We start from the raw sequence: 57,050 nt of genomic DNA, 5'->3' as shown, positions 1-57,050 counted from the left end.
GGCCTACACCGCCGGCGACCGGCCGCGGGGCTGCATGATCGTGCTCGCCTCGCTGCTCGGCGCGCCGGAGAACCAGGCGGTCAGGAGCTTTCTCACGCAGAACCGTCTGGCCGGCGAACGCGCCTTGCAGCAACGCCTGGAGCGCGGCGTGAGCGAGGGCGACCTGCCCACCTCGGCCGACATCGGCCGGCTCGCCGCCTTCTACACCACCGTGCTCGAAGGCCTCTCCATCCAGGCTCGCGACGGCGCCTCGCCCGAAAAGCTCGCCGCCATCGTCGACGCCGCGATGCTGGCCTGGCCGGCGGGGCGGTAGGTCGGCCTGGCGCAATCGTGACGGTGCGGGTGGCCGGACACGACCCGACACTCCGTCACCAGACTCCACTCGGAGCAGCCTATTGTGCCGCCGCCGTTGCGACGACCGGTGTCTCGGCCGCGCCCTTGTCCGTCCATTCCGGCGGCGTGCCCACCGCGCCGCTGATCAGGCCGGCAACGCCAGGCGCACGCCCGAACGCATCGCACGCGGCATACTTCGGCGCGCCGCCGGACAGTGACTTGATCCGATCCATGGACGGCGGGCCGGACATCGACCCGTACGGGCTTTTTCCTTTCACCAGCATCTGGCTGAAATCGTCGCCGAAGGCGCTGGCCAGCTCATAAGCGTCGCCGGCTTTGGATACGCGCGCCGTGCCCATCATCATGTTCGCGCCCCGCCCCCACATCATGGCAGCCTCCTGTCGGCCGTCGCTGCCGCGCGCCTCCGCCTCCATGGACAAGGTGCCCAGCCCGATTGGAAGGCGCGGCACGGGAGCGGGAACGCCCGGCAGAAACACCGCCTTCGCTACCTTGGCCCCCAGGCTCGCCGCCACGGCGTTCTCGTCGGTCGCGTCCATGCGGGTGACCACGGCGTGTACGGTCAGGTCTGCCGGCTGCGACGCCGGCACCACCTCCAGCCGCTCACTGAGGCCGATGCACATGGACCGGTCGATAGCGTTGGCCACCAGCTTGCGCTGATCGTCGGTAATGCTTTCCAGGCGCGCGCCATCGGCAAACACCGTGGGCACCACGCGTACGGTCCTGGCGGCAAGCACGCGTCCTTGTCGATGCGAATTCTGGATTTGGCCAGCATGCCGTCGGCCTGCTCCAAGCCTTCATAGGAGGAGAGCGAGCCCGCCTGCTCCAGCGGCGCCGACGCGCATCCCGCGATCAGCAGCGGCATGCCGACGATGCCCAGAAGGCGGCCCAGCGGCCATTTTGCCACCATGGCCCATTCCGAACTTTCTACCCCGCCGCAGGGGCCGCCCAAGGCCGCCGGCAGGGCGACACGGTGGCGATCAAGCTTCATCCTGGTCATCCGTCACTTGGGGAAGTTTGAGTTGGATACGGTGTTCATGAAGGTCGGCCGGCCTGCGGGGGGCGAAGAGCAGGCCGGCCGACTCACCGCGGGCCCGCTCGCGGACCGCGCAGTTCTCAGGTCACGGTTACGAATGACGTCATGGCGCGTCGGAGTCTTGGGTCTCTCTGGCGGAAGGCACCGAGCCGATGTCGCATTGCTTCACCGTCGAAGCTGAATCGTCGTCTGGCGGAACGGCGTGGTGCTGAGGCCCATTCGTCATCGCTCTGGCGACACGGGCAACCCGCCGTCTCGGGTCTCACCAGACGATGTTGACGACGCTGTAAAGCGCTTGCTTTCCCTTGTTCAGGGCCGCGTCAGATGCATCCACGGTCCGCTCCAGGATTTCGCGACCGCCGCTCAATACCGAGTTGCTGAAACTCAGCGCACTGGACTCGCTGCTTGCCGAGATCGCCGATGCCAGGACTGGAGCCGGCTGTATTGTCTCCGAAGATCCCACGACCAACGGGTCTCGTGTCTCGCATCGTGTCGTGCAGAGGTCGAACCGCTCGACGCCGGCGGGCATTGCCGCGACGGCTGGTCTCTTCGCGGGCTTCGCACTGATGCGGGGCGCCGCGGGCTTGGACGGGGCGGCAAGCTTTGCGGTGCTTGTGGTTTGAGGCGCCGGGGGCCCTTGCATGACCGCCAGGAGGTTTTCCTCACCGGCATTCTTTTGCAGCCCCGCGCCCTGGATCGAGGCGCGGTCCCTGGAGATCGAGACGTGGTCGCCGGCCTCGACAGGTGAGTTCGCGTTACTTTCGGACCCACTATAGTCGATCGTGTAGATCAGGCAGGCAACCGCTCCGCTGACTGCCATCCGAAATCCGATTTTTCTAACCGCCCCAAGCTTCAAGTTGCGCAAGAGCATCTGCTGCAACAGGAGTTTCTGTCGTAAATCCATCACGCTCTCCGTCCTCTCGTCCGTCGCAATTGCCAAATTGCCCGGACATTGCGACGCATGTTTCGCTCAAGCGTGTCCGACTGGGGGCGCTGTATGTGGAAATGTTAAACCGGCGCCGTCACCGCCACATCGGCAGTCGGCCTTTATTGCAGGGCCGGCATGCCGTCAGCTTCATCCGCATCGATCGGCGGAAGCTTTATCTCGACGATCAGGCCATTCGGCGTCCGATCTCGCAAACTGAGCGTGCCCTTATGGCCCTTCTGGACGATGCCCTGCGCGATCGACAGGCCGAGACCAAACCCGCTATGGGCTTCACTGGTTCGGGCTTCATCAGCCTTGAAGAAGGGCTCCACCACGCGCGCCTTGAGCTTTTCCGTCAAACCGGGGCCGTTGTCGCTCACCCTTATCAGAACCCCGCAATCGGTCGCGCTTTGCAGTTCGATCTCGATTTCGGGCGCGTAGCGGGAAGCGTTTTCAACCAGATTGGAAACCGCTCTGGTGATGGCCTGAGGTCTGCAGACATGGGTAAGCCGGCGGGGGCCTTTGAAGCTTACATTGACGCCGGTGTCCGAAAAGTCCGTCGCGATCGTCTGCAGCAAGCTCGAAAGGTCCACTTTCCGAGCCGTCTCCTCGATGGAAGCATTGGTTAGAAATGCCATGCTCTCGTCGATCATGGAGCCCAATGTGGAAATATCGGCAAGCATGAGATTTCGAAGGTCCGGCTCGGTGGAGCGCTCCGCGCGCAGTCGTAGCCGCGTCAGAGGCGTTCTGAGGTCGTGGCCGACCGCACTGAGCATTCTCGTCCGATCTTCCACCATCTGCTGTATTCGATTGCGCATGACGTTGAGCGATTCCGCCAGGCTCCGTATTTCGGAGGCGCCTACCGCTTCGAATGGCTCGGCAGTATTGTCGTTCATGCTCGCTTGCTTTACAGCGGAAGTAAAACGAATTAATGGCCGGATTATAAAGTAGCTGCTGAAATAAGCGAGAAGCAGGCACGGAATCGCAATATTCAGAATCCTGCCCGCGACGGATCGAGCAAGCCGCAGGGAATGCGGAAAGACCGGCATGTTAAAGGCGAGCGCACGGTCCGTGTCGATCTTCAGAACCAGTATACCAGGTACCGTCTGGCCATTGAACGTGCGCTCGATTGCTGTGAGGGCATTGCAGTCGAGTAACGCCCTTACCTTCCCAACGACGTCACTCGACGCCTGTCCGCCATCATGCTGCGCGAGAAGTTGCTGGGGCGAAATCCTCTCTGCCGGAGCACCTATTTTCACCGCGGTCTCCAAGACGACATCTTCTTCCGCAGATGAACGTGCTCGTCTGAATTGATCCAGCACCATCTCTATTCGGCCAGCGATCAAACCGATTTCGACTCCCCGATCATATCGGCCATGGATAAACGGCTCAGTGAACGCCGCAATGATGGAAACAGTGGCGCCGAGTACAGTCGCCAAAGCAAATAATTGTGTCCGTATCGATGCGGCATAAAACCAACGCATCACGGCGTTCGCTCTACAGTGGGAGTAAACAAATAGCCGCCAAGACGAACGGTTTTGATAAAGGTTGGACTTCGGGGATCCGGTTCTATTTTTTGCCTGAGACGGCTAATGTGAACGTCGATGCTCCGCGCGTCCGGCCCCGCTGATCCAGCGTGCGTCATGGACAAAAGCTGTTCGCGCGTCATGACTTTCCCAGGATTAGAGCAAAGCACGTAGAGGAGATCGAACTCTGTTGTCGTCATGGAGACCTCAGCACCGCCTGAATCGAATAGCTGACGACTTTTCGGGTCGAGGCTCCAGCCAGCAAAGGTCAGGGGAGTGAACCTCTCCTCAGGCCGTTGGGTGTACGATGCCCTTCGCAACAGACTTTTGACGCGCGCCATCAGCTCGCGTGAGTTGAACGGCTTTGTTACATAATCGTCGGCACCAAGCTCGAGGCCTATAATACGGTCAACATCTTCTCGCAGGGCGGTGAGCATTAGTATTGGTATCGAGCGCGAATCGCGAAGCCGCCGACAAATACTGAATCCATCCTCACCAGGAAGCATGGCGTCCAGGACGACCAGATCAAACCGACGCCGGGCCAGGAGCCGGTCCATCTCCAGACCACTTGTCGCCGAACTCGCCGCAAAGCCGCTGCTCGTCACAAGGTCGACCAGCATGCCTGCTATAGCGGAATCGTCCTCGACGATCAGAATGTGGGCTTGGTCAGAGGCCACCATATCGTACGCCATAGTCGCCCGGTTTGCCGCCGCCAGCCATTGTCGCGCGCAAGAACTTCTTCGCAGCGGCATCTGATTGATGCTGCATGCGAAGCGCGCGGTACTTTGCATCCCCTAAGATGCTAACAACCGCGCAATATTATGTTCGACAATGTGTAGTTTTGTTGCGGGCGGGCGCATGCGCGAAGGCTGGCGAAGCCGGTGCCCCTCATGGACCGATCCCGGGGTCTCGGGCGGGCGTGGCTACGGAAGCCGGCCGATGTGAGAACCGGCGGAGCGATTGTGGATGCGCGGGCCAATCCGGCGAGTGCCAGGTTGCGGTCGACGCCGACGGGCGTGAACGCATGATGGTGCGGGTGGTCGGACTCGAACCGACACTCTGTCACCAGAAACGGATTTTGAGTCCGTCGCGTCTACCGGTTCCGCCACACCCGCACGGTGCCAACCCGCCGCAGGACGTCCTGGGGGATAGCGGGCGGCACCTATACGACACCTGCCGCCACATTTCCAGACCATCGCCGGAAAACCCGAATTCAAGCGACCTCAAGCTCTTAGCCCATGGATGCGGGTGCCTTGTTCCGGATTTCACGCATCCCTGTGCCCCTCAGCGCCCACGATGAGCCGGTTGTTCGAATCCGGACCGATGGGCCTGCCGCTGCACCCGTCGCGAGACGATGCTTCCGTGCTCGACGTCGGCGCCATGCATGCCGTTGCGTGAGCGTTGATACCGGTCGACCGTCGACGGTATGAATGCGCGGAGGAGACACCGCACATGAGTGACCAAGCCCCGACGCCCGCCGCGAATGAGGCTGCACCCATGGTCCGTCCCCCTTCGCGCGCGCCCGCCCTCATCGTCGTGATCACCGTCGCGGCCATCGTCGGATTGTCGCTGTGGTACCTGGTGCAGCCGCAGCCGCTGGTGATCCAGGGTGAAGCCGACGCCACGCGGATCGACATTGCCGCGCGGGTCGACGGCCGGGTGGGCGAGCGACCGGTGTCCCGCGGCCAGAACGTCATCGCCGGCGAAATGCTGGTGACCATCGACAATCCGCAACTGCTGACGAAACTGCATGAGGCCGAAGCGGCGAAGGCGGTGGCGGTGGCGGACCTGGCGCGCATCCTGGTGGGAACGCGCGCCGAGGTCATCGCCGAGCGCAAGGCGGCGGTGTCTGCCGCGGAAGCGAGCGTCAAGCTGGCCCAGCAAACCTATGACCGTACCAAGCAACTGACGGAACGCGATTTTGCCTCCGTGCAGAAACTCGATGAAAATACCGCCTCGCTCGACGTAGCCCAGCGCAGCCTCGAACAGGCAAAGCTTGCCTCCGAAGAGGCTGTGGCCGGCTATACCGCCGAGGAACGCGGGGTGGCGCAAGCCAATGTCGCCAAGGCGGATGCCGCGATCGCGACGCTCCGCGCGCAAGTCGCCGAGCTGACGGTCACGGCGCCCGTCGCCGCGCAGATCTACCAGATCGGCTCGGAACTCGGCGAATATGTCTCGCCCGGCGTGCCGCTGCTGTCGCTGGTCGATCTCGGCGATATCTGGCTGCGGTTCGACCTGCGCGAGGACCTCGTGAAGGGACTGAAGCTGGGCGATCGCTTCGAGGTGCGCATTCCAGCGCTCGGGGACAGGCCGGTCAATGTCGAGGTCCGGCATATCGCGACGCGCGGCGAATATGCCGGCTGGCGGGCGACCCGGGCGACGGGCGACTTTGACCTGCGCACCTTCGAGATACGCGCCTATCCGGTCGACAAGCTTGCGGAACTGCGCCCCGGCATGAGCGCCTATGCGGAGTGGAAGCGCTGATGCCGACATTCGCGCATCCCGGCACGCTTTGCGTCGCGGTCCGCGAATTGCGCTGGATGTGGCGCGACAAGGTGGCGATCTTTCTCGTCGTCGGCATTCCGCTGATCGCCTTTGCACTTTTGGCGGCGACCTTCAGCAATGCGGTGATACGCGACCTTCGGATCGATGTCGTCGATCAGGACCGTACCCAGACCTCGATGACCTTCGTGCAGGCGATCAATTCGGCGCCGGGCGTCACTATTGCGCAGCGCTCGACGGATCTGAACGGCGCGATGCATGCGATCCGCTCCGGTGAAGCAATCGCCGCGGTCTATATCCCCGAGCATCTGGAACGCGACATCCTGGCGGCGCGGCGCCCGCAGATCGTCATCTTCTTCAACAAGCAATTTTTTACGCCGGGCAATATCGCGTCGAGCGCGCTGCAGGCGGCGATCTCCGCCGCGACCGCCGCCTTGCCGCCGGGAGCACAGGCCGCCGGCGGGTTCACGCCGGGGTCGCTGGTCGTCGAACAGTATGTGCTGACCAATCCGGCGCTGAACTACGCCCAGTTCCTGCTGCGGGCGATCCTGCCGACCGTGCTGCACATCATCGTCGCCATCGCCGGCGGATATGCCGTCGGCTCGGAATTCGGCTCGCGCAGCACCGCGGAATGGATGGAAGCGGCCGGCGGCAGCCCGCTTGGGGCCCTGATCGGCAAGCTGGCACCCTATTTCGGCATTTTCGCCGTCATGATGTCAGTCGGGCTCATCATCATCCGTGGCGCTTACGACATCCCGTTCCGTGGCGATCCGGTGCTGGTCGGCGCGAGCGCCTCTCTGCTCATCATCGCCTATCTCTCGCTCGGCGCGCTGCTCCAGCTTCTGGTCCGCAATCTCGCCACCGGGCTGACCTTGACCGGCATCATCTGCTCCCCCGCCTTCGGCTTTGCCGGCGTCGGCTTTCCGGTGCTGGCGATGGGAACATTCGGCCGCGCCTGGGGCTCCCTGCTGCCACTGCGCTGGTACATCCAGATCCTGTTCGACCAGGCGGCGCGCGGCGTGCCGGCGAGGGATTCCATCGAACCCTTCACTATGCTGGCCGCGCTTGCGATCGTGTTCTTCACGCTGGCCTGGCTGCGGCTGCGCGCGGTGGCGCGTGCGCCGCGCCAGCCGCCCGCCGCCGAGCCGGCAAGTGAGCCGCGCGGGCGCAACGGGATCGTCGCATCGTTCGCCGCGGAATATGGCCGCGTGCTGCGCGATCGCGGGGCGTTCGGCCTCATCGTTCTCGGGCCGATCATCTACGGCCTGTTCTATCCCCAGCCTTATCTTGGACAGCTCATACGCGGCGTGCCGATCGCTGTCGTCGACGACGATGGAACCGACCTCAGCCGGACCATCATCGAAACCCTCAATGCGGATGAGGCGATCCGCGTTGCCGTGCGTCCAACCACACTTGTCGAAGCGCAGATCGCCCTCGCCCGGCGCGACGTGTTCGGCATCGTGAGCATCCCCGCCGGGACCGAGCGCGAAGTGCTCAAGGGCAACAAGGCGCGGCTGCCGGCTTTCGTCGATTCCGCCTATTTCCTGCTCTATAACCGCACGCTCCAGGGCATCCTCGAATCCGCCGGCACGGTCACCGCCGATCTGATCTCACGCGGCGCGCGGCCGGACGGCAGCCTCTACCGGGCAGCGTTGGCAAAGAGCTCGCCGGTCGAGATCCTCAGCCAGCCGCTGTTCAACCCGACAGGCGGCTATGGCAGCTACATCGTGCCCGCCGCCTTCATCCTGATCCTGCAGCAGACCCTGCTGATGGGATCGGCAACGCTCGGCGGCGTCGCCTTCGAGCAGGGTGGGCAGGGTGCGCGCCGCCGCCGCGGCGCCGCCAGCGCCGTGATCGGGCAAGGCCTGGCGCACCTGATGCTCGCGCTTCCCGGCTTCGCGCTCTATCTCATCGTGCTGCCGCGCTTTTACGGATTTTCGGCGGTAGGACGGGTTCTCGACCTGCTGGTGCTGGCGATCCCCTTCATCCTGTCGGTCAGCTTTTTCGGGCAGTTCGTCGGGACATGGTTCAAGCGGCGGGAAACCGCCGTGCTTCTGCTGATCGCGATCAGCCTGCCGCTGTTCTTCCTCGTCGGCGTCGCCTGGCCACCCGAGGCCATTCCCCGCCCCTTGCGAATCGTGAGCGTGATCTTCCCGAGCACATCCGGCATTGACGGGATTGTGCGCGTCAACCAGATGGGCGCCTCGATCGCAGACGTCGCGACGGACTGGGCAAGGCTTTGGATCCTCGCTTTCGTCTATGCCACGCTCGCCATCCTTGCTGCGCGGCTCACGACCCGGAGGGCTTCCGATGCGCGCTAGGCCAGGACTGGTGCTCGCCGTCGTCGCGGCCGCCGTCGTGCTCGGTTTCGGCGCTTTCCGCTATTTGCGGCCGACGGCGGCCACGGCTGCACCGCTGCCCGGCATGGTGCGGCAGACCGAAATCCACATCGCGCCGGAGATCGCGGGCCGCGTCGCCGCCCTTGCCGTTGCCTTCGGGCAGCATGTCCGCAAGGGCGACGTGCTTGCTCGCCTCGACATCCCGGAACTGACCGCCTCGCTCGGCGAGGCAAAGGCCGCGGCGGCGAGCGCGAAAGCCGATCGCGACCGGGTCTATTCCGGCGTTCGTGCGGAAGAGGTCGCTATCGCCGCCCAGAACGTGCAGACAGCGGAAGCGAACCTGCTACTGGCCCAGCAGCAGAACGTCCGCGTCGTGACGCTGGCGGCAAAGAACTACGCCAGCAAGCAGCAGCTCGACGAGAGCAACGCGTCGCTCGCCAAGGCGCAGGCCGATCTCGACATCAAGCGCGCGCGGTCGGCGGCGGCGGTTGCCGGCCCTATTCCCCAGGAGCTGGCGCTGGCGGACGCCAAGGTCGCGGCCGCTGAAGCGACGGTAGCCGACCTCCAGGCCAGGCTCGCGAAGACGACATTGACGGCGCCGGCCGATGGCACGATCGGCCTGTTGGTCGCCGAGGCCGGCGAGATCGTCGCTCCCGGCGAGCCGGTCATGACGCTGGAAGTCGACGGCGAGCGCTGGTTCACCTTCACCATCCGCGAGGATGGCCTGAAGGGGGTGGCGATCGGCGCGCCGGTCGCCTTGACCGCGGATGATGGCCGGAAAATCCCTGCGCGCGTCACCGAGATGCGCCCGCTCGGGGAGTTCGCGACCTGGCGCGCGGCCCGCGCCGTGGGCGACCACGACCTCAACAGTTTCCGGCTACGGCTCGATCCGACCAGCGGATCCGACGGGCTGGAGCCGGGCATGAGCGTCTGGTTCGAGGAGCAGCGATGACATGCCCACTCCCGCCGGCGGAAGGCAACTGATGCCGGAGTATCCGGAGCTTTCGGCGATGTTCACCGATCCGATGATCCTGACCGGCGTGCTGGCCATTTGCGGCGCAATCGTCACCCGGCTGGCGTTTCGCAACCACCCCAGGAAGCGTCTGGTCGGCCAGGTCCTCTTCTTCCTCGCTCTGACGCTTCTCCTGCTCTACCAGGGCATCGTGCCTTACGAGGCCGGGCCGCCGGATGTCTCGATCCTGCAGCGCATCTTCATCGGCCTGGCGAAAGTGGTGTGGTGGATCAACGCGGCCTGGGCGCTGATCGCCTTCGTCCGTGTCTTCCTCATCTTCGAGCGACAGCCGCGCGAGGGGCGGCTGATCCAGGATCTCGTGGTCGGGATGATCTATCTCGGCATGGTGCTGTCGGTCGTCGCTTATGTCTTCAGCGTTCCGGTCGGAACCCTGATCGCCACCTCGGGTGTCTTCGCCATCATCCTGGGCCTGGCGCTGCAGAGCACATTGAACGACGTCTTCTCCGGCATCGCGCTCAATCTCGGCCGGCCCTATGCGATCGGCGACTGGATCGTGGTCAGTGACGGCATCGAAGGCCGGGTGGTAGAGACCAACTGGCGCGCCACGCATTTGCTCAACAGCGCGAACGATCTGGTCATCCTGCCGAACAGCGGCCTCGCCAAGGCGACGCTGACCAATATGAGCAGCCCGGAACGCAGCCATGGTGGCAAGCTGACCGTCCGCTTCGTGCCGACCATGACGCCAGCGGCGATTTGCGACGTCATGCGCGACGTGCTGCTGAGTTGCACCTCCATTCTGGCGGTGCCGCCGCCAAGCGTGCAGATCAAGGCGCTGGATGCTCATGCCGTGGAGATCGAGCTGTCGTTTCGCGTGAAGGATCTCTCAGTGGTTTCAGCCGCGCAGAACGAGATTTTCGACCTGGTCTACCGCCATGCCAAGGCCGCCGGGTTAAAACTCGCGGCGGCTGCCGACGCTCCGGCCGATGCCGCGACGCTGGCGCAGCCCGGCGACAAAGCCCAACACCGCAGCACGCCGCTCCGCCTGCTCGACGCCATCGCGCTGTTCGCATCGTTGACCGAGGACGAGCGGGAGGCCCTTGCCGGGACCATGACGCGCCGGACCTATCGCAAGGACGAGATCATCGTCCGGCAGGGCGAAATCCTGCACGCGCTCATGGTGGTGCGGACGGGTGTGCTGGACGTCACCCGCCAGCAGCACGAACGCGAAATCGAACTGAACCGCCTCGCGCCGGGCGACTGCTTCGGCGAAGGCGGCCTGCTGACCGGCGTGAGCGAGGTCGGAACCATCAGGGCTCTGACCTTCGTCGTGGTCTACGAGATCGCCCAGGAAGGTCTGGCGCCCATCATGCGCGACCGGCCAGCCATCGCGGAGGAACTGGGCCTGACGTTGTCGCGCCGCGCCGAGGCCGAACGACATTTGTTCGAACCGAGAGCGACCGCGGACAGCGCCGGTTCCGTGCAAAGTCTGGCGACGAAGATCCGTCACCTGTTCGAACTTCCCCACAAAGAATAAAGGCCTAAAGCCCTTTCCGTTCGGATGGAATATCCGAACGATAAGAAAGTGCTCTAGATTCAATAAGCTGGAGCAATTCCTCTTCGATCAGATGATTCCATCTGATCGGGAAATGCTCTAGCCGAGCAGCTTGAGCCGGATTTTCAGCGCCTCGTGGATGTGGTTCCGGGCGGCGTGTTCCGCGGCATCGGGATCACGTGACGACAGGCCGTCAATGATCAGCCGGTGCTCCCGGCCCGCCGCCTCGTTGCGGCCCGGCTCGCTGAAGGTGGTATCGCGAAGCAGGAGAATGACGTCCTTGATCTCGGCGATGGCGAGATCGAGATAGCGGTTGCGCGCGCCCTGCGCGATCACCTCGTGGAAGCGCCGGTTCAGCGACGCAGCGGCGGCATGATCCTCGCCGCTCTGGTCGAGCCGCTGCTGGATGTCTTCGAGCATCAGAATCTCGGACCGGGTGATCTGGGTGGCGGCCAGGCGTGCCGCCGCCCCTTCCAGGATCTCGCGCATGGCATAGAGCTCGAGCACCTCATTGAGGTCGAGCCGTCGCACCAGCAGACCGCGGCCGCCGGCGGGAACCACGAAGCGACGATCCTGCATGCGGCTCAGCGCTTCGCGCACCGGGGTCCGGCTTACCGCGAGTTCGCCGGCGATGTCTTCCTCGCGCAACCGGTCGCCGGGGCCAAGCACGCCGGTCTGCAGCGCACGGTAGAGCGATTGGAACACCGCCTCGCCGAGTGGCAGGTTTGGCTCAAGAGGCGGGAGCGGCTTGAGCAAGCCCCTGGGGGCCGCCACCGCACTGTCGCGCACCGTTTTCTCTGCTGTCGCCATCGCCGCATCCAGACACAGCGGCCCGCCGAAAGCAATCCGTACTCATTTGCATATTTCTGTATGCAATAGTATTCAATCGTGGTTTTCTGGAACGATCAAAAACAGGAGGTCGCGCGCAGCCATGTCGGCATCACCGGATTTGTCGGCACCACCGGATTCCGTCGACGTGCTCGTCGTGGGCGGTGGCAATGCCGCGCTATGCGCGGCCATCAGCGCGCGGAGGTCCGGCGCCTCTGTGCTGGTGCTGGAAGCCGCGCCGAAATTCTATCGCGGCGGCAATACAAGGCACACGCGCAACATGCGCTGCGCCCACGACACCGCCACCGAAATCCTCACCGGCCCCTACACGGAAGAAGAGTTCTGGGACGATCTCAAGCGCGTCACCCAGGGCGAAACCGATGAAGAGCTGGCGCGCTTCATGATCGCCGAATCCAAGCAGATGCTGCACTGGATCGTCGAGCAGGGCGTGCGCTTCCAGCCTTCGCTCGGCGGCACGCTCAGCCTGGGGCGAACCAACTCCTTCTTTCTCGGCGGCGGCCGCTCCATGCTCAACGCGCTCTACCGCACGGCGGAGGGCCTCGGCGTCGAGGTGCGCTACGACGCCGAGGTAATCGGCCTCGACATCGAGGACGGCACGTTCCGCTCCGCCACCTTCCGCAATGGCGCGACCACCGCGACCATCCGCGCCCGCTCCCTGGTCGCCGCCTCCGGCGGGTTCGAAGCCAATATCGACTGGCTGAAGGAAGGCTGGGGCGACATCGCCGAGAACTTCCTCATCCGCGGCACGCCGTATAATCGCGGCACCATGCTGCGCATGCTGATCGACAAGGGCGTGAAGCAGATCGGCGATCCCACCCAGTGCCATGCCGTCGCGATCGACGCGCGGGCGCCCAAGTTCGATGGCGGCATCATCACGCGCCTCGATTGCGTGGTGTTCGGCATCGTCGTGAACAAGAATAGCGAGCGCTTCTATGATGAGGGCGAAGACATCTGGCCCAAGCGCTACGCCATTTGGGGACGCCTGGTCGCGGCGCAGCCGGACCAGATCGCCTACATCATCTTCGATGCCCGCTCGCTCGAATTGTTCATGCCCTCGCTGTTTCCCCCGATCCAGGCGGGCAGCGTCCCGGAACTCGCCGGCAAGCTGGGGCTCGATGCCGAGAAGCTCGCCGCTACCGTGGACGGCTTCAATGCCGCGGTGAAGCCCGGCACCTTCGACCACACCATCCTCGATGATTGCCGCACCGAAGGGCTCACGCCGCCGAAAACGCATTGGGCACGCCGGATCGAGACCGCGCCGTTCTACGCCTATCCGGTGCGGCCCGGCATCACCTTCACCTATCTGGGCACACGCGTGAACAAGCAGGCGCAGATGCTCATGGATGACGGGCGCAGCGCCACCAACATGTTCGCCGCCGGCGAGATCATGGCCGGCAATGTGCTGGGGCGCGGCTATGCCGCCGGCATCGGCATGACCATCGGCAGCGTATTCGGACGGATCGCGGGACGGGAGGCTGCTCGCCATGCACGCAACTGAGGCTCTGCGCGAGGCGGACCGCCTGATGACGGTCTGCAATTCCTGCCGCTATTGCGAGGGGCTCTGCGCCGTCTTCCCGGCCATGGAACTGCGGCGCTCCTTCGCCGATGGCGATCTCAACTACCTCGCTAATCTCTGCCATGGCTGCGGCGCATGCTATGCCGACTGCCAGTTTTCGCCGCCTCACGAGTTCGACGTCAATGTGCCGCGTACGCTGGCCGTGGTGCGGGCGGATTCCTACGCCGCCTATGCCTGGCCGCCGCAACTCGCCGGCCTGTTCGCGCGCAACGGGCTTGCCATCAGCCTCATCGCCGCATTGAGCATCGCCGGCTTCGTGCTCGGCTTCGCTGCCTGGCACGATCCCGCCGTGCTGTGGGCCACCCATACCGGTCCCGGCGCCTTCTATCGGCTGATGCCGCACAATGCGATGGCGCTGCTGTTCGGCGCCGCCCTGCTCTACGCAATGGTCGCCATCTATTTCAGCCTGCGCCGGTTCTGGCACGCGGCGGGCGAGTCGCTGACGACGCTGCTCGAACCGAAGCCGCTGTGGCAGGCGATGAAGGATGCCAGCCGGCTGCGCTATCTCGATGGCGGCGGCGTCGGCTGCATGAATGAGGATGAGCTGCCGACCGATCGCCGGCGGCTCTATCATCATTTCACCTTCTACGGCTTCCTCTTGTGCTTCGCCGCCACCTCGACGGCGACGGCCTATCACTATCTGCTCGGCATGGAGGCGCCGTATCCCTGGTACGACCTGCCGGTCCTGCTCGGCACACTCGGCGGCATCGGCCTCGTCATCGGTCCAATCGGGCTTTTCGTCGCGAAGCTGAAGCGCGATCCGATGCTGGCGGACGCGCCGCGCTTCGGCATGGATGTCGCCTTCCTCGCCATGCTGTTCCTGACCAGCCTGACCGGCCTCGCTCTGCTTGCCTTCCGCGCCACGCCGGCGATGGGCGTGCTGATGGCGCTGCATCTCGGCGTGGTGTTCGCGCTGTTTGTCACCATGCCCTATGGCAAGTTCGTGCACGGCCTCTACCGCTTCGCCGCGCTGGTGCGCTACGCCCGCGAAAGCGCCGCGCTGCACGGCAAAAGCGAAGAGCCGGAACTACCGCTGAAGAAGGCTGCCTGAGCGGGGAGGCAGCGATGGGGACGGGCATGGCGGAAATGGACGGGCCGCATTGGGCGTTCTCGCTGGCGGTCTATGGCCGCGAGGACGTGCCCGGCGCCTGCCTCCGGCTGCAGGACGGCATCGGACTCGACGTGAACGTGCTGCTGCTGGCGCTGTTCTTCGCCGGCTCGCGCAACGGCACGATCACAGCCGGGACCATTGCCACGGCTGATGCCGAGATCGCGACCTGGCGCACCGAGGTCGTGGTGGCGCTGCGGCGCCTGCGGATCCTGCTGAAGGACGGCCCGCCCGGCGCGCCGCGGCCGGCGACAAACGAGCTGCGCGCCGGCATCAAGAGCGCAGAACTCTCCGCCGAGCAGATCGAACAGGCCTGGCTCGCCGGCTGGTTCGCCGATCATGTTGGTGCAGGCGCTGCTGCGACCACACCCGATGACTTCGCCACCGTCGCGCGATGCGTTGCCGGCTATTATGCGGGGCAGGAAGCGAGTACGCTCGCATCGGAGCTTCTCGCAGCGGCCGACGTCGTGGCGCGCGCGGCGTCGGCGGAACTCAGCGGAAAAGTCTGAACCGCGGCTTGTACCAATTGTCCCTCATCCCCGGGCTTGACCCGGGGACCCAGCCGCGCCGGATCCACCTGGTTGAAGCCTGGGTACCCGGGTCAAGCGCGGGCATGAGGGTGGACGGGGCGGTTCTTCAAGCCAATTCGAATTAGGACTCAGTTCTCTGGCTCGCCCCAGCGCTTCACCGTGCCGCTGTCGAGCCCGAACAGGTCGAGCGCGCGGCCGACGCTGTGCTTCACGATATCCTCGACCGTTTCCGGCTGGGCGTAGAAGGCCGGCACCGGCGGCATCACGATGGCGCCCATCTCGGTGGCCTGCGCCATGCTGCGCAGATGGCCGAGATGCAGCGGCGTCTCGCGCACCATCAGCACCAGTCGGCGGCGCTCCTTCAGCACCACGTCCGCGGCGCGCGTGAGCAGGCCGGCGGTCACGCCGGTCGCGATCTCGGAGAGGCTGCGGATCGAACAGGGCGCGACCAGCATGCCCATGGTGCGGAACGAGCCGCTCGATATGGCGGCGCCGATGTCCTCGGCCTTGTAATTGACGTCGGCCAGCGCTGCGACGTCGGCAACCTTGAGCCGGGTCTCATGCGCCAGCGTGATCTGCGCCGAGCGCGTCATGACCAGATGCGTCTCGATGCCGAGGCCGCGCAGCAGTTCCAGCGCGGTCACGCCATAGATCGCGCCGGAGGCGCCGCTGATGCCGACGATCAGGCGCTTGCGATCGATACTCACCATGACTCCGGTTGGTTGGCAGGCGAAGGGGAAGAAGCGCGACCGGCGAGAGACCGGCCGCGCCTCCCCGGGGTCAAATGCGGAATTCGACGCCGCGCTTGCGGCCCTGGCCGAGCTCGACGAACAGTTCGTCAACCGGCCATGGCCGCTTCACCAGGCCCTGCTCATAGGAATATCCGGCGAGGGTTTCCATGGTGTGGCGGTTGCGCTCGCTCAGGCCGTATTCCCACGGGTCGGAGCCGAGCAGTTCCTCCTGCTCCTCCCACGCCTCGCGATACCAGGCGAGCGGCACGATGCGCGGATTCTCCATGCGCTTCATGGTGATGGCCTTCGCCTCGTTAAAGGCATGGAACATGTTGATCGCCACCCACGGGTGCGCTTCCAGCACCTCGTTCTTGATGCCGAGCACATGCATGATCGGGAAGATGCTGGTCTTGGCGAAGTAGGCTTTTTCTTCGGCCTTGTAGTCAAGGAACAGCCGCGCGACGCGCGGGTCCTTGTTGACGATCGGCTTGATCAGGCTGGAATGGATCAGCGCGTCGATCTCGCCTTCCGCCAGCATCTGCTCGACCGATTTGTCGTGCGGCAGCCGGTTGATCTTGAGGTCGGCCGGCGGGGTGAAGTCGACATCCTCGTCGAGCTCGGCGAACCATTCGATCGATTTATGCGGCACGCCGTATTCGTGCTCGAGGATGCCGCGCATCCAGTGCCCGGCGGTGACCAGGAAGGACTTGATGCCGACCTTCTTGCCGATCAGGTCGCTCGGCTTGGTGATGCCCTTGGAGGTGTTGATGAAGACGAAGCCGTGGCGGAAACGGCGATGCAGGAACACCGGCAGCGCATTGATCTCATAGCCGCTGTCGCGGGCGACGACATAGGAGGAGGCCGAGGTCTCCGCCATGTCGAAATCGCGGTTGCGCAGGAAGCGCCAGTGGCGCGTCGTGGAATCCATCGCCGTGAGCACGGTGAGGTCGATGCCATCCGGCTTCACCGTGCCGTCCTTCAGCGGCCGGATGATCTCGTAGTCGCCGCATGCCAGCGTCAGCGGAATCTTCTTGGACATGGTTTTCCTCGGGCTTCTTTCAGTTCGTCGCGGTAGCAGGTCGGCCGCTCATAGCGAGGGGATGAATTCGAGCGCCGGGAACCACGTGCCGAGCAGCGTCTGCGGCCACGGGATGTGGATGGTCCGGTCGAACAGCAGATAGATGAAGAGGGTGAGGATGATCGCCTGCGGCAGAACCAGTCGCCATGGCTCGCGCGCCTCGGCCCGCATGAAGGCGATCACGAACAGCGGCACCGTCGGGATCAGGCCGATCACCGCCATGGACCCCATGAAGGCCAGCAGCCAGCCGAAGAAGATGCAGGCCCGCAGCAATATGGTGCGTGTCGGCAAATGGCCGGTGTCGGATTCGAGGTCCATGTGGATGCGTTCCTCGACCTCCTTCCGCGCCTCTTCGCCGGCGCCGATATGCGCCGGCATCGGCAGCAGCAAGACCCGGTTGGCAAGGCTGAGCACCGCGAAGAACAGCGCGAGCCCGCCGACCACCATCGGCACGATCTTGGCGTTGAACTTCCATCCCACGGCCTGCACCAGCATGACCGTGATCACCACGATGAGCACCACGGTGAAGATGTCCGCTGGGCGGAAGCGGGGGCGCGGCGCGATGCGGCTGGCCAGCGAGCGTACGCCGCCGATGGCGCGGATATCCTGGAGCAAGGGGCGCATCAGGCCATAGATCGCCAGGGTGAACATCAGGATCACCAGCGGGCGGGCGAACCAGTCGACGCCGTAACGCTCCACCGAGATGAAGAGATAGCGCTCGATCGTATCGCCGAGCACGAAGCCGAGGATCATCGGCGCCCGCGGCCATTTCAGCTGCTTCATCGTCCAGCCGAGCACGCCCAGCAGAAGCAACGCAAAGAGATCGCCCCAGCTGCGGGAGCCCTCGAACGCGCCGATATAGATGATACCCAGCACGGACGGCAGGATCAGCGTGTAGCGCAGCGTCGCCAGGCGTGCGAACTGGCCACTGAACGCGTAGCAGATGCCGGCACCGAGCACGTTGGCGAGCGCGATGCTCCAGACCATCGAATAGGTGAGCGTGAGGTTCTTGGTGAGCATGTCCGGCCCGGGAATCAGGCCGTGGAACAGGAAGGCACCGAGCAGCACCGCCATGCCGGCGCTTCCCGGCACGCCGAAGGCGATGGTCGGGATCAGGGCACCGCCTTCCTTCGCGTTGTTGGAGCTTTCCGACGCGACGACGCCGCGGACATCGCCCTTGCCGAACGTCTCCTTGGCGCCCTTTTCGGTGCGCAAGGCATGGCCATAGGCCAGCCAGTCGATGACCGCGCCACCCATGCCCGGGATCATGCCGAAGCCGGCGCCGATCCAGCTGCAGCGCAGCACCAGCCACCAATTGGTGAAGCAGTCCTTGGCGCCCTGCAGCATGCCGGTCTTGATGCTGTAGCGCGCGGTCGGCGCGATCGAGGTGCGCGCGATCAGCAGGTCGCACAGCTCGGGTAGGGCGAACAGGCCGAGCACCATCGGCATCAGCGGCAGCCCGTCCCAGAGATAGAAGCTGCCCAGGGTCCAGCGCAGCGTACCGGTCTGCGGGTCGGCGCCGATCATGGCGAGCATGACGCCGAGGCCGGCGGCAATCAGGCCCCGCAGCGGCGTCTTGCCCGACAGCACCGCGACGGCCGAGATGCCGAACACCGCGAAGGCAAGCAGTTCCGGCGAACCGACATAGAGCACCATGGGCTGCAGGATCGGCAGCGAGACCGCCATCAGCGCGGCACCGAACAGGCCGCCCATCATGGACGACATATAGGCGGCGCTGAGCGCGCGGCCGGCTTCGCCGCGCTTGGCCATCGGCAGCCCGTCAAGCACGGTCGCGGCTGAGCCGGCACCTCCCGGCACACCGAACATGATGGCGGGAATCGGATCCCCCGTGGCCGTGGTGGAGCCAAGCCCGAGCAGGAAGGCGAACGCCGTGTAGGGATCCATTCCAACCGTGAAGGGGAGCAGCAGCGCCGTTCCGGCGATCCCGCCGATGCCGGGCAGAATCCCGACGACGAGGCCGAACGAGCACCCGAGCGCCAGGAACATGAGCCGGTGCGGGTCCAGCAGGATCAGGAGTGCCTGACCTGCTGCGTCGAGCATGGAACCGTCCACTTTTTCCCTCGTCTCACGCTACGCATCCGCGGGTGATGAGAAGCGGCGCTTCTCCGTGGCCCGGCAATGCCTGTGGTCTGGAAGTTTTATCGGCCGACCCGGATCGGCCTGGTTTTGACGGCGCAGGACGGCAGGCCCATCCATTGCCATCCTGCGATCCTCGGTGAAAATTTTTGGCGATTCAACAAAAAAAGATACAGTGTTCCGAATTTATTGCACATGGCCATAACTCGCGCAGAAGCGGCCTGTTTTGGCATCAGATCCCGAATCCGAGAGCAAGTTCCCCTCCGAAACTTTGCATCAAAAGCCGCAAACGGGCAAAATATTTTGAACATTTCGGCCCTATGTCAAAAAAAGGGAATTTGAGTTGATTTTGGTACAGGAGAGGCAGTAGCTTCCGCTCGGAGGGGAAAGCGCACCGCCGCGTACCTCCGCGTTCGTCGGGTCCCAGCCGCCGAGCTGCTGTTGTCCGACCCGCCCAAGCAGGTTTTGCATGACGAATACGATGCTGACGAATTTGAGCACCGCCCAGCTCGCCGAGCACTATGCCTCGGGCTTCTGGCGGGACGAGACCGTCTATGCTCTCGCCAGGGGCCATGCGCGGGCGACGCCCGACAAGCCCGCGGTGCGTAACCTCACGACACGCATCGGCTATGGCGCGCTCATTGAGGCGGCCGACCGGCTGGCAGCGGATCTCGCCCGCGCCGGGCTCATCGCCGGCCAGCGCGTCGCGGTCTGGCTGCCGAGCCGCGTCGAGACCGTCGTCGCTTTGCTCGCCTGTGCTCGCAACGGCTATGTGTGCTGCCCCTCGCTGCACCGGAACCACACGGTTGGCGAGATCGTCGAACTCATTGGCCGCATGCGTGCGAGCGCGCTGATCACCGAGATCGGCTATGGCGCCGACGGCGACCGCAAGGACCTGTTGAAGGAAGCCGAGGGCATCGCGTCCCTGCTGCGCGTGCACGCGTTGCCGCCGCGCAGCGCGGCAACGGACGCCGGCGAGCTGTTCCCCGGCATCGCCGCCCCGAACGCCGAAGATCAGGCGGAGGTCGCGCAAGACGCCAACGCCGTGCTCTATCTCGCCTTCACTTCGGGCACCACCGGCCAGCCCAAGGGCGTCATGCACAGCAGCAACACGCTGCTGGCCAATGTGCGCGCCATCGTGGCGGACTGGTCGCTCAGCGCGGATTCCGTGATCTATACGCTGAGCCCGCTCAGCCACAATCTCGGCTTCGGCGCCATGATCATGTCGCTGCTGGTCGGTGCCGAACTCGTGGTGCACGACCTGCCGGGGCGCGCCAGTGTGCTCGACCGCATCCTGGAGACCGGCGCCACCTATCTGGTCGGTGTACCGACCCACGCCATCGACCTGCTCAAGGAGATGGAGGCGCGCGGCAATCCCCGGGTCGGCGCGCTGAAGGGCTTCCGCATTTCCGGCGCCGCGGCGCCGCGCGACGTGGTTGCCCGGCTGCTGCGCTTCGGCGTCGTGCCGCAGAGCGGCTACGGCATGACCGAAGCCGGCTCACATCATTACACGCTGCCGGACGACGATCCGGAGCTGATCGTCAACTCGTCGGGCCGGGCCTGCGCCGGCTTCGAGGTGCGCGTCTGGTCGAAGGACGATCCGGAGACCGAGGTGCCGGCCGGCACCGTCGGCCAGATCGGAAGCCGCGGCGCCAGCCTGATGCTCGGCTATTTCGACGACCAGAAGGCCACCGAGGAATCCTTCAACGCCCTGGGCTGGTTCATGACCGGCGATCTCGGCTGGATGGACGAAGCCGGCTATCTGCGCATCACCGGCCGCAAGAAGGACGTCATCATCCGCGGCGGCCACAATATATATCCGGCGCGCATCGAGGCGCTGGCCATGCGCCATCCTGATATCGAGCGCGTTGCTGCCGTGCCGATCGAGGACGATCGCCTTGGCGAGAAGGTCTGCCTCATCGCCATGCCGGCAAAGGGCCGGCATCTATCGGGCGAGCAGGTGCTCGACCATCTCGACGCCGAGGGCCTGTCGAAGTTCGACATGCCGGAATACTTCCTCGAAGTCGACGAGATCCCGCTCACCGCCAGCGGCAAGATCCTGAAGCGCGACCTGCTCGACCGCATCAAGGCCGGCAATCTGGAGCCGGCGGCGGTGCGCTGGAAGCCGAAGCCCGAGCCGGCGCTAGCCGCGGCGGCGCCGCAGCAGGCCGCCGGGAGCGAGGGATGAGCGCCCCGCTCATCTCGGCCGCCGACGGCATGGCGCGGCTCGTGACCGAGATCGAGACGCCGCCTTTTCACGCCACCCTCAAGCCGTTCGCCAAGACGTACGACGCCGAGACCGGCGAAGTGCGGATCGGGCTCGCCTACCGACCGGAATTCAGCTTCTCGCGCATGGGCGATTTCTATCATGGCGGCGTGCTGGCGACGCTGATCGACATTGCCGGCCACGCCGCGGTGGCGGTGCAGATCGGGCGCACCGCGCCGACCATCGATCTGCGCATCGACTATCTGCGCCCGGCACCCGGCGTCGAGCTCACCGCCTGCGCGCGGGTGCTGCGGCTTGGCCGCGCCATCGCCCGCGCCGATATCAGCGTGTACGAGGCGGACGACAAGCTGGTCGCGGTCGGCCGCGGCACCTTCAGCACGATGTGACTTGCAGCACGATGTGGATCGAGGCGCGGCGCGAGTCGCCGCGACGACAGGAAAGGATGCTCCGATGCGGGCCGTGAGGGTTCACCAGTTCGGCGAGGTCGACAGCCCCGCGATCGAGGACATTGCGGCGCCGGTGCCGGCGGCCGATCAGGTCTTGATCCGCACCCGCGCCACCGCGGTGAATTTCGTCGACATATTGGTCATCTCCGGCAAGTACCAGTTCCTGCCGCCGCGCCCCTTCACCCCGGGCAAGGGTCCGGCCGGCGAGGTGGTTGCGGTCGGCAGTTCGGTGACGACGCTTAGCGTCGGCGACCGCGTGCTGGCGATGGCCGAGCAGGACGGCTATGGCGAGATGGTCGCAGTCGCGGCATCCCAATGCTACCGCCTGCCGGAGGCCATGAGCTATGTCGAAGCCGCCTCGATGTCGCTGGTCTACGACACCTCCTGGTTCGCGCTGCGCGAGCGCGGCCGCCTTGCCAAGGGCGAGACAGTGTTCGTGATGGGTGCGTCCGGCGGCGTCGGCTTCGCCGCGGTGCAGCTCGCCAAGGCGATGGGCGCCCGGGTGCTTGCCGGCGTCTCCAGCCCCAGCAAGGCCGATGCGGTGCGCGCGGCGGGTGCCGACGAGATTGTCGACATGTCGATGCCGGACCTGCGCGAAAGCCTGCGCGCGCGCATCTTCGAGCTGACCGGCGGCAAAGGCGCCGACATCATCCTCGACCCACTCGGCGGCGACTATTTCGATGCCGCAGTGCGCGCGCTCGCCTGGTCCGGCCGGCTGGTGGTGATCGGCTTCGCTTCCGGGCGCATTCCCGAGATCAAGGCCAATTACATACTCGTCAAGAACATCGAGATCACCGGGCTGCAGATCAGCGACTACCGCAAGCGCCAGCCGCACCGTGTCGCCGAGTGCTTCGCCGAGATCTTCCATCTGTACGAGACAGGGCAGGTGAAGCCTGCGCCGGCCATCACCTTGCCGCTGGAAGGCTTCGCCGAGGCGCTCGGCCAGATCCGCGATCGCACCGCCAAGGGCCGGCTGGTGCTGACGCAGGGCTGAGCCCCGGCGGCGGCGCTACTTCTTCGCGCCGCCATTCTGCGCCAGCAGGTCGCGCAGATAGCGCGCGGCGGCGGGGCCCTTCAGCGCGCTGCGCCACATCTCCTTCACCGTGCGCTCGTGCAGGGCGAGGGCTTCCGGCGCCGAGGTGATCATGGCGACGCCGACCCTTATGTTCGGCTGCTCGCCGAGGCGGAATGGCGAGATGGTCAGCGTCTTCTGGTTGGCCTGGCGAAAGATCTGGAAGCCGGTGTGCGGCAACGTCGCCGTCACCAGGCCGATCTGGATGCCGATCGATTCTTCCTCGATGACATTGGCGAAGTGCTCGACCTCGGCGCGGGCCAGCGCCCGGCGCTTCTCATGGACTTCCTCCGGCAGGAACGGCCGGCCGGTGAAGCCGTTGCGCAGGAAGCGCTCGATGTCCATCGCCGAGATCAGATTGACGATGTTCGGCAGCCGCTCGAGATAGGTGCGCTTGCGCTCGCGCAGTATCTCCATGATCTGCTTGACGTCGGCGAGCGCGCGGTCGCGATCCGGCACGTCGTCGCCGATGCTCTCCAGCAGTACCTGCTCCAGCGAATCCTGGAATTGGTCGGTCGCCAGCAGGAACGAGATCGGCCCGGCCAGCACCACGATGTGCTCGGCCTTTTCCTCGATCTGGCGCAGCCGCTCGAAATAGCTCACCGCCGAGGAGATATATTCGATGCCGACACCGAGCAGGGTCGGCACCGAGACGCCGAGCAGCTCGGAGAGCTTCTCCAGCGTTTCCAATTTGACCAATTCGCCCTTTTCGAGACGATAGAGCGCGGTACGGGATATGCCGATGCGGCGGGCGATCTCATCGGCACTGAGGCCGGAGCCGAGACGGAAGGCTTTCAGGCGATCCCCAATTTCGTCATATCGAAAGGCCACGCCCTAGGCTCCGTGCTGAGATTCACGCATTGTCGCGAAAACAACTGCCTTTCTCCAACGCGCATGGGTTTTGGTCAAGCTCCTTAGGTAAAGGCCCATATCTGCGCCAATTGCCCAGCATTGGAGCAATTCGGGGATTTTGTTCAAAAATTGGTTTTCATGTTGATTTGTGAACACCGATCGTGTGTACTCGCCTCGACCTGAAAGCCGCCTACGGAAGGGCAGCGCAGGCATGGTGACGGAGGCTTGCCGGCGATGGACCGCATTACGATTCGCAAACCCGACGACTGGCACCTCCACGTTCGCGACAATGAGATGATGCGGGCCGCGCTGCCTTATACGGCGCGCCATTTCGGCCGCGCCATCATGATGCCGAACCTCGTGCCGCCGGTGCGCACCACGGCCGACGCGAGCGCGTACCGCGAGCGCATCCTGGCCGCGCTGCCGGCCGGCAATCGCTTTACCCCGCTGATGACCTGCTACCTCACCGACGACACCAGCCCGGACGATGTCGAGCGCGGTTTCAAGGAGGGCGTGTTCACCGGCGTGAAGCTCTATCCGGCCAACGCCACCACCAATTCCGCCGCCGGCGTCACCGATTTCGCCCGCATCCTCCCGGTGATCGAGCGCATGGAGAAGATCGGCATGGTGCTGCTGATCCATGGCGAGGAGGTCGCGCCGGACATCGACGTGTTCGATCGCGAGGAAGTCTTCATCGAGCGCCGGCTGGCGCCGATGCTGCGCAGCTTCCCCGGCCTCAAGGTGGTGCTGGAGCATTTGTCGTCAAAGGTCGGCGTCGACTTCGTCCGCTCCGCCGCGCCGCAGCTCGGCGGCACCATCACGCCCTATCATCTCCAGCTCAACCGCACCGATTGGCTGGGCGCCGGCAACCGGCCCTATATGTACTGCATGCCGGTGATCAAGCGCGAAAGCGACCGCCTCGCGCTCCGCCAGGCGGCGACCTCGGGCGAGGCCTGCTACTTCCTCGGCACCGATTCCGCGCCGCATTCGGTGGCCAGGAAGCTCGCCGTGGTCGGCGCCGCCGGCCTCTATAACGCGCCGGTCGCCATCGAGACCTATGCGCAGGTGTTCGATGAGGACGGCAAGCTCGACAAGTTGGAAGCCTTCGCCTCGCTCAACGGCCCGAGGCATTACGGCCTCGCTCCGAACGAGGACACCATCACCCTCGAACGCCAGAACTGGACCGCGCCGGAGGAGATCCTCGTCGACGGACCGGAAGAGCGCGCGCTGATCTATCGCGGCGGCGAGACGATTCCCTGGCGGGTGGTCGGGCACTGAACGGAGTCGGACCGGGACGCCATGGCCATGACCGTTTCCATGAACCTCGAAGAGCGGCTGAACGAGCTGCCGGCCAGCGAAGTCGCCCGGCGCATCGCCGCCGGCGAGACGACCTCGGAAGCGGTGGTGCGCGCCTGCCTCGACCGCATCGCGGCGCGCGAGCCGGATGTGCGTGCCTTCGCGACGCTCGACCCGGAGCTGGTGCTGGCCGAGGCGAAGCGGCGCGACCGTGAACCCCCGCGCGGCCCGCTCCATGGCGTGCCGTTCGGCGTCAAGGACGTGATCGACACCGCCGACCTGCCGACCGGCATGGGCTCGAAGCTCTATGACGGCTATCGCCCGCGCGTCGACGCTGCGTGCGTCGCGCTCGCCCGCGCCGCCGGCGGCATCGTGCTCGGAAAGACCACGACCGCCGAATTCGCCGGCTCGGCCCCGACCGTCACCCGCAACCCGCTGGCGCTCGGCCACACCCCCGGCGGCTCGTCGAGCGGCTCGGCGGCGGCGGTGGCCGACGACATGCTGCCGGTCGCCTTCGGCACCCAGACCGGCGGCTCCGTGCTGCGCCCGGCCTCGTTTTGCGGGGTGATCGGCTTCAAGCCGACCTTCGGCACCTTCAATCCGGTGGGCGTCAAGCCGGCGGCGGAGAGCTTCGACACGGTCGGCCTCATCGCCCGCACGCTCGACGACATCGAATTGTTCACCGCCGTGCTGGTCAACGACGCGCCGCGCTTCACGCCGAGGCCGGAGAGCGCTCCGCGCATCGGCCTCTGCCGCACCCATTTGTGGGATACCGCGCAGCCGGAGACGGTCGCCGCAGTGGAGAACGCCGCAAGTGCCCTCGCCCGTGCCGGCGCGCCGGTGGTCGAGATCGGCTTTCCCGATTCCTTCTCCCGCCTCTCGGTCGAGCGCGCGGTGATCAACGCCTATGAGCGCGCCCACAGCCTGGCTCATGAATGGCACCACGGCCGTGACGCCTTCAGCCCGCAAATGCTGGCGACCTGCGAGAAGGGCCTCGGTATCCGCCGCGCTGAATATGTGCAGGCGTTGCGTTTCGCCGCCGAGTGCCGCCGCGCCGTCGGCGCGCTGTTCGAGAATGTCGATGTGCTGCTGGCGCCCTGCGTGCCCGGCGAGGCGCCGGAAGGGCTGGAATACGCCGGCGATCCGCGTTTCCAGGAAATCTGGACCATGCTGCACGTGCCGACGCTGACACTGCCGGCGCATCGCGGCCCGCGCGGCCTGCCGGTCGGCATCCAGCTGGTCGGCCCGCATTATGAGGAAGGCCGCCTGTTCGCCGCCGCGCGCTGGGTCGAGGCCCGGCTGGCGGCGTCGTGAGCGGCACTGAGGAGCGGTTATGGACCTGAAGAATTCGTTCGACATACCCCTGCCGCCGGACCGCACATGGAAGGTCCTGCTCGATATCGAGCGCATCGCGCCCTGCATGCCCGGCGCCGAGCTGGTCGAGGTGGTCGATCCGCAGACCTATAAGGGCAAGGTCTCGGTACGGCTCGGCCCGGTGGCGCTGTCCTTCAACGGCATTGCCAAATTCGTCGAGGTCGTCGAGGCCGAGCATCGCGCCCGGGTCGAAGCACAGGGCACCGACGCCAAGGGTCGCGGCGGCGCCAATGCACAGGTCACGTTCCGCCTCGAACCCGCCGGATCGGGCACCAGGGTCACGGTCGATACCCAGCTCAATCTCTCCGGCTCGGTGGCGCAATATGGACGCGGCGCCGGCATGATCCAGAGCGTGGCGGGCCAACTCATCGGCCAGTTCGCCAAGAACCTCGAAGCGGACCTCGAAGCCGAACTGGCGAACACGCCGGCCCCGGCGGCGACGACGAGCAATGCCCACGCTCCCGCCGTTGCCTCCATAGCGGCGGCGACTGCCGCACCGCGCCCTGTCGCCGCGCCGGCGAAGCCGATCTCCGGCTTCGCGCTGGTGTTCGGCGCGCTCTGGGCCTCGCTGCGCAGCCTGTTCGGTGGCAAGCCGTCATCCTCGCATGATCCACGCTAGCGACGATGAAGCCGCCGCCTTTCCGCTATTACGATCCCGCGACGCTGGATGAGGCCGTCGGCCTGCTCGGCACGCTGGAGAACGCCAAGCTGCTGGCGGGCGGCCAGTCGCTCATGCCGATGCTCAATATGCGCTTCGTGCTGCCGGATCATCTGATCGACCTGAACGGCATCGCCGCATTGAGCCATATAAGCAAGGAGGCCGGCCGGGTGCGGGTCGGCGCCATGACGCGCCAGCGCGATCTTGAATTCTCCCCGCTCATCACGGCCGAGGTGCCGTTGATCCAGGCCGGGCTGGAGCATGTCGGGCACCGCCAGACCCGCAATCGCGGCACCATTGGCGGCTCGCTCTGCCATCTCGACCCAGCGGCGGAACTCGTTACCGTGGCCATGACGCTCGACGCCGAACTGACGGTGCGTGGCCCGCAGGGCGAGCGGCGGCTTGCCATCACCGAGTTCCCGCTCGGTTTCATGACGCCCGCCATCGAGCTCGACGAGATACTGGTGGGCATCGACTTCCCCACTCAGCCGGCCGGGCATGGCTACGGCTTTGCCGAGCTGGCCCGCCGCCACGGCGACTTCGCCATCGCCTCCGCGGCCGCGATCCTGCATCTCGATGCGGGCGGCCGTATCACCCATGCCGCGCTGACGCTCGGCGGCGTGGCGACAACGCCGACGCGCATGAGTGATATCGAGCAGGGCCTCGTTGGCGAAATACCCTCGGAGCGCCTGTTCACCGAACGCTGCCGGCTCTGTGCCGAGGTCGAGACGATGGACGATGCGCTGGTGACCGGCGCCTATCGCCGGCGGGTCGCCCCGGTCATGGCGCGTCGCGCGCTGATGCAGGCGGCGGCGCGGGCTGGCGCTGCGGCGATCGCGGCGTGAAAGGGAACGAGCCGATGGACCACAGCGAACGCCGCCTCATCGAACTCACCGTCAACGGCGTCATTCACCAGGTCGAAGCCGATGTGCGCCTGACATTGGCGGACCTGCTGCGCCATCATCTGCACCTCACCGGCACCCATATTGGCTGCGAGCACGGCGTGTGCGGCGCCTGCACCGTGCTGGTCGATGGCCGCTCCGCGCGTTCCTGCCTGATGCTGGCGGTGCAGGCCAACACGCGCGCGATCGTTACCATCGAGGGCCTGAGCGTTGAGGGCGAACCGCTGCGCCCGCTGCAGCAGGCGTTCAAGGATCATCACGGCCTGCAATGCGGCTTCTGCACGCCCGGCATATTGACCACGCTTCATGAGCTGCTCGGCGACAATGAGAATCCGAGCGAGGACGAGATCCGCGTCGCGCTGTCCGGCAACATCTGCCGCTGCACCGGCTATCAGGGCATCGTCGCCGCGGTGCGCAGCGCGGTCGACGCGATACGGCGCGGGGCCTGACCATGGCGGATGCGCCTCAACCGACCTTCGGACGCCCGGTTCCCCGCATCGAGGACGATGCGCTGCTGCGCGGGCGCGCCCGGTTCGTCGACGACCTGCATTTCGCCGACATGCTGGAAGCCGCCTTCCTGCGCTCGCCGCATGCCCACGCCGCCATTGGCGGCATCGACACCAGCGCGGCCGCCGCGCTGCCGGGCGTCGTCGCGGTGCTGACCATGGACGATCTGCGCCCGCTTCTCACCCATGATCGGCTGGTGGTTGCCATGCCGAGCCCGAACTACCGCTTCGACGTCCATCGCCCGGTGCTGGCGCGCGACGAGGTGGTGCATGTCGGCGAGCCGATCGCGGTGGTCATCGCGACCTCGCGCTATGTCGCGGAAGATGCGCTGGCGCTGATCGAGGTCGATTATGACCCCCTCCCCGTCATTGCCGACTGCCGGCAGGCGCTTGACCCCGACGCGCCACGCGTCCACGCCGCGATCCCGCACAATCTGGTCGCGGCGTTCGACACCTCCTACGGCGATACCGAGCGCGCCTTCACCGAGGCTGCCCATGTGGTGGATGGGCAGTTCTGGCTGCATCGCGGCGGCTCGCATTCCATGGAATGCCGCGGTGTCGTTGCCCGGCACGACGCGCTGGAGGATCGCCTCACGGTCTGGAGTTCCACCCAGACCCCGAACGTGGCGCAGCGCCTGCTGTGCGATCTGCTGGCTCGCGATTCCAACAGCATCCGCGTGGTGGCGCCGGATGTCGGCGGCGGCTTCGGGCCGAAGCTGGTGTTCTATCCCGAGGAGGTCGTGGTCGCGGCGGCCGCCTTGCGGCTTGGCCGTCCGGTGAAATGGATCGAGGACCGCCGGGAACACTTCGTCTCGACCACGCAGGAGCGCGACCAGTATTGGGACATGGCGATGGCGCTCGATGCCGAGGGCAACATCCTCGGCATCAGGGGTTCCCTGCTGCACGACCACGGCGCCTACACCGCGCGCGGCCTGAACGTCGCCCAGGCCTCCGCCATCACCGTGCCGCTGCCCTACAATGTGCCGGCCTATGCGCTCGACACCAAGCTGGTACTGACCAACAAGGTGCCGGTGACGCCGATCCGCGGCGCCGGGCAGCCGCAGGCGACCTTCGTGATGGAGCGCCTGCTCGACCTCGCGGCGCGCAAGATCGGCCTCGATCGGGCCGAGATCCGTCGGCGCAATCTGGTGCGCGCCGACCAGATGCCGTGCCAGAAGCCGATGAAACTGCGCGGCGGCACCTTCGTGGTGCTCGACAGCGGCAATTATCCGGAAGCCCAGCGCATGGTGCTGGAGCGCGCCGGCTGGGAAGGCTTCCGCGCACGCCAGCTCGAAGCCCGCGCCGACGGCCGGCGCATCGGCATCGGCCTTGCCAATTATGTCGAAGGTACCGGGCGCGGCCCGTTCGAGCCGGTGCGCGTGCGCATCGCCGGCAATGGGCGCATCCTTGTGGCGTCCAGCGCCACCGCGATGGGACAGGGTACCAAGACCATGCTGGCGCAGGTCGTCGCCGAACAGCTGGGCGGGTCGATGGACAATGTCCAGGTCACGGCCGGCGACACCGCGGCGATGAATCTGGGCTTCGGCGGCTTCAACAGCCGGCAGGCGGTGATGGCCGGCTCCTCCGCCCATGCCGCCGCGGTGAAGGTGCGCGAGAAGGCGATCAAGGCGGCGAGCTACCTGCTGGAATGCGCGCCGGACGATCTCGACATCGTCGGCACCGAAATCCGCGTGAAGGGCACCGACCGCAAGATCGGCCTCGGCGATGTCGCCCGCACGCTGGAGGGCATTGCCGGCTTCAAATTGCCGGGCGACCTCGACCCCGGCCTGGAGGCGACCGAGCAGGTCATCGTCCACGACATGGCATTCTCCAGCGGCAGCGCGGTCGCCGAGGTCGAGGTCGACATCGAGACCGGGCAGGTGCACGTCACGAACTTCCTGCTGGCCCACGATTGCGGAACGATGATCAATCCGATGCTGGTCGACGGCCAGGTCATTGGCGGCATCGCCCACGGCATCAGCAACGCGTTGTTCGAATGGATGGGCTTTGACGAGAACGCCCAGCCGCTGACCAATAATTACGGCGAGTATCTGCTCGTCACCGCCACCGAGATGCCGCCGATCGAGCTCATGCATCGGCAGTCGCCCTCGCCGCTGAACCAGCTCGGCGTCAAGGGGGTCGGCGAGTCCGGGGTGATCCCGACGCCGGCGGTGATCATCTCGGCGATCGAGAACGCGCTGGAGGAGTTCGATGTGCGGGTGGCGCAGGCGCCGGTCTCGCCCATGGACCTGCTGGCGCTGATCGACGCCGGCCGGCAGAGGGACCGAGGACAATGACCGCAAGCCTTTCCGACATCCGCCGCGACCTAGCGCTCGCCAACCGGCTGCTGTCGAACGAGGGGGTGCTCGACGCCTTCGGTCATGTCAGCGCGCGGCATCCGGAGAACCCGGAGCGCTTCCTGATATCGGTGTCGCTGGCGCCGATCCTGGTGAGCGAGGACGACATTGTCGAATGCACGCTCGACGGCAGGCCGGTCGAGCCGACCGAGCGGCGGCTCTATTCCGAGGGCGTGATCCATAGCGAGATCTATCGCGCGCGGCCGGAGGTGCAGGCGGTCTGTCATCATCACGCGCCGAAGATCATGCCGTTCTGCATCTCCGGCGAGCCTTTGGTGCCAGTGAGCCAGCTCGGCGCGGTGATCGGCACCGAGGCGCCGTTCTGGGACAGCCAGGACGAGTTCGGCGATACCAACCTCCTGCTGACCAGGCCAGAGGAAGGCGCTTCGCTCGCCCGCGCGCTCGGCCCGCACTGGATCGTGCTGATGCGCCGGCACGGCGCCACCGTGGTGGCGCGTGGCGTGCGTGAGCTGTTCTTCCGCACCGTGCACTCGGCGGCGAATGCCGGCTTCCAGATGGAGGCCAAGCTGCTCGGCCATGTCGATGCGCTCACCCCCGGCGAGATCGAACGCGCCTCGCAGCTCCGGCCCGATCCGATCGAGCGGCATTGGTCCTATGGGCTGGCGCGGCTGCCGTGATGACTGCGAAAACTGAAGGCCGGCAAGGATTTACGCGCGCCTGCGGCTTGACTTTTTCACTAGAAATTGTCCAAATACCAAAATCGGTACAAAATCCATAATCCGACTTATTTTGTTACACACCTACCCGGGCAGACCAAGGCAAGGATCGCGATGAAGCCAGCTCCTTTCATCTATCACCGGCCCAAGACGGTGGAGGACGCGGTCGCGCTGCTCGCCGAGGTGGCGCCGCTCGATGGACGTATCCTCGCCGGTGGCCAGAGCCTCATCCCGATGATGGCGCTGCGCCTCGCCTACCCTGCCCACCTCGTCGACATCAACGGCGTCGCCGGCATCGATCGCATCGTGGTGGAGGACGGTGAACTGGTGATCGGTGCGCTGGCGCGCCATGCGCGGTTCGAGAAGCCGGTCGAGCCCGGCCCGACCGGCCAACTGCTGGCTCAGGTCTGCCACAACATCGCGCATTTCCCGATCCGCTCGCGAGGCACCTTCTGCGGCAGCCTCGCCAATGCCGACCCGGCCTCCGAATGGTGCCTGGTCGCGGCGACGCTGGGCGCCAAGCTGGTGGCACGGAGCGAGGCCGGCACCCGCATTCTCGCGCCGCGGGATTTCTTCCAGGGCATCATGACCACCGGCCTCGCGCCGGAGGAAATGCTGGTCGAGGTGCGGCTGCCCATGTTGCCGTCCGACGCGAAATTCGGCTTCTACGAATTCAGCCGCCGCGCCGGTGATTTTGCACTGGCCTCCAGCCTCACCGCCTTTCGCGTCGAGAACGGCGTCATCGCCGCGCCGCTGGTCGGTGTCGGCGGCGCCGAAGCGCATCCGCGGCGCATCCCGGAGGCCGAGCACGCTCTTCTCGGACAGCAGGCAACAATGGCTACCTTCGAACGGGCGGCGCAGGCGGCCGCGATCGCCATCGACCCGCTGGAAGATGCCGCGACCAATGCCGGCTATCGCCGCGACCTGGTCCGCACCGTGGTGCGGCGCGCGCTCGAACTCGCCATCTCGCAATCGGAGCGGCCGCAATGAGCGACAAGGTCGATATCACGTTGACCATCAACGGCGCCCCGCACGCCATCAGTGTCGCGCCGCGCAAGACCCTGGTCGACGCCATCCGCGACGATTGCGGCCGGACCGGCACCCACATTGGCTGCGAGCACGGCGTGTGCGGCGCCTGCACCGTCATCATCGACGGTGAGACCGTGCGATCCTGCCTTATGTTCGCGGTGCAGGCCGATGGCTGCGAGATCCGCACCGTCGAGGGCCTCGCCACCAGCGACAAACTCCACCCGCTGCAGGCCTCGTTCATCAAGCATCACGCGCTGCAATGCGGCTTCTGCACGCCCGGCTTCCTGATGCTCGCCGCCGGCGCCATCGAGCGCAATCCGGACATGAGCGACGACGAACTGATCGAGGTGCTGTCGTCCAATCTCTGCCGCTGCACCGGTTACGAGAACATCGTGAAGGCGGTGCGCGCCGCGATGCTCGAGATGCAGGCCGCCTGAAGCCCACTTGGGCCACCGCGTTTGCGGCGAGCGTCCTTCAAGGCCCGGAGACGAGGTCTGGCACCTCAGACGCTGACTGGAAAGCGCCATTTCCATCGTCATGGCCGGGCTTGTCCCGGCCATCTCGGCCTCCGATGCACTGTCCGGAATCGAGATCCCCGGCACGAAGCCGGGGATGACGGACGATATTGGGACTTCGGGTCAGACTCTCGCCAATACGACGTCACCCGGAGACGGCCTGGCGGCCGTTCGGGGTGACGGAGCAGCCCCCCGCTCAGAACCAGGCCGGCAGATACTGCGCGAACTTGGCGCGCACGCGCTCGTCGAGCTCGGGGCTGGAGCGCACCACCTGCGGCCAGTCCTTGATGCGGTTCCACGGCTTGCAGGCGACGATGACCATCCGCGAATTCATGTTGCGGGTCTCGTCCGGATAGGCGCGCGGATCGAGCGTCGTGCTCCAGCAGCCCTTGAGGATATCGACATCGTCGCGCGGATCGCAGCGCGTGCAGATCGCCCACACCACCTGGTCCATGTCGGCCGGGTTGATGTCCTCGTCGACCACCACGACCACGCGGTTGGCATAGGCGCCGGCGTGGCACTGCGAGGCGATGAGGCCGGCCTGCTTGGCGTGGCCGGCATACATCTGCTTGATCGACACGGTGAGCCACATGCGGCTGCCGCCGGCCTCGTGCGACCACACGCCCTTCACCTCCGGCACGCCGGCGGCTTCCATCTCGTGCCACACCGCGCCGGCGCGGTAGGTGCCGCGATAGAAGGTGTCGTCGTTCGGCGGGACGGCGGGGATGCAGCCGGTAAGGATCGGGTCGTTGCGGTGCATCAGGCTGGCGACGCGGATCGCCGGCTCCTTCTTCATGCCGCCGGCATAGTAGCCGGTCCATTCGCCGAGCGGACCCTCGTCGACGCGGTCGCCGTCATGGATGAAGCCCTCATAGGCGATCTCGGCCTCCGCCGGAATCGGCAGGCCGGTCTTGGGGCCGCGAATGACGCGGATCGGCTGGCCCATCAGGCCGCCGGCGACGTCATACTCGTTCTTGCCATAGGGGATTTCGAGCCCGGCGACCGAGAACATGCCGGGATGCACGCCGACCACGACGGCGATCGGGCACGGCTCGCCGCGCTCATGGTAGCGGCGCATGATGATGTCGCCATGCTTGCCCTTGGAGGCCATGACGGTGGCGAGCGCCTTGTCGTGGACCTGGCCGCGATAGGCGCCGTAATTGATCCAGCCGCTGTCGGGATCCTTCATGATCACCATGCAGCCGGTGCCGATGTAGTAACCTCCGTCGCCCTCGTGCCAGCGCGGGGTCGGGATCTTCAACAGGTCGATGTCATCGCCGAACGCGACATTCTCGAGGATCGGTCCGCTCTCGACCTCGACCGGCGGGATGAGCGGCGTGTTCTTGAAGCGGTCGCGCCAGAAGCGCACCAGTTCGATTTCCGTGGTGTCCTCGGGCAGCCCGAGCGTCAGCGCGATGCGCTTGACCGAGACGAAGAGGTTGGCGAGCACGCGGAAGCCGGGCTGGTAGCCGGGCACGTCGTCGAACAGCAAGGCCGGGCCACCGATCTTGCGCTGGTAGATATCGACGATGCCGCCGATCTCTTCTTCACGATCGGCGCCGCTGACCCGCAGCAATTCGCCGGCGGCCTCCATCGCCTCGATCCACGACCGCACATCCTGGGCGTCACGGGCTTCCGGGGTGCTCGCCTGCAGCATTCGTCTTCCTCCACGTCGCGCGTCGGCGGGCGCGAAATCACTCGGCCGCCTGACGGTTTGTACTAAAATTGGAACACACAACGGCAAGGCGCGTCAATCTGAAATTATGTCCAAAAATGAGATGAACGAGTAAATATCGATCGCGGAGTATTCCGTTCCCGCAAAGTCCGTCTCATTCCGCGGCGGCGCTGCGTCAACGCGACGGCGCCCAGGTTTTGTGGCCGTCGGCGCCATCATTCGCGGCACCCCGCTGGCTGTATCGTACAAAAAGATGGCGTTTGCCGCCCATTGAGGCACGAATGCGCAGTTTGTAACATTTTTCGTACATTGTATTGACGACGAACAGCCTCGGGACCAAGCTGGACGTCGGGGAAAGCAGGCGCGAACAGGCCGGAACAGGCCGCGTGCCTCCCGTGGCCGGCGTCCGGCAGTCCGGGCGTCCAAACCTCCAGACTGGGAACGAACGATGCTGACACACACCACGGCCGCGGCGCTTGCCGCCTTGCTCGCCCTGACGAGCCTACCTGCTACTGCGCAGGAACCGACTTTTGCCGGCAAGGAGATCGCCGTCGTCATCGGCTATGGCGTCGGCGGCGGCTATGATGCCTATGCCCGCCTGCTGGCCGGCCACATGGGCAAGTATCTGCCCGGCAACCCCACCTTGCCGCCGCAGAACATGCCGGGCGCCGGCAGCCTGAAAGCCGCGAACTATCTCTACAACGTCGCACCGAAGGACGGCACGACCATCGCCACCTTCGCCCAGCAGATCGCGGTGGCGCCGCTGCTCGGCGACGCCCAGTTCGATTCACGCAAGTTCAGCTGGATCGGCAGCATCGCCAGCGAAGTCAGCATCTGCGTCACCTCGGCCAAGTCCGAGATCAAGTCGTGGGACGACATGCTGACCAAGCCGCACGTCTTCGGCGGCGAAGGCCGGGGCTCGGATCTCGACACTTTGACCATCGCCATACAGACCGTATTCGGCACCAAGACCAAGATCGTCACCGGTTATCCCGGCACCAGCGAACTGATGCTCGCGGTCGAGCGCGGCGAGATCGATGGCGTCTGCGGCATGTCCTATTCGTCGCTGAAGAGCCGCTTCCGGTCGCTGCTCGACGACAAGAAGGTGCGCATCGTCCTGCAGGCCGGCGTCGCCAGCGCGCCCGATCTCGATGTGCCGAACCTGCTCTCCCTCGCCAAGACCGAGGAGCAGAAGCAGCTCATGGGCTTCATCATCGCGCCGAACGTGATGGGCCGTCCCTTCGCGGCGCCTCCCGGCACCCCGGCCGATCGCCTGGCCCTGCTGCGCAAGGCATTCGACGCCACCGTCGCCGACCCCACCTTCAGGGAAGAGGCCGCCCGGCTGAAGCTCGAAGTCACGCCGATCACCGGCCAGCAGATCGAGGCGACCATCGACCAGCTTTATGCGACGCCGAAGCCGCTGGTGCAGAAGGTCGCGGAGATTTCCGGCGCGGACAAGTAACGCAGACAAGTAGTCGGCTGGTCGTTGACGGACCAAAAGAAAATCGGGGGGCGAGGTCATATGGCCTCGCCCCCCGATTTTTTGCATTCGCTTTGTTCGGGCAGCCTTATTCGGCAATCACCTTGCGCGCCTGGGCGATGTCTTCCTTCGGCGTCGCATAGATGTCCTTGATCAGCTTCTCGACCTCGACGCCGCTGACCGGATCGATCTCGATGCCGGCCACCTTGGCATCGGCGAGGAAGGCCGGATCCTTCATCGTCTCGTCGAACGCCTTGCGCAGCGCCGCGAGACGGTCGGCCGGAATGCCGGGCGGGGCGGCGTAGGGCCGGCCGATCACCTGGCGGGCGAGCACCAGCTTCAGGATTTCACGCTGCTCCTCGGTGGTGGTCACCCCCATCACGTTCGCACGTTCGGCAGGTCTCTCGATCTGAAGCAGCGAGAGCTGCAGGATGACGTTGATCTTGCCGTCCTTGAGCTCCTGGCCCTTGGTCTGCTTCAGTACGTTCCACGACCAGCCGCAGCGCCCGTCGACCTCGCCACGCTCGATCGCCATCGTCATCTCGTTGGTGCCGGGATAGCCGGTGACGAGACGCATCTTCAGGTCGAACAGGTTCTTCAGCATCACCGCGAAGATGTCCGGATCCGAGCCCGAGCCTTCGCCGGCTACGGTGAAGTTGATGTTCTTGGCGTGGTCCCAGGTCTTCACCTTCGAATCGGCGCCAGTGACGCAGACGCTGGCCTCGTCCGAGATGCTGCCGAGCCAGGAGAAGGTGGAAGCGTCGAACTGGGTGCTGCTGTTGCCGATCAGCGGTTCCATCGGCAGGCCGCGGGCGAAGGTGCCGATCACCGTGCCGTCCTTCGGCGCGACATTGTAGATGTAGTTGGCGGCCTTCAGGCTGCCGGCGCCGGGCATGTTCTCCGGCACCACCGTGGGATTGCCGGGAATGTGCTTGCCCATGTGCGCGGCGAGCACGCGGGTATAGGTGTCGTAGCCGCCGCCGACGCTGTAGCCGATGATCGCGCGGACGGTCTTGCCCTTGTAGAAGTCCTCGACCGGATCGGCCTTCACGCTGCTTGCGGCGATCGGGAGCAGAGCAAGCATCCCCAACGTGCCGGTTAACCAACTGCGCATGACATGTCCCCTTGCTGGATTGAGCCGGCAACTTCCTGTTGCTCGTGACGAAGGGCCACCCATCGGGGGGCGAGCCTTGCTGCGGCAATCCGACCGCACGGCTCCCGCCAAGTCAACCAAAAAACGTACAAATGTGAAAATTGAACATTATCTGGGCAAACGTCCCCGAAACGGCACCTTTGAAAGGCGATTGTCTGAAAATGGCACCGCCAAGGTTGGATTGATCGTGCTTTCAGCGCGATCCCGTCCCCGCCTTGCATTCTGAACGCCTGGATGTCGGTTTCCGCCCGCGGGTACCGATACGCCGGATCAAACTTCTTCCCGAAAACGGGAATTGTGTTGATTTTTGTACAGCCGCGGTCTTTGATCGTCTCGATGACGCGGGTGGGCGTGCTCCGCCCGCCGATCGCCCGCAGCCCGCACCGAATGCGCAGGACCGACATGAGCCACAATGACTATCCCTCGCCGCCGCCTGCCAGCGACCGGCGCGTTCTGGGTCATCCGGTGCCGCGGATCGAGGACCGGCCGCTCGTCACCGGGCGCGGCGCCTATGCCGGCGACATCTCCTTCCCGCATCAGCTGCACATGCGCATGGTGCGCTCCTCGCACGCCCACGGCCTGATCCGTTCGATCGACACCACTGCAGCCCGCGCCATGCCGGGCGTCGTCGCGATCTGGACCCAGGAGGACATCGCCGACCTGCCGCCGATCGACTTCCGCGACCCCTCCGCCACCGTATTGAAGCCCTACCGCCAATATGTGCTGGCGCGCGAGAAGGTGCGCTATGTCGGCGATCCCATCGCCGCGGTATTCGCCACCGATCCCTATCTCGCCGAAGACGCCGCAGAGAGCGTGTTCGCCGACATCGAGCCGCTGCCGGTGGTGATGGACCCGAGCGCGCCGCCGAGCGAGTTCTCGCCGGGCCAGGACACCGAGCCGACCGTGATCCGGCACAGCTTCGGCGACATCGACGCCGCGTTCGCCGCCGCCGACCACATTGTCGAGCTCGACCTCACCATCGGCCGCCACTCCGGCGTGCCGATGGAGACCCGCGGCGCCATAGGACGCTATGACTTCGCCCGCGACATCATGGAGTTGCACGGCGCCGCCAAGGTGCCGCACCGCAACCGCGACACGCTGGTGCGCATGCTCGGCCGCCCGCCGGATTCCATCCATGTGCACGAGGCCCATGTCGGCGGCGGCTTCGGCATTCGTGGCGAGCTTTATCCGGAGGACGTGCTGGTGCTGGTCGCCGCGCAGCGGCTCGGCCGCCCGGTGAAGTGGATCGAGGATCGTCGCGAGCATTTGATGGCGGCCAACCATTCGCGCAACCAGCGCCATCTGGTGCGGGCGGCGGTCAGCGCGGACGGAAAGCTGCTCGGCATCGACAACGAGTTCTTCCACGACCAGGGCGCCTATGTGCGCACCCACGGCGCCCGCGTGGTCGGGCGCACCATGAGCATGCTGACCGGCGCCTATCTAGTGCCGGCCTATCGCTCCGTCGGGCATTTCCGCCTGACCAACAAGACGCCGGCGGCGACCTACCGCGCGCCCGGCCGCTATGAGGGCACCTTCGTGCGCGAGCGGCTGATGGACGCCATCGCCGAGCGGCTCGGCATCGACCGGGTGGAACTGCGCCGCAAGAACCTCATCCCGTCGGAGCTCATGCCGTTCACGGTGACGTTCGACCAGCCGGGCGTCGAGGAACTCGCGCTCGATTCCGGCGACTATCCCCGCCTGTTCGAGCAAGGGCTCGCCGCCTTCGATTGGGAAGGGCGCAAGCTGGAGATCGAGCGCCGGCGCGCGGCGGGTGAGTGCGTCGGTCTCGGCGTCGGCGTGTTCGTCGAGGAAAGCGGGCGCGGGCCTTCCGACGGCGCCCGCATCACCGTCGACGTCGCCGGCAGCGTCGAGGTACTGACCGGCGGCGCCTCGGTGGGACAGGGTTTCGAGACCATCATGGCGCAGATCTGCGCCGAGGCGATCGGCGTGGATTACAGCCGCATCCGCGTCATCCACGGCCACACCGATCGCATAGCCCACGGCATCGGTGCCCACGCCGCCCGCGCTTCGGTGCTCACCGGCAATGCCGTGCACGTCGCTTCGATGAATTTGCGCAGGAAGGCGCTCTCGGTCGCCTCCGAATTGCTGCAGGTGCCGGCCGAGGAACTTGATCTGGTGGACGGCGCGGTGGTGCGCCGCGATGCGCCGGACAGCCCCGCCATCACGCTCGCCGAGATCGCCCGCAAGCTGATACCGGGCTCCGAATTGCTCGGCGATCGCGAGCCGCATCTGACGGCGGAGGGCTGGTTCAACACCGATCACACCGTCTTCCCCTATGGCGCGCATTTCGCGCAGGTCCGCGTCGATCGCGAGACCGGCCAGGCGACGGTGGAGCGCTTCCTGATCGCCTATGACGTCGGGCGCGCGATCAACCCGCTTACCGTGCGCGGCCAGCTGGTCGGCGCCTGCGTGCAGGGGCTCGGCGGCGCGCTGTTCGAGGAGTTCACCTATAGCGACAATGGCGACCCGCTGGCGCTCACCTTCGCCGACTATCTGATGCCCACCGTGCACGAGACGCCGCCGATCGATTGCCTGATCACCGAGGACGCGCCGAGCCCGCGCAACCCGCTGGGCATCAAGGGCGCCGGCGAAGGCGGCATCAATGCGGTAGGTGCGGTGATCGCCGGCGCCATCGACGACGCCATCGGCCTGCCGGGCGCAGTGACGCAGCTTCCGGTCACGCCGCAACGCCTGCACGCACTGCTGCGCGCAGCGCGGGAGAAGGCGCCGCTCGCGGCCGAATGATCCGCCTTGCACAGCCCACCTGGACCCGCGCCGGGGGCGGCGCGAGAGGAACCTCACATTGATCAACCGCTCTTCGCTGCTGTTCATGGGACTGGCGGCGGCCGCCGTCGCCCTTGGCTGGATGTTCGGCGGTACGGGGACAGTGATCGGTGCTGCCGGCGAAGCGTTCGACAGCACGCTCCAGGTGGCGCCGGAACTGGTGCTGGGTCTGCTCATCGCGGCGTTCAGCAGCGCGCTGATCTCGCGCGAGCGCATCGCCCGCTGGCTCGGCGCCGAGACCGGCTTCCGCGGCATCGCGCTCGCCAGCGCCATCGGCGCGCTGATGCCCGGCGGGCCGTTCGGCTCATTTCCGCTGGTGTTCGCGCTCTACAAGGCGGGCGCGGATATCGGCGCGGTCACCGCGTTCCTGGTCGCCTGGGCTACGGTCGGCGTCAACCGGCTGTTCGTCTGGGAAATCCCGTTCATGGGCGTGGAGTTCGGCATGCTGCGCTTCTTCAGCAGCCTGCCGCTGCCCTTGCTCGCCGGACTTGCGGCGCAGTTTCTGGCCCGCCGCCATGCCTTCTTCCGCATGCCGCGCGACGACGGCTGACGGAGGCGGGCACATGAATTACGGGATGATCGCGATGGCGCTGATCGCCGCCGGCATGGGCGTGGCGGTGCTGCTGCGCACGCCCGAGCGACTGAAGCCTGCCTTCTCCCAGACCCTCGCGCAGGGCGGCAACATGGTACTGCGCATCCCGCTGGCGCTGTTCGTCGCTGCGGTTATCGGCCGGCTGGTGCCGACCCACGCCATCGGCCCGGCGATCGGCGAGGATAGCGGCTGGCGCGGCATACTGCTGGCGACCGTGTTCGGCGCCTTCGTGCCGGGCGGGCCGACCGTGACCTTCCCGCTGGCGCTCACGGTCTGGCAGATGGGCGCCGGCCGCCCGCAGATCGTCGCCTTCCTCGCCTCCTGGTCGATCTTCGCGGTGCATCGGGTGCTCTCCTACGAGCTGCCGATGATGGGCTCGCGCTTCGTCATGATCCGGCTCGCCGCCTCCTGGTACCTGCCCCCGCTCGCCGGCGCGCTGGCAAGGTTGCTGATCGAGCTGATGCCGGCTTAGGCTCGCCGTTCTCCGCCCGCCCCACGGCAAGTCCGGCGGGGTGGCAACCGCGAGGACAGGCATGGACGCGGAAGACGCCGTTCGCAGGCATGGCAGCACCGCATCGCGGCGCCCGGTGCTGGAGCAGATCGTCACCGATGCGGACGAGAGCTTCCTGTGGCGCTGCGACGATTATCCGTGGGAGCGCAATGTCTGGAACATCCATCCGGAGTACGAGATCCATCTCATCCGGAACGCCTCCGGCATCGCGCTGGTCGGCGACCATATCGAGCCGTTCGAGCCGGGTTATCTCGCCATCGTCGGCAGCGGGCTGCCGCATGATTGGGTGACTGCGACAGCGCCGGGCGAGATCATTCGCGGCCGCGATATCGTCCTGCAATTCGATCGCGACCGCCTGCGCGGAGCGGGGGGTCTGTTCCCGGAAGTCGCCAGGCTAGAGCCGTTCCTCGACCTCGCGCTGCGTGGGCTCGCCTTTCACGGCGAGACCTGCCGGCTCGGCGCCGAGCAGCTTGAGGCGATGCGCGACGTCACCGGCCTGGAACGCCTTGCGCTGTTCTTTCGCCTGCTGGGGATGATGGCGGCACGCGGCGAATACAAGGTGCTGTCGTCGACCAATTTCATGCCCGACACCGACGATGCCTCGCAGAGTTCGATCAATGTCGCGCTCACCTATATTCGCGAGAACTTCACGCGGGACGTGTGCCTGACCGACCTTTCCGATCTGCTCGGCATGAGCGAATGGGCGTTCTCGCGCTTCTTCAAGAAGAACAGCGGCAGCAGCTTCACCGATTATCTCAGGACGCTGCGCATCGCCTATGCCTGCAAGCTGCTCGCCGACACGGCAATGCCGATCACCGATATCTGTTTCGAGATCGGCTATGCCAACGTGTCGAACTTCAACCGCAACTTCCTCAGCCAGCGTGGCTCCACGCCCTCCGCCTATCGGCGCATGTCGAAGCAGCGGTTGACCCGCAGTAAAGCGACAGCGGTGCTGACCGATACTGTCGTGCAGCTTGATACCGCCTAGAGCGCCTCTGCTGCAGTGCACACTGCATGAAAGTACAGATTGATCGCGTCACGACGGCTAGACAGGTGCCGCCGCGCAAGAGATTCTGACGCGGTCAGCCGATCTTCCGGATCGCGCCACCACAGTCAAAAACCTCCGGAATCGCGGTGCGTTTCCGGTTCGCCGCGCTCTCGCGGCCCACATCAAAGCAAGCAAGCCGGCACTTAGATCGGCATTGGGAGGAAAGACATGCGTAGTTTTCTGCGAGCCGTCAGTGCTGCCGCGATGATGGTCGCGGCGTCCATCGCCATATTGCCCGAGGCACGGGCCGAGACGTGGGACATCGCCAAGGCGGCGGCGCCCTATAAGGGGACGCAACTCAACGTCATCTTCCTCGATCGGCCGGGCTATCGCGCCATCATCAAGCTGCTGCCGGAGTTCGAGAAGGCCACCGGCATCAAGGTCAATTACGAGATCGTGCCTTATGAGAACACCCGCGAGAAGGAAGTCCTGAACTTCAACGGCCAGGGCGACCTGTCGATCGCGCTGGTCGATCTCGTCTGGATCGGCGAGTTCGCCGAGAATGGCTGGATCCTGCCGATCAGCAAATTCTCCGGCGACGCCGCGATCACCGACCCGAACCTGAACCTCAAGAGCTTCTTCCCGCTGCTGCTCGACGCCTTCGGCAGCTGGGGCGGCACGGTCTATGGCCTGCCCTTCGACAATTATTCCGGCCTGCTGTTCTACAATCAGTGCATGCTGAAGGATGCCGGCTTCGACAAGCCACCGGCGACCTGGGACGAACTCCTCACCGTCTATGCGCCGAAGCTGACCAACAAGGACAAGAAGCAATATGCCTTCGCGCTGCAGTCGCTGCGCGGCGAGACGCAGTCGGCGGACAGCTTCATGCGCAGCCTGTGGCCGCATGGCGGCTCGCTGCTCGACAAGGACTTCAAGTCCAACCTCCTCAGCAAGGACAGCCAGGACGGGCTCAATTTCCGCCAGAAGCTGATGGCCTACATGCCGCCCGGTATCGTCAGCTGGGATCATGCCGAGGCAGTCAATGCGCTGGCGCAGGGCCAGGTGGCGATGATCACCGAGTGGTCGGCCTTCTATCCCACGCTGACCGACCCCAAGACCTCCAAGCTCGGCGACTGCCTTGCCGTCGCGCCGGAGCCCGCGGGCAAGGCCGGCCGCCTGCCGGCGCTCGGCGGCTTCTCGCTCGCCGTCTCGGCGCAGGCTCCCGAGAAGGAGCAGAAGGCCGCCTGGATCTTCATCCAGTGGGCGACGTCCGAGGCCATCGCCCGCGCCTATGTCGATGCCGGCGGCGTCTCCGGCCGCATGGCGGTCTATGAGGATCCGCAGGTGAAGGCGACCTACAAGTTCGTCGAGCCGATGGTCGCCTCCTGGCAGAAGGGCGTGCCGGAGTATCGCCCGCGCTTCCCGGCGTGGCCGGCCATCTCCGAGATCGTCGCCGAGTTCGGCTCCAAGATGATGCTCGGCGAAGTGACCGTCGAAGGCGGCGCCAAGGAGATCGGCACCCGCATGGAGTCGGTGCTGAAGAAGGAAGGCTATTACGACGGCAAGAAGAAGCTGCTGCAGTAGGCGCTTGCCTTGCCGCGGCCCGGCCCTCCGCCTCCCTAAGGGTCGGGCCAGCCCTACTTCCGGCCACGTCATCCTGAGGTGCGAGCGTAGCGAGCCTCGAAGGATGTTGAAGCAGGAGGCGTTCATCGGGGGCGGGCATCCTTGAGGCCGCTTCGCGGCACCTCAGGATGACGTTCCGAGGTCTCAGAACGTGTCTGCCCCAAGGACGTTGAACGAACAGATGACCGCTCCCACCCGCCGCGCACGACTTGCATATGGCCGCTGGACGCCGTTCTGGTTCCTGGCGCCGGCGGTCATTGCGCTGTTCCTGATCGGCATCTATCCGACGCTGTTCGCGCTGGTCACTTCGCTCCGGCGCTACAATCTCACGCGCTCGCGTGACGGCTTTCCGTTCGTCGGCCTCGACAACTACGTGCAGGTGCTCACCGATCCGACCTTCTGGGAGACGCTGGGGCGCACCGGCGCCTTCTTTCTCTCGGTGATGCCGGTGCAGATCGGGCTCGGCCTCGTCATCGCGCTGATGCTGCATCGCCCGGGGCTCGGCCTGCTGCGCAGTGTCGCCCGGGTGTCGCTGGTGGTGCCGCTCGCCACCACCTATGCCGTGGTCGGCCTGCTGGGGCGGCTGATCTTCAACCGCGACTTCGGCGTCGCCAACGCCTTTATCGGCCTGTTCGGCCTCGAGCCGATCGACTGGCTGGGCGATCCCACCGGCGCCTTCATCGCCATCTGCGCCATGGATATCTGGCAGTGGACGCCGTTCTGCGCGCTGATCTTCCTGTCCGGCCTGTCCATGGTGCCGGTGGAGATCGAGGAGGCAGCGCGACTGGAGACCACCAGCAAATGGGCGCTGCTGCGGCAGGTGCAACTGCCGTATCTGCTGCCCGGCTTCACCGCCATGCTGATCCTGCGCTCGGCCGACGTGCTGAAGCTGTTCGACGCCGTCTTCACCATGACCCGCGGCGGCCCGGGCGCGGCGACCGAGCTGATCTCGATCTATATCCAGCGCGTCGGCTTCCGCGTGTTCGACATGGGCCTCGCCTCGGCGCAGGCGCTGTTGCTGCTGGTGCTCACCATCCTGCTGGCGCGCATCTATATCCGCTTCTTCTACAAGGAGATCGAGCCATGAGTGGACGCTTCCGCGGCCGCCTCCTGCACGCGCTCGGCCTCATTGCGATGCTGGTCTTCACCATCTTCCCGTTCTTCTGGATGGTGTCCTCGTCCTTCAAGACGCAGACCGACCTGCTGGCCTCGCCGCCGGTCTGGCTGTTCCGGCCGACGCTCGCCAATTATGCCGACGTGTTTGCCGACCAGAAGGTGGTCGACGCGGTGATCAATTCGCTGATCGTCGCCATCGGCAGCACCGGCCTCGCTGTGCTGCTTGGCACGCCCGCCGCGTTCGCCCTCGCCCGCTACGAATTCCGCGGCAAGGCGGACCTCTGGTTCTGGTTCATCTCCAACCGATTCATCAGCCCGATCGTGCTGGCGCTGCCGATCTATCTGCTGGCGCAGAGCGCGGGGCTGCTCGATACCCACCTCGTGCTGATCCTCGTCTACATCACCTTCATCCTGCCGATCGTGATCTGGATCTCCACCGACCAGTTCCGCTCCATTCCGAAGGAACTGGAAGAGGCGGCGCGGCTGGAGGGCGCCAGCCAGTTCGACATCTTCCGCCGCATCTATCTGCCGCTCGGCCTGCCCGGCATCGCGGTGTCCGCCATATTCGGCTTCATCTTCTCCTGGAACGAGCTGCTCTACGCCCTCGTGCTGACGCGCCGCTCGGTGCAGACCGCGCCGGTCGTCGCGACCAGCTTCATGTCCGGCTACGAACTGCCATGGGGAAAGATCATGGCGACCGGCACCGTCATCGTGCTGCCGGTCACCATCTTCGCGCTCCTGGTGTCGCGCCACATGGTGCGCGGCCTGACCATGGGAGCCACCAAATGAACATTGCTGTGACAAGACGGTCCGGCGCGGAGGTCGAGGACCGATGAGCTATCTGAAACTCGAAGCCGTTGAGAAGAGCTACGGCAACGTCCAGGTCATTCGCGGCGTCGACATCGTCGCCGAGAAGGGCGAGTTCGTGGTCTTTGTCGGCCCGTCCGGCTGCGGCAAGTCCACCTTGCTGCGCATGGTCGCCGGCCTCGAGGAGGTCTCCGGCGGCGAGATCTATATCGACGGCGTGCGGGTGACCGACACCGAGCCGGCGCATCGGCAGGTGTCGATGGTGTTCCAGTCCTATGCGCTGTTCCCGCATATGAGCGTGCGCGACAATATCGGCTTCGGCCTGAAGATGTCGAAGGTGCCGAAGGCCGAGATCGACCGCCAGGTGGCGGAGGCCGCGCGCATATTGCGCATGGAGAACCTGCTCGACCGCAAGCCGCGCCAGCTCTCCGGCGGGCAGCGCCAGCGCGTCGCCATCGGCCGCGCCATCGTGCGGCACCCCAAGCTGTTCCTGTTCGACGAGCCGTTGTCGAACCTCGACGCCGAACTGCGCACCCAGATGCGGGTCGAGATCGCCAAGCTGCACCGCAACCTCGGCGTCACCATGATCTACGTGACCCACGACCAGGTCGAGGCGATGACGCTGGCGGACCGCATCGTGGTGCTGCGCGCCGGCCAGGTGGAGCAGATCGGTTCGCCGAAAGATCTTTACGAGAAGCCGGCTAATATCTTCGTCGCCGGCTTCATCGGTTCGCCGAAGATGAACTTCCTCGCGGCGACCATCGCCGGCAGCGACGGCAACGCCATTGAGATCGCCCATCCCTCGCTGACCGCACCGCTGCGCATCGCTCCCCGCGCCGGGAACGGCGCCATCCCGCCGGTCGGCGAGACGGTGACGCTGGGCATTCGCCCTGAGCACATCACGCTCGATGCCGGCGACAACCGCATCGCGCTCACCGCCGACCTGTCCGAGAGCCTAGGCGGCAGCACGCTGGTCTATGGGCAGGCTGCTGCCGGCGAAACCGTGACGCTGCAGACCGCGGGCTGGCGCTCACTGGACAAGGGAGAGCGCTTCACCGCCGGCTTCGACGCAGCGCAGGCCTATCTGTTCGACAAGGACGGCCGGGCGCTCTGAGTGCGCCTTGCCGCAAGAGGTGATCGCATGCGGTTCAACGGCAAGCGGATCCTGATAACCGGTGCTGGCAAAGGTATCGGCCGCGCCGCGGTGAAACTGCTGAGCCGGCAGGGCGCGGACATCGTCGCGCTCAGCCGCTCGGCCGAGGACCTTGAGACCCTCACGGCGGAATTCGGCTGCCGCCCGCTCAAAGTCGATCTCGCCGACGCCGAGCAGACCCGGGCGGCTGCCCGCGAGACCTTGCCGGTCGACCTGCTGGTGAACTGCGCCGGCGTCGTCGAGATGCAGCCGGTGCTCGACACCTCGGTCGAGGCCTTCGACCTGCATATGGCGGTGAACTGCCGCGCGCCGCTGATCCTGTCGCAGGAATATGCCCGCGACCGGATCGCCAAAGGCCTGCCCGGCGCCATCGTCAATGTATCGAGCATCGCCTCCTTCATCGGCTTCGCCAACCACGCCGCCTATTGCGCCTCGAAAGGTGCGCTCGACGGGCTGACGCGGGTGATGGCGAACGAGCTGGGACACAAGGGCATCCGGGTGAACGGCGTGCACCCCGTCGTGACGATGACGCCGATGGCGGTGAAGGCCTGGAGCGATCCCGCCAAGTCCGGCCCGATGCTGTCCCGCATCCCGATGCAGCGCTTCGTCGAGCCTGACGAGGTCGCCGCGGTGATCGCCTTTCTGCTCTCGGACGACGCCTCGATGGTCAACGGCATCGATATGCCGGTCGATGGCGGCTTCCTCATCAATTAGCCGGCCGCCGCCGCGCGCGGCGCTTGCCTCTGAAGGAGACGACGATGAAAGCCCTGGTTCTCGAGCGCATCAAGCAGCTCAGCATGCGGGAAATCGACCTGCCGCTCGACGTCGGGCCGACCGACGTGAAGATCAAGCTCGACACCGTCGGGGTCTGCGGCAGCGACGTGCATTACTACACCCATGGCCGCATCGGCCCCTTCGTCGTCAATGCGCCGATGGTGCTCGGCCATGAGGCCGCCGGCGTCGTCACCGAGATCGGCAGCAAGGTCACCAACCTCAAGGTCGGCGACCGCGTCTGCATGGAGCCGGGCATTCCGGACCTGTCGTCGCGCGCCTCCAAGCTCGGCCTCTACAATGTCGATCCGAGCGTGGTGTTCTGGGCGACGCCGCCGGTCCATGGCTGCCTCACGCCCTATGTCGTGCATCCCGCTGCCTTCACCTTCAAGCTGCCGGACAATGTCTCATTCGCCGAAGCCGCCATGGTCGAGCCCTTCGCGGTCGGCGTTCAGGCCGCGGTGAAGGCGGAGATCAAGCCGGGCGACATCGGCGTCGTCACCGGCGCGGGGCCGATCGGCATCATGGTCGCGCTCGCCGCCTTGCTTGGCGGCTGCTCGCGGGTTTTCATCTCCGATCTTGTGGCGGAAAAGCTTGCCATCGCCGCGCGCTATCCCGGCATCACCGCGGTGAATGTGCGGGAGAAATCGCTGCGCGAGGCCGTGCTCGCCGAGACCGATGACTGGGGCGCGGATGTCGTGTTCGAGGCCAGCGGGTCGCCGAGGGCCTATGAGGGCCTGCCGGATGTGATCCGGCCGGGCGGCAAGCTGGTGGTGATCGGCATGCCGGTGGAGCCGGTGGCGCTCGACATGTCCTCCTACGCCGCCAAGGAGATCCGCATCGAGACCGTGTTCCGCTATGCCAACGTCTTCGACCGCGCGCTCGCCATGATTGCCTCGGGCAAAGTGGACCTGAAGCCGCTGGTCACCGGCACCTTCACCTTCGATGAAAGCATCGCCGCCTTCGAGCGCGCCGAAGAGGCCCACCCGACCGACGTGAAGCTGCAGATCAAGATGTAGGACTCGTTGCGGCCGACCCGCAATCCCAGTTGGCCCTCATCCCCGGGCTTGCCCCGGGGATCCAGCCCATCCGCATGCACCCGGTCGAAGTCTGGGTGGCCGGGTCAAGTCGGGCCATGAGGGTGGAAGGGGCGTTTCCCACGGCTGGAATTGTTAGCCGTCGCCTGCGCGACCCTCACACCGGCGTCGGCTCGGTTCCCGCCGCCGGCGGCGGGGCCGCCTGCTTCTTGCCGGGGCCGACCAGTGCGCGGATCGTGACATAGAAGACCGGCGTCAGGAACAGCCCGAACACGGTGACGCCGAGCATGCCGAAGAACACCGCGGTGCCGAGCGCCTGGCGCATCTCGGCGCCCGGCCCGGTGGCGATCAGTAGCGGCACGACGCCGAGGATGAAGGCGAACGCCGTCATCAATATCGGGCGCAGCCGCAGCCGGCAGGCTTCCACCACCGCGGAAATCGGATCCCGGCCCTCCCGCGCCTCGGCCTCGCGCGCGAATTCGACGATCAGGATAGCGTTCTTGGCCGCGAGGCCGACCAGCACGATCAGGCCGATCTGGGTCAGGATGTTGTTGTCCTGCCCTCGGGCCATGACGCCGAGCAGCGCCGAGAGCACCGCCATCGGCACGATCAGGATGATGGCGAGCGGCAGCGACCAGCTCTCATATTGTGCGGCGAGCACCAGGAACACGAACAGCACCGACAGCGCGAAGATGAAGATCGCGGTGTTGCCGGTCGCCCGCTCCTGGTAGGCGAGTTCGGTCCATTCGAAGGTCGAGCCCTGCGGCAGCGTCTCGCCGGCGAGCTGGGTCATGATATCGAGCGCCTCGCCCGAGGAGACGCCCGGCGCCGCACCGCCCTGCAGCGGCACCGAGGTGTACATGTTGTAGCGCTGGATCAGGTCCGGCCCCGAGACTTCGCGGACATCGACCAGCGTGCCGAGTGGCACCAGCGCGCCGTTCGCCGCGCGCACCCGGAGATTGGCGATCTGGCGGATATCCTGGCGGAAGTGCTGGTCGGCCTGCGCCCGCACCTGGTAGACGCGGCCGAACGCATTGAAATCATTCACATAGGCGGTGCCGAGATTCTGCTGCAGCGTGTCGAAGATGCTGCTGATCGGCACGTTGAGTGTTTCGGCCTTCTGCCGGTCGATGTTCAGGAAGATCTGCGGCGAGTTCGCCGAGAAGGTGGTGAAGACGCCGGCCAGCTTCGGATTCTGCCGGGCCTTGCCCATCAGCTCGAACGTGGCGGCGAGGACGCGGCGCACGTCCGGCCCGATCCGCTCCTGGACCTGCATCTTGAAGCCGCCGGAATTGCCGATGCCGCGTACCGGCGGCGGCGGAATGGCGATGATGAACGCCTCCTCCACCGCCTGCATGCGGACAAACAGGTCCTTGATGATCTTGTCGGCGCTCAGCCCTTCCTTCACCCGCTCCTCGAACGGCTGGAACGGCACGAACACCGCCGCGGAATTGGTCGCATTGGTGAAGGTCGCCGCCGAGAAGCCGGCAAAGGCCACGGCGTGGGCAGCACCGGGCGTCGCTCGCGCGATATCCGAGACCCGCCGCGTCACCCGGTCGGTGCGCGAGAGCGAGGCACCGTCCGGCAATTGCACGACGATGATGGCATAGCCCTGGTCGAGCGTCGGGATGAAGCCGCGCGGCACCGCCCCCACTACCCACACCGTCGCCGCCAGCAGGCCGGCATAGATCGGCAGCATGATGAATTTGCGCCGCACCACGACGTCGACGCTGCGCGCATAGCCGTGCGCCATGCGATCAAAGCCGCGATTGAAGCCGCCCGCCAGCCGTCCGCCGAAACGGGTGAGCGCATTGCCGACCTTGTCGTGATTATGCGGCCTGAGCAGTATCGCGGCGAGCGCCGGCGACAGCGTCAGCGAGATGAAAGCGGAAATGAAGGTCGAGACCGCGATGGTCAGCGCGAACTGGCGGTAGAACTGCCCGGAAATGCCCGGGATGAACGCCGTCGGCACGAATACCGCGCCCAGCACCAGTGCGATGGCGATGACCGCGGTGCCGACCTGGTCCATGGTCTCGTGCGCCGCATCGCGCGGCGACATGCCGAGGCTGATATTGCGCTCGACATTCTCGACCACGACGATGGCGTCGTCGACTACGATGCCGATCGCCAGCACCATGCCGAACAGCGTCAGCGTGTTGAGCGAGAAGCCGAACACCGCCATCACCGCGCAGGTGCCGATCAGCGAGACCGGGATGGCGATGATCGGGATCAGCGCCGAGCGCCAGCTCTGCAGGAACACCAGAATGACCAGCACGACGAGCAGCACCGCCTCGCCGAGTGTGTGATAGACGGCATTCACCGACTCCGCGATGAACCGCGTCGGATTATAGACGATGGTGTACTGGAGCCCCTGCGGGAAGGCCTGCTTCAGCTCCTCCATCTTGGCGATGATCTCGGCGGCCGTGGCCAGCGCATTGGTGTTCGGTCGCTGGAAGATGACCATCGCCACCGCCGGCTTGCCGTCCAGATAGGAATTGGTGACGTAGTCCTGCGCGCCGAGCTCGACACGGGCGACGTCGCCGAGGCGCGTCAGCTTGCCGTCCTCGGTGGAGCGGACGATGACGCGGCGGAATTGTGCCGCGTCCTGGAACCGCCCTTGCGTGTTCACCGTGATCTGGAAGGCGGCGTCCGAGCTGATCGGCTCCTGGCCCAAAGCACCGCTCGACACCTGGACGTTCTGCGCCTGGATCGCCTTGACCACGTCGGACGAGGTCAGGCCCAGCGTCGCCAGCTTGTCGGGATCGAGCCAGACGCGGATGCTGTACTGCCGCTCGCCGAAAATGGTGAGATCGCCGACGCCCTCAAGCCGCAGCAGGTCGTCGCGGATATTGTTGCGCGCATAGTTCGACACATAGAGCTGGTCGTAGGTGTCGTCCGGCGAGAACATATGGATGACCATCATCAAATCGGGCGACGATTTGAGCGTGGTCACGCCAAGGCGGCTCACCTCCTCCGGCAGGCGTGGCTGGGCGATCGCGACCCGGTTCTGGACCAGCACCTGCGCTTGGTCGAGGTCGGTGCCGAGCTTGAAGGTGATGGTCAGCGACATGTTGCCGTCGCTGGTGGCGTAGGAGGACATGTAGAGCATGTTCTCGACGCCGTTGATCTGCTGCTCCAGCGGCGTCGCCACCGTGGCCGCGACGGTCTCGGCATTGGCGCCGGGATAGGAGGCCCGCACCACGATGGTGGGCGGCACGATCTCCGGATATTGCGCCACCGGCAGGCCGAGATAGGCAATGAAGCCGACCAGCGAGATGACGATCGCGATCACCGCGGCGAAGATCGGCCGGTCGATGAAGAAATGAGAGAAGCGCATGGTCTTCCCTCAGTTCGGCGCAGCGGCGACGGCAGGCAGCGTGGTCAGCTTCGGCTCGATCTTGGTGCCGGGCCGCACCTTCGCCAGCCCGTTGACGACGATGAGTTCGTCGCCTTTCAGCCCCTCGCGGATGATGCGGTAGCCGTCGCGGCGCGGACCGACCCGCACCTTTCGCTGGCTGATGACATTGTCCGGTCCGACGATGAAGACGACGCGGCTGTCCTGGTCGGTGCCGAGCGCCTCCTCCGGCACCAGCACACCCTGGTACTTGTCCGAAGCGAGGATGCTGATGCGGCCGAACTGGCCCGGCTTCAAGGACAGGTCCTTGTTGTCCAGCACCGCGCGGGCACGCAGCGTTCCGCTGGCATTGTCGAGGCGATTATCGGTGAAGTCGATGCGCCCCTTGTGCGTCGGCTCGGTCTCGTCGGAGGTTGCGACCAGCACCTCATTGAGCCGATCCTCGCGCGACACGTTGAGCGCGCCGGCGGTGACCTTCTGGTATTCGAGATAGGACCGCTCATCGACGTCGAAATTGAAGTAGATCGGGTCCACCGACACGATGTTGGTGAGGATCGTGTCGTTTGCCGTCACCAGATTGCCGATCGATACATAGCGCCGCGACATGCGGCCTGAGATCGGAGCGCGGATCTCGGTGAACTGTATGTCGAGCTGCATGCGGCTCAGCGTCGACATGGCGCGGCTGACATCGGCCTTGGCGGTGGCCAGCGTCTGGGCGCGCTCGTCGAAATTCTGCAGCGCGATGTAGCCGGTCGGGCGAAGATTCTTCGCCCGCTCGAAATCGGCAGTGGCGAAGTCGAGCCTTGCCTTGGCGGATTCCAGGCTCGCTTCGGCCTCGTCGAGCGCCGTCTGGTAGGGACGCTGGTCGATGGTGAACAGCAGATCACCCGCCTTCACGATCGCGCCGTCGGTGAAATGGATCTTGTCGACATAGCCTGAGACGCGGGCGCGGATGTCGATCTGGTCCACCGCCTCGAAGCGGCCGATGAAGTCATCGACCTCGACGACATCCTTCATCAACGGCTTGGCGACGGTCACGGCCGGCGGCGGCGCGTTCTGCGCTACCGCTGGCGACAGCACCGGCGCGGCGCCGGCCATCAGCAACAGGGCCGCGCCGAGACGCATGCCGATTGAGTTCAGGCCCGATCCATGCGTGCGTGCGACTTGCATCCGACCTGCCCTCGTCATCAGCTGGCGCGATCCTAGCGCGTGTGCCCGGTGCACGGTCAAGAATTCGCCGGTGGTCGCATCAGCCCTTTGGCTTAGCCGGGCCAGATGCGCTTACAGCTTCGACCCGCCATCGACCCGCAGCGTGTCGCCGGTGATCCAGCGTGCATCCTCGGACGCGAGGAAGACAGCGACCGGTCCGACATCATCGGCCTCGCCGATGCGCTGCAAGGCCTGCATGCCGAGCACATAGCCACGCCCCTCCTCGGTCTTGGCGAAGCTCGACATGTCGGTATTTATGACGCCGGGCGCTATGGCGTTGACGCGGATGCCGCGGGCGCCGAGCGCTGACGCGAAGTGCTTGACCAGCGTGTCCACCGCGCCCTTCGTCGCCGAATAGGCCGGCAGCGTGCCGACGGCGGCATGAGCGGCCAGCGACGACACCATGATGATGCTGCTGCCGTGGCTCATGATCGGCAGCAATTGCTGCACCAGGAAGAAGGGTGCGCGGACATTGACGGCGAACAGCGCGTCGAAATCCTCGACCGTGGTCTCCTCGATGGTTGCGTTCCTGGATATGCCGGCATTGGCGACAAGTATGTCGAGCCGATCGCCGACGATGGCGCGAACCTGCCGTGCCAGCTGATGGGGACCGTCCGGCGCGGCGAGATTGGCCATCAACGCATCGGCACGCCCGCCTTGGCTGCGGATCTGCGCGACGACGGCCTCAGCCTCGGTTGCGCTGTTGCCATAATGGACCAGCACCTGCGCTCCGGCCTCCGCAAGAGCCAGGACGCTGGCGCGACCCATGCCGCGAGAGGCGCCGGTGACGAGAGCGGTCTTTCCCAGAAGCTTTTCCATGACAGCCAGTCCTCCAGTATATGGCAACCACCCGGATCGCGCTCAGTCTGCAGGCCGAGCCCGCCAACGAATTGCCTTCCGGTTGGCCCGTAACCTAGATTTCCATGGCTCGGCCGAAAAAGACTTTGTAAGTTGCCAGTCATATCTCGCAGGCATGGCCGGGATGGAACTCAGACACCTTCGCTACTTCATCGCCGTCGCCGAGGAGGGCAGCCTGACCACCGCGGCGGAGCGGCGCCTGCACACCGCCCAACCCTCGCTGAGCCGCCAGATACGGGATCTGGAATACGAGGTCGGCGCCCCGCTTCTGCTCCGCCATGCCCGCGGCGTCGAGCTCACCGCCGCCGGCCGCGTCTTCCTCGATCACGCGCGCCTGGCGCTTGCCCAGGTCGATGCCGGCAAGGAAGCGGCGCGGCGGATCGCGAGGCCGGCCAAGCCGACTTTCGCCCTCGGCTTCCTCACTGGCCAGGAGATGGACTGGCTGCCGGAAGCGATGCGCATCCTCCGGGACGAACTGCCGAATATGGAGGTCACCATTGCCAGCCGGTATTCGCCCGACCTCGCCGACGCCCTGAAGGACGGCGAGTTGGACCTCGCTTTCATGCGGCCGGAGCCGCGCTTCCCCGAACTGGAATTCAAGGTGGTCACGACCGAGCCGCTCGTCGTCATATTGCCGAGCGATCATCGCCTGGCGCGGCAGGCCGCCATCGATCCGCATGAGCTGAAGGGAGAGACCTTCATCAATGTATCGAAGACCGCCCCCGCCTTGCGGCTGGTCATCGACGCCTATCTGGAGCGGCTGGACCTCGGCATGGCAACCGAACACGAGGTCGATAATCTGGCGATGGCCATGTCGCTCGTTGCCTCCACCCGCGGCGTGGCGCTGCTGCCTGCCTATGCGCAGAACTTCCTGCCCTGGTCTGTCATAAGCCGGCCGCTAAGTGGCCACCCACCGACGATAGATCTCGTGGTCGGCTACAAGACAATGAATACCTCCGCGACCCTGAAGCTGTTCCTTTCACAGCTGGATAGGCTCATCGAGCGCGTTTCGAAGAAATCGGCGCACTGACCGGCGGGAGATCTGATCCTCCGCTTTGGCGCCCGATGGGCTTCCCTTATAGAACCGTCATGAACGAGCCCACGCCCCTGATCCCCACCGCCCCCGTCATCCGCACCGTCGAGCCCGGGGACATGCCCGCCATCGCCGCGCTGTACGCCGATGCGGTGCGCACCGGCACCGCCTCTTTCGAGACCGAGCCGCCGGACGATGCTGAGATGGCCATCCGCATGGCGCGGCTCATCTCCGGCGGATTTCCCTATCTCGTCGCCGAAGATCCGCGCCAAGGCGTGCTCGGCTATGCCTATGCCGGCCCCTATCGGACGCGGCCGGCCTATCGCTGGACGGTGGAGAATTCAGTCTATGTGCGGCCGGAAACCCAAGGCCGCGGTATCGGCCGGGCGCTGCTCAGTGCGATCGTGCATGAATCCGAGCGTCGCGGCTTCCGCCAGATGGTGGCGGTGATCGGCGACAGCGCCAATGCAGCCTCCATCGGCCTGCACGCCGCCCTTGGCTTTCGTCTGGTAGGGACGTTGGAGGCGGTCGGCTTCAAGCACGGCCGCTGGCTCGACACCGTGCTGATGCAGCGCCCGCTCGGCGAGGCGGCAATCCGCGCGCCGGGCGACGCGGACTAGATGCGACCTGATCGCAAAAGTTCTCCAACTTTTGCGGAACAGGCTCTAACCCACCGCCCGTACCGGCTTGTCCAGTACCGCGATGACCCGGGCGAGGTCGTGACCGCGCTTCAGGATCAGGCCGGTCTGCGTAACAACCGTATAGGCGCCCTGCTTGCGGGCGAGCCGCGGATCCTTCTCGATGCGGTAGATCGGCACCTCGGTGGAGCGGCGGAAGATGGAGAACACCGCGCGCTCCTTCATGAAGTCGATGGCGTAGTCGCGCCATTCGCCCAGCGCCACCATGCGTCCATAGAGGTGAAGGATGCGGTCGAGTTCGCGGCGGTCGAAAGTCACGCAGGGGATCTTCTCGCTGGCCGGCTTGTCTGTGGCGGGCCTGTCCGCAACCTGTCTCTCGGGCGGCCGCTCCGCCGGCCACTCGCGGCGCCCGGCGTGAAACGCTATGGGTTCGATATCGGCCAATGGCCCCTCCCTAGTCGCGCCCGGTACGGGCCGTCATTCACCCGTCATGATCGTCCTCGGGCCGGCCGGCTTCAAGCGGCATTGTTGACCAATTCGGGGTGATATGCCGTAGCGGGGTAAAAGGGCGGCGAATTCGCGCGGTAAGCTCACGCGCTCGTCAACCGAAATCATGAAGTCGCCCGATTTCGGCCCTTGCAACGCCAACGCGCAAGGCCATTTTCACACCATAGCGTTGGGCCGGTCCGCGAAGCGCTCCGGTTTCCCAGCCCCCCAGCCCCCCGTGGCGTTGAGTGGGCCGGCCTATCGTTCCGCGTAGGTTCAATCCCCCGATTGAAATCTCGGGCCGGCTCCCCAGCCGGCCCTATTTTTGTGCGCATGATCCTGACCGGCCCTCGTTCCCCGTGCTTGGCTCGGAGATTCAGCGGCACCGCATGCGTAAAGCCAGGTTCCCTGCTTGAATTGAACGTCGGACCAGCCGCTCAGGGCAGCGGCGCCAGCGCGGCGCCGAGTATGGTGCCGGGGCTCGCCTGCGTCCCGGACTGCACCAGGATCGCGACGGAATCGATGGAATCGGCGCGGATTTCGTCGAGGCCGGTCTCGAAGCGGACCTCGCCGCCATTCCATTCGCCGAGCCGCGTCCAACCCCGCACCACATTGTGGTAGGTCATGGTCGAGCCTTCATTCTCGCCGCGGCCGATCTTCACCGTCACGTCGCTCG

Annotated in this window: 49 protein-coding genes and 1 tRNA gene (2 of these 50 running past the window's edge); 33 read left to right on the top strand and 17 right to left on the bottom strand. The window is 65.8% G+C overall.

Annotated features, from left to right (window positions below):
* Positions 1–313: the 3' end of a TetR/AcrR family transcriptional regulator gene (locus tag G3545_RS21745; protein ID WP_206151316.1), read on the top strand. The gene continues 317 nt to the left of window position 1, outside the view; only the last 313 of its 630 coding nucleotides appear in the window; its start codon lies beyond the left edge, outside the window; it ends in the stop codon at positions 311–313.
* A gap of 79 nt (positions 314–392) precedes the next feature.
* Here G3545_RS21745 and G3545_RS21740 read toward each other — a convergent pair whose 3' ends face one another.
* From G3545_RS21740 to G3545_RS21720, 5 genes are all read right to left on the bottom strand, one after another.
* A complete protein-coding gene (locus tag G3545_RS21740) occupies positions 393–1,064 on the bottom strand; it encodes a DUF3313 family protein (RefSeq protein WP_170015588.1) in 672 nt (223 codons plus the stop codon).
* Positions 1,065–1,649: 585 nt separating this feature from the next.
* The gene (locus tag G3545_RS21735) at positions 1,650–2,291 is read right to left on the bottom strand and encodes a hypothetical protein (RefSeq protein ID WP_170015586.1); all 642 of its coding nucleotides are present in this window, start codon (positions 2,289–2,291) and stop codon (positions 1,650–1,652) included.
* Positions 2,292–2,434: 143 nt separating this feature from the next.
* Positions 2,435–3,796, bottom strand: coding sequence for an ATP-binding protein (locus G3545_RS21730; protein ID WP_170018218.1), 1,362 nt, complete (start codon positions 3,794–3,796; stop codon positions 2,435–2,437).
* Positions 3,796–4,518, bottom strand: coding sequence for a response regulator transcription factor (locus G3545_RS21725; protein ID WP_170015584.1), 723 nt, complete (start codon positions 4,516–4,518; stop codon positions 3,796–3,798). The genes G3545_RS21730 and G3545_RS21725 overlap by 1 nt, the downstream gene beginning before the upstream one ends.
* Positions 4,519–4,866: 348 nt before the next feature.
* Positions 4,867–4,953, bottom strand: a tRNA-Leu gene (locus G3545_RS21720).
* A 337-nt stretch (positions 4,954–5,290) separates the two neighbouring features.
* Between G3545_RS21720 and G3545_RS21715 the strand changes: the two genes are divergently transcribed.
* From G3545_RS21715 to G3545_RS21700, 4 genes are read left to right on the top strand one after another with little or no spacing between them, the layout of a single operon-like run.
* The gene (locus G3545_RS21715; protein WP_170015582.1) at positions 5,291–6,322 is read left to right on the top strand and encodes an efflux RND transporter periplasmic adaptor subunit; all 1,032 of its coding nucleotides are present in this window, start codon (positions 5,291–5,293) and stop codon (positions 6,320–6,322) included.
* Entirely contained in the window at positions 6,322–8,661 is a 2,340-nt protein-coding gene (locus tag G3545_RS21710) for an ABC transporter permease (protein WP_170015580.1), read from the top strand. Before G3545_RS21715 ends, G3545_RS21710 begins: the two co-directional genes overlap by 1 nt.
* A complete protein-coding gene (locus G3545_RS21705) occupies positions 8,651–9,631 on the top strand; it encodes an efflux RND transporter periplasmic adaptor subunit (RefSeq protein WP_170015578.1) in 981 nt (326 codons plus the stop codon). Before G3545_RS21710 ends, G3545_RS21705 begins: the two co-directional genes overlap by 11 nt.
* Positions 9,632–9,662: 31 nt before the next feature.
* Positions 9,663–11,186 (top strand): mechanosensitive ion channel family protein, encoded by a 1,524-nt coding sequence (locus G3545_RS21700; RefSeq protein WP_170018217.1) that lies wholly within the window; start codon positions 9,663–9,665, stop codon positions 11,184–11,186.
* Positions 11,187–11,303: 117 nt separating this feature from the next.
* Here the strand turns inward: G3545_RS21700 and G3545_RS21695 are convergent, their stop codons facing one another.
* The gene (locus tag G3545_RS21695) at positions 11,304–12,014 is read right to left on the bottom strand and encodes a GntR family transcriptional regulator (protein WP_170015576.1); all 711 of its coding nucleotides are present in this window, start codon (positions 12,012–12,014) and stop codon (positions 11,304–11,306) included.
* A 121-nt stretch (positions 12,015–12,135) separates the two neighbouring features.
* Between G3545_RS21695 and tcuA the strand changes: the two genes are divergently transcribed.
* From tcuA to G3545_RS21680, 3 genes are read left to right on the top strand one after another with little or no spacing between them, the layout of a single operon-like run.
* The gene (gene tcuA / locus G3545_RS21690) at positions 12,136–13,551 is read left to right on the top strand and encodes an FAD-dependent tricarballylate dehydrogenase TcuA (RefSeq protein WP_170015574.1); all 1,416 of its coding nucleotides are present in this window, start codon (positions 12,136–12,138) and stop codon (positions 13,549–13,551) included.
* Entirely contained in the window at positions 13,538–14,680 is a 1,143-nt protein-coding gene (gene tcuB, locus G3545_RS21685; RefSeq protein WP_170015572.1) for a tricarballylate utilization 4Fe-4S protein TcuB, read from the top strand. The genes tcuA and tcuB overlap by 14 nt, the downstream gene beginning before the upstream one ends.
* Before the next feature lie 14 nt (positions 14,681–14,694).
* Positions 14,695–15,246 carry a TIGR02444 family protein gene (locus G3545_RS21680; protein WP_170015570.1) on the top strand — a complete coding sequence of 184 codons (552 nt, stop codon included), beginning with the start codon at positions 14,695–14,697 and terminating at the stop codon, positions 15,244–15,246.
* Between the two features lie 149 nt (positions 15,247–15,395).
* Here the strand turns inward: G3545_RS21680 and G3545_RS21675 are convergent, their stop codons facing one another.
* The 3 genes from G3545_RS21675 to G3545_RS21665 all read right to left on the bottom strand — a co-directional run bounded on the left by G3545_RS21675 (position 15,396) and on the right by G3545_RS21665 (position 19,137).
* Positions 15,396–15,977, bottom strand: a complete 582-nt coding sequence (locus G3545_RS21675) for a UbiX family flavin prenyltransferase (protein WP_170015568.1) — start codon at positions 15,975–15,977, stop codon at positions 15,396–15,398.
* 70 nt (positions 15,978–16,047) lie between these two features.
* A complete protein-coding gene (locus G3545_RS21670; RefSeq protein ID WP_170015565.1) occupies positions 16,048–17,037 on the bottom strand; it encodes an ABC transporter substrate-binding protein in 990 nt (329 codons plus the stop codon).
* Between the two features lie 48 nt (positions 17,038–17,085).
* Entirely contained in the window at positions 17,086–19,137 is a 2,052-nt protein-coding gene (locus G3545_RS21665; protein ID WP_170015563.1) for a tripartite tricarboxylate transporter permease, read from the bottom strand.
* Between the two features lie 505 nt (positions 19,138–19,642).
* On the opposite strand from G3545_RS21665, the gene G3545_RS21660 reads away from it, so the two are divergent.
* The 3 genes from G3545_RS21660 to G3545_RS21650 all read left to right on the top strand — a co-directional run bounded on the left by G3545_RS21660 (position 19,643) and on the right by G3545_RS21650 (position 22,840).
* On the top strand, positions 19,643–21,361 hold the full coding sequence (locus G3545_RS21660; protein WP_206151312.1) for a class I adenylate-forming enzyme family protein: 1,719 nt from the start codon (positions 19,643–19,645) through the stop codon (positions 21,359–21,361).
* Positions 21,358–21,786 carry a PaaI family thioesterase gene (locus tag G3545_RS21655; protein ID WP_170015561.1) on the top strand — a complete coding sequence of 143 codons (429 nt, stop codon included), beginning with the start codon at positions 21,358–21,360 and terminating at the stop codon, positions 21,784–21,786. Before G3545_RS21660 ends, G3545_RS21655 begins: the two co-directional genes overlap by 4 nt.
* A 64-nt stretch (positions 21,787–21,850) precedes the next feature.
* On the top strand, positions 21,851–22,840 hold the full coding sequence (locus G3545_RS21650) for an NADPH:quinone oxidoreductase family protein (protein ID WP_170015559.1): 990 nt from the start codon (positions 21,851–21,853) through the stop codon (positions 22,838–22,840).
* Positions 22,841–22,855: 15 nt separating this feature from the next.
* On the opposite strand, the gene G3545_RS21645 is transcribed toward G3545_RS21650, so the two are convergent.
* The gene (locus tag G3545_RS21645; RefSeq protein WP_170015557.1) at positions 22,856–23,749 is read right to left on the bottom strand and encodes a helix-turn-helix transcriptional regulator; all 894 of its coding nucleotides are present in this window, start codon (positions 23,747–23,749) and stop codon (positions 22,856–22,858) included.
* 255 nt (positions 23,750–24,004) lie between these two features.
* On the opposite strand from G3545_RS21645, the gene pyrC reads away from it, so the two are divergent.
* The 9 genes from pyrC to G3545_RS21600 all read left to right on the top strand — a co-directional run bounded on the left by pyrC (position 24,005) and on the right by G3545_RS21600 (position 33,006).
* Positions 24,005–25,048 carry a dihydroorotase gene (pyrC, locus tag G3545_RS21640; protein WP_170015555.1) on the top strand — a complete coding sequence of 348 codons (1,044 nt, stop codon included), beginning with the start codon at positions 24,005–24,007 and terminating at the stop codon, positions 25,046–25,048.
* A gap of 21 nt (positions 25,049–25,069) precedes the next feature.
* Positions 25,070–26,380 carry an amidase gene (locus tag G3545_RS21635; RefSeq protein ID WP_206151310.1) on the top strand — a complete coding sequence of 437 codons (1,311 nt, stop codon included), beginning with the start codon at positions 25,070–25,072 and terminating at the stop codon, positions 26,378–26,380.
* A 19-nt stretch (positions 26,381–26,399) separates the two neighbouring features.
* Positions 26,400–27,059, top strand: a complete 660-nt coding sequence (locus tag G3545_RS21630) for an SRPBCC family protein (RefSeq protein WP_170015553.1) — start codon at positions 26,400–26,402, stop codon at positions 27,057–27,059.
* A gap of 5 nt (positions 27,060–27,064) precedes the next feature.
* Complete coding sequence (locus tag G3545_RS21625) at positions 27,065–27,943, top strand: xanthine dehydrogenase family protein subunit M (protein ID WP_170015551.1); 879 nt, start codon at positions 27,065–27,067, stop codon at positions 27,941–27,943.
* A 14-nt stretch (positions 27,944–27,957) separates the two neighbouring features.
* Entirely contained in the window at positions 27,958–28,449 is a 492-nt protein-coding gene (locus G3545_RS21620; RefSeq protein WP_170015549.1) for a (2Fe-2S)-binding protein, read from the top strand.
* 2 nt (positions 28,450–28,451) lie between these two features.
* Positions 28,452–30,803, top strand: coding sequence for a xanthine dehydrogenase family protein molybdopterin-binding subunit (locus tag G3545_RS21615; RefSeq protein ID WP_170015547.1), 2,352 nt, complete (start codon positions 28,452–28,454; stop codon positions 30,801–30,803).
* Positions 30,800–31,501, top strand: a complete 702-nt coding sequence (locus tag G3545_RS21610; RefSeq protein ID WP_170015545.1) for a class II aldolase/adducin family protein — start codon at positions 30,800–30,802, stop codon at positions 31,499–31,501. Before G3545_RS21615 ends, G3545_RS21610 begins: the two co-directional genes overlap by 4 nt.
* Positions 31,502–31,654: 153 nt before the next feature.
* Positions 31,655–32,530 (top strand): FAD binding domain-containing protein, encoded by an 876-nt coding sequence (locus tag G3545_RS21605; protein WP_170015543.1) that lies wholly within the window; start codon positions 31,655–31,657, stop codon positions 32,528–32,530.
* On the top strand, positions 32,527–33,006 hold the full coding sequence (locus G3545_RS21600; RefSeq protein ID WP_170015541.1) for a (2Fe-2S)-binding protein: 480 nt from the start codon (positions 32,527–32,529) through the stop codon (positions 33,004–33,006). Before G3545_RS21605 ends, G3545_RS21600 begins: the two co-directional genes overlap by 4 nt.
* Before the next feature lie 274 nt (positions 33,007–33,280).
* Here the strand turns inward: G3545_RS21600 and G3545_RS21595 are convergent, their stop codons facing one another.
* Positions 33,281–34,741 (bottom strand): UbiD family decarboxylase, encoded by a 1,461-nt coding sequence (locus G3545_RS21595; RefSeq protein WP_170015539.1) that lies wholly within the window; start codon positions 34,739–34,741, stop codon positions 33,281–33,283.
* Between the two features lie 466 nt (positions 34,742–35,207).
* Here G3545_RS21595 and G3545_RS21590 point away from each other — a divergent pair, with 466 nt between their 5' ends.
* Entirely contained in the window at positions 35,208–36,221 is a 1,014-nt protein-coding gene (locus G3545_RS21590; RefSeq protein WP_170015537.1) for a tripartite tricarboxylate transporter substrate-binding protein, read from the top strand.
* Positions 36,222–36,327: 106 nt separating this feature from the next.
* Here the strand turns inward: G3545_RS21590 and G3545_RS21585 are convergent, their stop codons facing one another.
* Positions 36,328–37,353 carry a tripartite tricarboxylate transporter substrate-binding protein gene (locus G3545_RS21585; RefSeq protein ID WP_170015535.1) on the bottom strand — a complete coding sequence of 342 codons (1,026 nt, stop codon included), beginning with the start codon at positions 37,351–37,353 and terminating at the stop codon, positions 36,328–36,330.
* 441 nt (positions 37,354–37,794) lie between these two features.
* On the opposite strand from G3545_RS21585, the gene G3545_RS21580 reads away from it, so the two are divergent.
* From G3545_RS21580 to G3545_RS21535, 10 genes are all read left to right on the top strand, one after another.
* The gene (locus tag G3545_RS21580; RefSeq protein WP_170015533.1) at positions 37,795–40,158 is read left to right on the top strand and encodes a xanthine dehydrogenase family protein molybdopterin-binding subunit; all 2,364 of its coding nucleotides are present in this window, start codon (positions 37,795–37,797) and stop codon (positions 40,156–40,158) included.
* Between the two features lie 58 nt (positions 40,159–40,216).
* Positions 40,217–40,747 carry a permease gene (locus tag G3545_RS21575; protein ID WP_246702519.1) on the top strand — a complete coding sequence of 177 codons (531 nt, stop codon included), beginning with the start codon at positions 40,217–40,219 and terminating at the stop codon, positions 40,745–40,747.
* Positions 40,748–40,760: 13 nt separating this feature from the next.
* Entirely contained in the window at positions 40,761–41,261 is a 501-nt protein-coding gene (locus G3545_RS21570; RefSeq protein WP_170015531.1) for a hypothetical protein, read from the top strand.
* Positions 41,262–41,322: 61 nt separating this feature from the next.
* Positions 41,323–42,288, top strand: coding sequence for an AraC family transcriptional regulator (locus G3545_RS21565; protein ID WP_170015529.1), 966 nt, complete (start codon positions 41,323–41,325; stop codon positions 42,286–42,288).
* Between the two features lie 228 nt (positions 42,289–42,516).
* Complete coding sequence (locus G3545_RS21560) at positions 42,517–43,872, top strand: sugar ABC transporter substrate-binding protein (RefSeq protein WP_170015527.1); 1,356 nt, start codon at positions 42,517–42,519, stop codon at positions 43,870–43,872.
* Positions 43,873–44,092: 220 nt separating this feature from the next.
* Entirely contained in the window at positions 44,093–44,998 is a 906-nt protein-coding gene (locus G3545_RS21555) for a sugar ABC transporter permease (protein ID WP_170015525.1), read from the top strand.
* Positions 44,995–45,816 (top strand): carbohydrate ABC transporter permease, encoded by an 822-nt coding sequence (locus tag G3545_RS21550; protein WP_170015523.1) that lies wholly within the window; start codon positions 44,995–44,997, stop codon positions 45,814–45,816. Before G3545_RS21555 ends, G3545_RS21550 begins: the two co-directional genes overlap by 4 nt.
* Before the next feature lie 43 nt (positions 45,817–45,859).
* Complete coding sequence (gene ugpC / locus G3545_RS21545; protein ID WP_170015521.1) at positions 45,860–46,948, top strand: sn-glycerol-3-phosphate ABC transporter ATP-binding protein UgpC; 1,089 nt, start codon at positions 45,860–45,862, stop codon at positions 46,946–46,948.
* 27 nt (positions 46,949–46,975) lie between these two features.
* Entirely contained in the window at positions 46,976–47,701 is a 726-nt protein-coding gene (locus tag G3545_RS21540; RefSeq protein ID WP_170015519.1) for an SDR family oxidoreductase, read from the top strand.
* A gap of 44 nt (positions 47,702–47,745) precedes the next feature.
* Positions 47,746–48,777 carry an NAD(P)-dependent alcohol dehydrogenase gene (locus G3545_RS21535; protein WP_170015517.1) on the top strand — a complete coding sequence of 344 codons (1,032 nt, stop codon included), beginning with the start codon at positions 47,746–47,748 and terminating at the stop codon, positions 48,775–48,777.
* 175 nt (positions 48,778–48,952) lie between these two features.
* On the opposite strand, the gene G3545_RS21530 is transcribed toward G3545_RS21535, so the two are convergent.
* The 3 genes from G3545_RS21530 to G3545_RS21520 all read right to left on the bottom strand — a co-directional run bounded on the left by G3545_RS21530 (position 48,953) and on the right by G3545_RS21520 (position 54,178).
* Positions 48,953–52,132 carry a multidrug efflux RND transporter permease subunit gene (locus G3545_RS21530; protein ID WP_170015515.1) on the bottom strand — a complete coding sequence of 1,060 codons (3,180 nt, stop codon included), beginning with the start codon at positions 52,130–52,132 and terminating at the stop codon, positions 48,953–48,955.
* A gap of 9 nt (positions 52,133–52,141) precedes the next feature.
* Entirely contained in the window at positions 52,142–53,275 is a 1,134-nt protein-coding gene (locus G3545_RS21525; protein WP_170015513.1) for an efflux RND transporter periplasmic adaptor subunit, read from the bottom strand.
* A gap of 156 nt (positions 53,276–53,431) precedes the next feature.
* Positions 53,432–54,178 (bottom strand): SDR family oxidoreductase, encoded by a 747-nt coding sequence (locus G3545_RS21520; protein ID WP_170015511.1) that lies wholly within the window; start codon positions 54,176–54,178, stop codon positions 53,432–53,434.
* Here G3545_RS21520 and G3545_RS21515 point away from each other — a divergent pair.
* Together G3545_RS21515 and G3545_RS21510 are read left to right on the top strand one after the other, a co-directional pair.
* Positions 54,177–55,247: a LysR family transcriptional regulator gene (locus G3545_RS21515; protein ID WP_348644591.1), complete on the top strand. Its 1,071-nt coding sequence runs from the start codon at positions 54,177–54,179 to the stop codon at positions 55,245–55,247. The genes G3545_RS21520 and G3545_RS21515 overlap by 2 nt on opposite strands.
* Positions 55,248–55,306: 59 nt before the next feature.
* Positions 55,307–55,870 (top strand): GNAT family N-acetyltransferase, encoded by a 564-nt coding sequence (locus G3545_RS21510; RefSeq protein WP_170015509.1) that lies wholly within the window; start codon positions 55,307–55,309, stop codon positions 55,868–55,870.
* A gap of 45 nt (positions 55,871–55,915) precedes the next feature.
* On the opposite strand, the gene G3545_RS21505 is transcribed toward G3545_RS21510, so the two are convergent.
* Complete coding sequence (locus G3545_RS21505) at positions 55,916–56,215, bottom strand: DUF2794 domain-containing protein (RefSeq protein WP_206151468.1); 300 nt, start codon at positions 56,213–56,215, stop codon at positions 55,916–55,918.
* 596 nt (positions 56,216–56,811) lie between these two features.
* A protein-coding gene (locus tag G3545_RS21500; RefSeq protein WP_170015507.1) for a DUF1223 domain-containing protein crosses the window boundary here: on the bottom strand, positions 56,812–57,050 show its 3' portion. Its footprint extends 571 nt past the window's final position; only the last 239 of its 810 coding nucleotides appear in the window; its start codon lies off the right edge, out of view; it ends in the stop codon at positions 56,812–56,814.

The sequence above is a fragment of the Starkeya sp. ORNL1 genome, assembly GCF_012971745.1.
Lineage (GTDB): Bacteria > Pseudomonadota > Alphaproteobacteria > Rhizobiales > Xanthobacteraceae > Ancylobacter.
This window is presented reverse-complemented; position numbering and strand designations above follow the sequence as displayed.

What these genes read in the sequence shown, in the direction of transcription:
- G3545_RS21735 (WP_170015586.1), bottom strand. Translation starts at nt 2,291, where the DNA reads ATGGATTTACGACAGAAACTCCTGTTGCAGCAGATGCTCTTGCGCAAC.
- G3545_RS21730 (WP_170018218.1), bottom strand. Translation starts at nt 3,796, where the DNA reads ATGCGTTGGTTTTATGCCGCATCGATACGGACACAATTATTTGCTTTG.
- G3545_RS21725 (WP_170015584.1), bottom strand. Translation starts at nt 4,518, where the DNA reads ATGGTGGCCTCTGACCAAGCCCACATTCTGATCGTCGAGGACGATTCC.
- G3545_RS21715 (WP_170015582.1), top strand. Translation starts at nt 5,291, where the DNA reads ATGAGTGACCAAGCCCCGACGCCCGCCGCGAATGAGGCTGCACCCATG.
- G3545_RS21710 (WP_170015580.1), top strand. Translation starts at nt 6,322, where the DNA reads ATGCCGACATTCGCGCATCCCGGCACGCTTTGCGTCGCGGTCCGCGAA.
- G3545_RS21705 (WP_170015578.1), top strand. Translation starts at nt 8,651, where the DNA reads ATGCGCGCTAGGCCAGGACTGGTGCTCGCCGTCGTCGCGGCCGCCGTC.
- G3545_RS21700 (WP_170018217.1), top strand. Translation starts at nt 9,663, where the DNA reads ATGCCGGAGTATCCGGAGCTTTCGGCGATGTTCACCGATCCGATGATC.
- G3545_RS21695 (WP_170015576.1), bottom strand. Translation starts at nt 12,014, where the DNA reads ATGGCGACAGCAGAGAAAACGGTGCGCGACAGTGCGGTGGCGGCCCCC.
- tcuA (WP_170015574.1), top strand. Translation starts at nt 12,136, where the DNA reads ATGTCGGCATCACCGGATTTGTCGGCACCACCGGATTCCGTCGACGTG.
- tcuB (WP_170015572.1), top strand. Translation starts at nt 13,538, where the DNA reads ATGCACGCAACTGAGGCTCTGCGCGAGGCGGACCGCCTGATGACGGTC.
- G3545_RS21680 (WP_170015570.1), top strand. Translation starts at nt 14,695, where the DNA reads ATGGGGACGGGCATGGCGGAAATGGACGGGCCGCATTGGGCGTTCTCG.
- G3545_RS21675 (WP_170015568.1), bottom strand. Translation starts at nt 15,977, where the DNA reads ATGGTGAGTATCGATCGCAAGCGCCTGATCGTCGGCATCAGCGGCGCC.
- G3545_RS21670 (WP_170015565.1), bottom strand. Translation starts at nt 17,037, where the DNA reads ATGTCCAAGAAGATTCCGCTGACGCTGGCATGCGGCGACTACGAGATC.
- G3545_RS21665 (WP_170015563.1), bottom strand. Translation starts at nt 19,137, where the DNA reads ATGCTCGACGCAGCAGGTCAGGCACTCCTGATCCTGCTGGACCCGCAC.
- G3545_RS21660 (WP_206151312.1), top strand. Translation starts at nt 19,643, where the DNA reads ATGACGAATACGATGCTGACGAATTTGAGCACCGCCCAGCTCGCCGAG.
- G3545_RS21655 (WP_170015561.1), top strand. Translation starts at nt 21,358, where the DNA reads ATGAGCGCCCCGCTCATCTCGGCCGCCGACGGCATGGCGCGGCTCGTG.
- G3545_RS21650 (WP_170015559.1), top strand. Translation starts at nt 21,851, where the DNA reads ATGCGGGCCGTGAGGGTTCACCAGTTCGGCGAGGTCGACAGCCCCGCG.
- pyrC (WP_170015555.1), top strand. Translation starts at nt 24,005, where the DNA reads ATGGACCGCATTACGATTCGCAAACCCGACGACTGGCACCTCCACGTT.
- G3545_RS21635 (WP_206151310.1), top strand. Translation starts at nt 25,070, where the DNA reads ATGGCCATGACCGTTTCCATGAACCTCGAAGAGCGGCTGAACGAGCTG.
- G3545_RS21630 (WP_170015553.1), top strand. Translation starts at nt 26,400, where the DNA reads ATGGACCTGAAGAATTCGTTCGACATACCCCTGCCGCCGGACCGCACA.
- G3545_RS21625 (WP_170015551.1), top strand. Translation starts at nt 27,065, where the DNA reads ATGAAGCCGCCGCCTTTCCGCTATTACGATCCCGCGACGCTGGATGAG.
- G3545_RS21620 (WP_170015549.1), top strand. Translation starts at nt 27,958, where the DNA reads ATGGACCACAGCGAACGCCGCCTCATCGAACTCACCGTCAACGGCGTC.
- G3545_RS21615 (WP_170015547.1), top strand. Translation starts at nt 28,452, where the DNA reads ATGGCGGATGCGCCTCAACCGACCTTCGGACGCCCGGTTCCCCGCATC.
- G3545_RS21610 (WP_170015545.1), top strand. Translation starts at nt 30,800, where the DNA reads ATGACCGCAAGCCTTTCCGACATCCGCCGCGACCTAGCGCTCGCCAAC.
- G3545_RS21605 (WP_170015543.1), top strand. Translation starts at nt 31,655, where the DNA reads ATGAAGCCAGCTCCTTTCATCTATCACCGGCCCAAGACGGTGGAGGAC.
- G3545_RS21600 (WP_170015541.1), top strand. Translation starts at nt 32,527, where the DNA reads ATGAGCGACAAGGTCGATATCACGTTGACCATCAACGGCGCCCCGCAC.
- G3545_RS21595 (WP_170015539.1), bottom strand. Translation starts at nt 34,741, where the DNA reads ATGCTGCAGGCGAGCACCCCGGAAGCCCGTGACGCCCAGGATGTGCGG.
- G3545_RS21590 (WP_170015537.1), top strand. Translation starts at nt 35,208, where the DNA reads ATGCTGACACACACCACGGCCGCGGCGCTTGCCGCCTTGCTCGCCCTG.
- G3545_RS21585 (WP_170015535.1), bottom strand. Translation starts at nt 37,353, where the DNA reads ATGCGCAGTTGGTTAACCGGCACGTTGGGGATGCTTGCTCTGCTCCCG.
- G3545_RS21580 (WP_170015533.1), top strand. Translation starts at nt 37,795, where the DNA reads ATGAGCCACAATGACTATCCCTCGCCGCCGCCTGCCAGCGACCGGCGC.
- G3545_RS21570 (WP_170015531.1), top strand. Translation starts at nt 40,761, where the DNA reads ATGAATTACGGGATGATCGCGATGGCGCTGATCGCCGCCGGCATGGGC.
- G3545_RS21565 (WP_170015529.1), top strand. Translation starts at nt 41,323, where the DNA reads ATGGACGCGGAAGACGCCGTTCGCAGGCATGGCAGCACCGCATCGCGG.
- G3545_RS21560 (WP_170015527.1), top strand. Translation starts at nt 42,517, where the DNA reads ATGCGTAGTTTTCTGCGAGCCGTCAGTGCTGCCGCGATGATGGTCGCG.
- G3545_RS21555 (WP_170015525.1), top strand. Translation starts at nt 44,093, where the DNA reads ATGACCGCTCCCACCCGCCGCGCACGACTTGCATATGGCCGCTGGACG.
- G3545_RS21550 (WP_170015523.1), top strand. Translation starts at nt 44,995, where the DNA reads ATGAGTGGACGCTTCCGCGGCCGCCTCCTGCACGCGCTCGGCCTCATT.
- ugpC (WP_170015521.1), top strand. Translation starts at nt 45,860, where the DNA reads ATGAGCTATCTGAAACTCGAAGCCGTTGAGAAGAGCTACGGCAACGTC.
- G3545_RS21540 (WP_170015519.1), top strand. Translation starts at nt 46,976, where the DNA reads ATGCGGTTCAACGGCAAGCGGATCCTGATAACCGGTGCTGGCAAAGGT.
- G3545_RS21535 (WP_170015517.1), top strand. Translation starts at nt 47,746, where the DNA reads ATGAAAGCCCTGGTTCTCGAGCGCATCAAGCAGCTCAGCATGCGGGAA.
- G3545_RS21530 (WP_170015515.1), bottom strand. Translation starts at nt 52,132, where the DNA reads ATGCGCTTCTCTCATTTCTTCATCGACCGGCCGATCTTCGCCGCGGTG.
- G3545_RS21525 (WP_170015513.1), bottom strand. Translation starts at nt 53,275, where the DNA reads ATGCGTCTCGGCGCGGCCCTGTTGCTGATGGCCGGCGCCGCGCCGGTG.
- G3545_RS21515 (WP_348644591.1), top strand. Translation starts at nt 54,177, where the DNA reads ATGACAGCCAGTCCTCCAGTATATGGCAACCACCCGGATCGCGCTCAG.
- G3545_RS21520 (WP_170015511.1), bottom strand. Translation starts at nt 54,178, where the DNA reads ATGGAAAAGCTTCTGGGAAAGACCGCTCTCGTCACCGGCGCCTCTCGC.
- G3545_RS21510 (WP_170015509.1), top strand. Translation starts at nt 55,307, where the DNA reads ATGAACGAGCCCACGCCCCTGATCCCCACCGCCCCCGTCATCCGCACC.